This window comes from Tritonibacter scottomollicae, assembly GCF_003003215.1.
Taxonomy (GTDB): Bacteria; Pseudomonadota; Alphaproteobacteria; order Rhodobacterales; family Rhodobacteraceae; genus Epibacterium; species Epibacterium scottomollicae.
On sequence record NZ_PVUF01000019.1, the window covers coordinates 1 to 56,153 of the forward strand.

General features: G+C 61.4%; 54 protein-coding genes, 1 tRNA gene and 1 pseudogene (1 of these 56 running past the window's edge). 20 read left to right on the plus strand and 36 right to left on the minus strand.

Annotated features, from left to right (window positions below; translation table 11 throughout):
- Positions 1–140: 140 nt before the first annotated feature.
- Complete coding sequence (locus CLV89_RS19405) at positions 141–1,031, minus strand: LysR family transcriptional regulator (RefSeq protein WP_106165314.1); 891 nt, start codon at positions 1,029–1,031, stop codon at positions 141–143.
- A 112-nt stretch (positions 1,032–1,143) separates the two neighbouring features.
- On the opposite strand from CLV89_RS19405, the gene CLV89_RS19410 reads away from it, so the two are divergent.
- Positions 1,144–2,694 carry a proton-conducting transporter transmembrane domain-containing protein gene (locus CLV89_RS19410; RefSeq protein ID WP_106165315.1) on the plus strand — a complete coding sequence of 517 codons (1,551 nt, stop codon included), beginning with the start codon at positions 1,144–1,146 and terminating at the stop codon, positions 2,692–2,694.
- 15 nt (positions 2,695–2,709) lie between these two features.
- Entirely contained in the window at positions 2,710–5,118 is a 2,409-nt protein-coding gene (locus CLV89_RS19415) for a YbcC family protein (RefSeq protein ID WP_106165316.1), read from the plus strand.
- A 193-nt stretch (positions 5,119–5,311) separates the two neighbouring features.
- On the opposite strand, the gene CLV89_RS19420 is transcribed toward CLV89_RS19415, so the two are convergent.
- The 10 genes from CLV89_RS19420 to CLV89_RS19465 form a co-directional block, all read right to left on the minus strand.
- On the minus strand, positions 5,312–6,181 hold the full coding sequence (locus tag CLV89_RS19420) for a glycine betaine ABC transporter substrate-binding protein (RefSeq protein ID WP_106165317.1): 870 nt from the start codon (positions 6,179–6,181) through the stop codon (positions 5,312–5,314).
- Positions 6,178–6,978 (minus strand): vWA domain-containing protein, encoded by an 801-nt coding sequence (locus CLV89_RS19425; protein ID WP_106165318.1) that lies wholly within the window; start codon positions 6,976–6,978, stop codon positions 6,178–6,180. Before CLV89_RS19425 ends, CLV89_RS19420 begins: the two co-directional genes overlap by 4 nt.
- A 7-nt stretch (positions 6,979–6,985) precedes the next feature.
- Positions 6,986–8,620, minus strand: coding sequence for a hypothetical protein (locus CLV89_RS19430; protein ID WP_133166759.1), 1,635 nt, complete (start codon positions 8,618–8,620; stop codon positions 6,986–6,988).
- Between the two features lie 21 nt (positions 8,621–8,641).
- On the minus strand, positions 8,642–9,286 hold the full coding sequence (locus CLV89_RS19435) for a hypothetical protein (protein ID WP_106165320.1): 645 nt from the start codon (positions 9,284–9,286) through the stop codon (positions 8,642–8,644).
- The gene (locus CLV89_RS22670) at positions 9,283–9,591 is read right to left on the minus strand and encodes an OmpA family protein (protein WP_165798159.1); all 309 of its coding nucleotides are present in this window, start codon (positions 9,589–9,591) and stop codon (positions 9,283–9,285) included. Before CLV89_RS22670 ends, CLV89_RS19435 begins: the two co-directional genes overlap by 4 nt.
- 539 nt (positions 9,592–10,130) lie before the next feature.
- A complete protein-coding gene (locus CLV89_RS19445) occupies positions 10,131–10,619 on the minus strand; it encodes a GAF domain-containing protein (RefSeq protein WP_106165322.1) in 489 nt (162 codons plus the stop codon).
- 3 nt (positions 10,620–10,622) lie between these two features.
- Positions 10,623–11,372: an ABC transporter ATP-binding protein gene (locus CLV89_RS19450; RefSeq protein ID WP_106165323.1), complete on the minus strand. Its 750-nt coding sequence runs from the start codon at positions 11,370–11,372 to the stop codon at positions 10,623–10,625.
- The gene (locus CLV89_RS19455) at positions 11,369–12,226 is read right to left on the minus strand and encodes an ABC transporter ATP-binding protein (protein ID WP_106165324.1); all 858 of its coding nucleotides are present in this window, start codon (positions 12,224–12,226) and stop codon (positions 11,369–11,371) included. The genes CLV89_RS19450 and CLV89_RS19455 overlap by 4 nt, the downstream gene beginning before the upstream one ends.
- The gene (locus tag CLV89_RS19460) at positions 12,223–13,128 is read right to left on the minus strand and encodes an ABC transporter permease (RefSeq protein WP_106165325.1); all 906 of its coding nucleotides are present in this window, start codon (positions 13,126–13,128) and stop codon (positions 12,223–12,225) included. Before CLV89_RS19460 ends, CLV89_RS19455 begins: the two co-directional genes overlap by 4 nt.
- Positions 13,129–13,137: 9 nt before the next feature.
- Positions 13,138–14,196 carry an ABC transporter permease gene (locus CLV89_RS19465; protein ID WP_243395088.1) on the minus strand — a complete coding sequence of 353 codons (1,059 nt, stop codon included), beginning with the start codon at positions 14,194–14,196 and terminating at the stop codon, positions 13,138–13,140.
- A gap of 232 nt (positions 14,197–14,428) precedes the next feature.
- Between CLV89_RS19465 and CLV89_RS19470 the strand changes: the two genes are divergently transcribed.
- The 3 genes from CLV89_RS19470 (at position 14,429) to CLV89_RS19480 (ending at position 17,857) form a co-directional block, all read left to right on the plus strand.
- Positions 14,429–15,043: a helix-turn-helix domain-containing protein gene (locus tag CLV89_RS19470; protein WP_106165326.1), complete on the plus strand. Its 615-nt coding sequence runs from the start codon at positions 14,429–14,431 to the stop codon at positions 15,041–15,043.
- Positions 15,044–15,089: 46 nt separating this feature from the next.
- Entirely contained in the window at positions 15,090–16,679 is a 1,590-nt protein-coding gene (locus tag CLV89_RS19475) for an ABC transporter substrate-binding protein (protein ID WP_106165327.1), read from the plus strand.
- A gap of 74 nt (positions 16,680–16,753) precedes the next feature.
- Complete coding sequence (locus tag CLV89_RS19480; RefSeq protein ID WP_106165328.1) at positions 16,754–17,857, plus strand: M24 family metallopeptidase; 1,104 nt, start codon at positions 16,754–16,756, stop codon at positions 17,855–17,857.
- A gap of 53 nt (positions 17,858–17,910) precedes the next feature.
- Here CLV89_RS19480 and CLV89_RS19485 read toward each other — a convergent pair whose 3' ends face one another.
- From CLV89_RS19485 to CLV89_RS19495, 3 genes are read right to left on the minus strand one after another with little or no spacing between them, the layout of a single operon-like run.
- Positions 17,911–18,666 carry a maleate cis-trans isomerase family protein gene (locus CLV89_RS19485; RefSeq protein WP_106165329.1) on the minus strand — a complete coding sequence of 252 codons (756 nt, stop codon included), beginning with the start codon at positions 18,664–18,666 and terminating at the stop codon, positions 17,911–17,913.
- A complete protein-coding gene (locus tag CLV89_RS19490) occupies positions 18,666–19,829 on the minus strand; it encodes a M24 family metallopeptidase (protein ID WP_106165330.1) in 1,164 nt (387 codons plus the stop codon). The genes CLV89_RS19485 and CLV89_RS19490 overlap by 1 nt, the downstream gene beginning before the upstream one ends.
- A complete protein-coding gene (locus tag CLV89_RS19495) occupies positions 19,822–20,868 on the minus strand; it encodes a pyridoxal-phosphate dependent enzyme (RefSeq protein ID WP_106165331.1) in 1,047 nt (348 codons plus the stop codon). The genes CLV89_RS19490 and CLV89_RS19495 overlap by 8 nt, the downstream gene beginning before the upstream one ends.
- Positions 20,869–21,047: 179 nt before the next feature.
- Here CLV89_RS19495 and CLV89_RS19500 point away from each other — a divergent pair, with 179 nt between their 5' ends.
- Positions 21,048–21,515 carry an Lrp/AsnC family transcriptional regulator gene (locus CLV89_RS19500; RefSeq protein WP_106165332.1) on the plus strand — a complete coding sequence of 156 codons (468 nt, stop codon included), beginning with the start codon at positions 21,048–21,050 and terminating at the stop codon, positions 21,513–21,515.
- A gap of 106 nt (positions 21,516–21,621) precedes the next feature.
- Here the strand turns inward: CLV89_RS19500 and CLV89_RS19505 are convergent, their stop codons facing one another.
- The 4 genes from CLV89_RS19505 to xdhA form a co-directional block, all read right to left on the minus strand.
- On the minus strand, positions 21,622–23,205 hold the full coding sequence (locus CLV89_RS19505) for a permease family protein (protein ID WP_106165333.1): 1,584 nt from the start codon (positions 23,203–23,205) through the stop codon (positions 21,622–21,624).
- A 67-nt stretch (positions 23,206–23,272) separates the two neighbouring features.
- The gene (gene xdhC, locus CLV89_RS19510; RefSeq protein ID WP_106165369.1) at positions 23,273–24,124 is read right to left on the minus strand and encodes a xanthine dehydrogenase accessory protein XdhC; all 852 of its coding nucleotides are present in this window, start codon (positions 24,122–24,124) and stop codon (positions 23,273–23,275) included.
- A 7-nt stretch (positions 24,125–24,131) separates the two neighbouring features.
- Complete coding sequence (gene xdhB, locus CLV89_RS19515; protein ID WP_106165334.1) at positions 24,132–26,465, minus strand: xanthine dehydrogenase molybdopterin binding subunit; 2,334 nt, start codon at positions 26,463–26,465, stop codon at positions 24,132–24,134.
- Between the two features lie 14 nt (positions 26,466–26,479).
- Positions 26,480–27,943, minus strand: coding sequence for a xanthine dehydrogenase small subunit (xdhA, locus tag CLV89_RS19520; protein ID WP_106165335.1), 1,464 nt, complete (start codon positions 27,941–27,943; stop codon positions 26,480–26,482).
- A 177-nt stretch (positions 27,944–28,120) separates the two neighbouring features.
- On the opposite strand from xdhA, the gene CLV89_RS19525 reads away from it, so the two are divergent.
- Positions 28,121–29,050 carry a LysR family transcriptional regulator gene (locus CLV89_RS19525; RefSeq protein WP_106165336.1) on the plus strand — a complete coding sequence of 310 codons (930 nt, stop codon included), beginning with the start codon at positions 28,121–28,123 and terminating at the stop codon, positions 29,048–29,050.
- A 69-nt stretch (positions 29,051–29,119) separates the two neighbouring features.
- Here CLV89_RS19525 and bhcD read toward each other — a convergent pair whose 3' ends face one another.
- From bhcD to bhcA, 4 genes are all read right to left on the minus strand, one after another.
- A complete protein-coding gene (gene bhcD / locus CLV89_RS19530; protein ID WP_106165337.1) occupies positions 29,120–30,085 on the minus strand; it encodes an iminosuccinate reductase BhcD in 966 nt (321 codons plus the stop codon).
- A gap of 179 nt (positions 30,086–30,264) precedes the next feature.
- On the minus strand, positions 30,265–31,428 hold the full coding sequence (gene bhcC / locus CLV89_RS19535; RefSeq protein WP_106165338.1) for a 3-hydroxy-D-aspartate aldolase BhcC: 1,164 nt from the start codon (positions 31,426–31,428) through the stop codon (positions 30,265–30,267).
- Between the two features lie 23 nt (positions 31,429–31,451).
- Complete coding sequence (gene bhcB, locus CLV89_RS19540) at positions 31,452–32,417, minus strand: beta-hydroxyaspartate dehydratase BhcB (RefSeq protein WP_106165339.1); 966 nt, start codon at positions 32,415–32,417, stop codon at positions 31,452–31,454.
- On the minus strand, positions 32,417–33,607 hold the full coding sequence (gene bhcA, locus CLV89_RS19545; protein WP_106165340.1) for an L-aspartate--glyoxylate aminotransferase BhcA: 1,191 nt from the start codon (positions 33,605–33,607) through the stop codon (positions 32,417–32,419). The genes bhcB and bhcA overlap by 1 nt, the downstream gene beginning before the upstream one ends.
- A 168-nt stretch (positions 33,608–33,775) precedes the next feature.
- Between bhcA and bhcR the strand changes: the two genes are divergently transcribed.
- The 3 genes from bhcR (at position 33,776) to CLV89_RS19560 (ending at position 36,864) form a co-directional block, all read left to right on the plus strand.
- Entirely contained in the window at positions 33,776–34,636 is an 861-nt protein-coding gene (gene bhcR / locus CLV89_RS19550; protein WP_106165341.1) for an HTH-type transcriptional regulator BhcR, read from the plus strand.
- A gap of 122 nt (positions 34,637–34,758) precedes the next feature.
- A complete protein-coding gene (locus CLV89_RS19555; protein WP_106165342.1) occupies positions 34,759–36,069 on the plus strand; it encodes a hypothetical protein in 1,311 nt (436 codons plus the stop codon).
- Positions 36,070–36,072: 3 nt separating this feature from the next.
- Entirely contained in the window at positions 36,073–36,864 is a 792-nt protein-coding gene (locus CLV89_RS19560; RefSeq protein ID WP_106165343.1) for a COG3904 family protein, read from the plus strand.
- 9 nt (positions 36,865–36,873) lie between these two features.
- On the opposite strand, the gene CLV89_RS19565 is transcribed toward CLV89_RS19560, so the two are convergent.
- A complete protein-coding gene (locus CLV89_RS19565; RefSeq protein ID WP_106165344.1) occupies positions 36,874–38,076 on the minus strand; it encodes an AI-2E family transporter in 1,203 nt (400 codons plus the stop codon).
- Between the two features lie 318 nt (positions 38,077–38,394).
- On the opposite strand from CLV89_RS19565, the gene CLV89_RS19570 reads away from it, so the two are divergent.
- Positions 38,395–39,315: a PRC-barrel domain-containing protein gene (locus CLV89_RS19570; protein WP_106165345.1), complete on the plus strand. Its 921-nt coding sequence runs from the start codon at positions 38,395–38,397 to the stop codon at positions 39,313–39,315.
- A gap of 51 nt (positions 39,316–39,366) precedes the next feature.
- On the opposite strand, the gene CLV89_RS19575 is transcribed toward CLV89_RS19570, so the two are convergent.
- On the minus strand, positions 39,367–40,305 hold the full coding sequence (locus CLV89_RS19575) for a LysR substrate-binding domain-containing protein (protein WP_106165346.1): 939 nt from the start codon (positions 40,303–40,305) through the stop codon (positions 39,367–39,369).
- Positions 40,306–40,426: 121 nt separating this feature from the next.
- Here CLV89_RS19575 and CLV89_RS19580 point away from each other — a divergent pair, with 121 nt between their 5' ends.
- Positions 40,427–42,037, plus strand: a complete 1,611-nt coding sequence (locus CLV89_RS19580) for a GMC family oxidoreductase (protein WP_106165347.1) — start codon at positions 40,427–40,429, stop codon at positions 42,035–42,037.
- Entirely contained in the window at positions 42,034–43,212 is a 1,179-nt protein-coding gene (locus CLV89_RS19585; RefSeq protein WP_106165348.1) for a mandelate racemase/muconate lactonizing enzyme family protein, read from the plus strand. The genes CLV89_RS19580 and CLV89_RS19585 overlap by 4 nt, the downstream gene beginning before the upstream one ends.
- A gap of 69 nt (positions 43,213–43,281) precedes the next feature.
- Here CLV89_RS19585 and CLV89_RS19590 read toward each other — a convergent pair whose 3' ends face one another.
- The 7 genes from CLV89_RS19590 to CLV89_RS19620 form a co-directional block, all read right to left on the minus strand.
- Complete coding sequence (locus CLV89_RS19590) at positions 43,282–43,845, minus strand: CHAP domain-containing protein (RefSeq protein WP_106165349.1); 564 nt, start codon at positions 43,843–43,845, stop codon at positions 43,282–43,284.
- A 206-nt stretch (positions 43,846–44,051) separates the two neighbouring features.
- Entirely contained in the window at positions 44,052–44,435 is a 384-nt protein-coding gene (locus CLV89_RS19595; RefSeq protein WP_106165350.1) for a response regulator, read from the minus strand.
- Positions 44,407–45,612, minus strand: coding sequence for a sensor histidine kinase (locus tag CLV89_RS19600; protein WP_106165351.1), 1,206 nt, complete (start codon positions 45,610–45,612; stop codon positions 44,407–44,409). Before CLV89_RS19600 ends, CLV89_RS19595 begins: the two co-directional genes overlap by 29 nt.
- Complete coding sequence (locus tag CLV89_RS19605; RefSeq protein ID WP_165798160.1) at positions 45,609–46,172, minus strand: SpoIIE family protein phosphatase; 564 nt, start codon at positions 46,170–46,172, stop codon at positions 45,609–45,611. Before CLV89_RS19605 ends, CLV89_RS19600 begins: the two co-directional genes overlap by 4 nt.
- Positions 46,173–46,222: 50 nt before the next feature.
- Positions 46,223–46,642 carry an anti-sigma regulatory factor gene (locus tag CLV89_RS19610; RefSeq protein WP_106165353.1) on the minus strand — a complete coding sequence of 140 codons (420 nt, stop codon included), beginning with the start codon at positions 46,640–46,642 and terminating at the stop codon, positions 46,223–46,225.
- A 1-nt stretch (position 46,643) separates the two neighbouring features.
- Positions 46,644–46,997, minus strand: a complete 354-nt coding sequence (locus CLV89_RS19615) for an STAS domain-containing protein (RefSeq protein ID WP_106165354.1) — start codon at positions 46,995–46,997, stop codon at positions 46,644–46,646.
- Positions 46,998–47,001: 4 nt separating this feature from the next.
- Complete coding sequence (locus tag CLV89_RS19620) at positions 47,002–47,919, minus strand: protoglobin domain-containing protein (RefSeq protein ID WP_106165370.1); 918 nt, start codon at positions 47,917–47,919, stop codon at positions 47,002–47,004.
- 361 nt (positions 47,920–48,280) lie between these two features.
- On the opposite strand from CLV89_RS19620, the gene CLV89_RS19625 reads away from it, so the two are divergent.
- Genes CLV89_RS19625 through CLV89_RS19635 form a run of 3 tightly spaced genes read left to right on the plus strand, consistent with a single transcriptional unit; the run spans position 48,281 to position 50,397 of the window.
- Positions 48,281–49,012 (plus strand): phosphatidylserine decarboxylase, encoded by a 732-nt coding sequence (locus tag CLV89_RS19625; protein ID WP_279327914.1) that lies wholly within the window; start codon positions 48,281–48,283, stop codon positions 49,010–49,012.
- Entirely contained in the window at positions 49,005–49,769 is a 765-nt protein-coding gene (locus CLV89_RS19630; protein WP_106165356.1) for a CDP-alcohol phosphatidyltransferase family protein, read from the plus strand. Before CLV89_RS19625 ends, CLV89_RS19630 begins: the two co-directional genes overlap by 8 nt.
- Position 49,770: 1 nt before the next feature.
- Positions 49,771–50,397 carry a class I SAM-dependent methyltransferase gene (locus CLV89_RS19635; RefSeq protein ID WP_106165357.1) on the plus strand — a complete coding sequence of 209 codons (627 nt, stop codon included), beginning with the start codon at positions 49,771–49,773 and terminating at the stop codon, positions 50,395–50,397.
- A 154-nt stretch (positions 50,398–50,551) separates the two neighbouring features.
- Here the strand turns inward: CLV89_RS19635 and CLV89_RS19640 are convergent, their stop codons facing one another.
- The 5 genes from CLV89_RS19640 to CLV89_RS19660 form a co-directional block, all read right to left on the minus strand.
- Positions 50,552–50,767 carry a hypothetical protein gene (locus CLV89_RS19640; protein ID WP_207796978.1) on the minus strand — a complete coding sequence of 72 codons (216 nt, stop codon included), beginning with the start codon at positions 50,765–50,767 and terminating at the stop codon, positions 50,552–50,554.
- A gap of 140 nt (positions 50,768–50,907) precedes the next feature.
- Positions 50,908–51,174, minus strand: coding sequence for a DUF982 domain-containing protein (locus CLV89_RS19645; protein ID WP_106165358.1), 267 nt, complete (start codon positions 51,172–51,174; stop codon positions 50,908–50,910).
- Between the two features lie 111 nt (positions 51,175–51,285).
- Positions 51,286–51,492, minus strand: coding sequence for a cold-shock protein (locus CLV89_RS19650; RefSeq protein WP_106165359.1), 207 nt, complete (start codon positions 51,490–51,492; stop codon positions 51,286–51,288).
- A 193-nt stretch (positions 51,493–51,685) separates the two neighbouring features.
- Complete coding sequence (locus CLV89_RS19655; protein WP_106165360.1) at positions 51,686–52,348, minus strand: GntR family transcriptional regulator; 663 nt, start codon at positions 52,346–52,348, stop codon at positions 51,686–51,688.
- A 32-nt stretch (positions 52,349–52,380) separates the two neighbouring features.
- Positions 52,381–53,082 (minus strand): M48 family metallopeptidase, encoded by a 702-nt coding sequence (locus CLV89_RS19660; RefSeq protein WP_106165361.1) that lies wholly within the window; start codon positions 53,080–53,082, stop codon positions 52,381–52,383.
- Between the two features lie 111 nt (positions 53,083–53,193).
- Here CLV89_RS19660 and CLV89_RS19665 point away from each other — a divergent pair, with 111 nt between their 5' ends.
- The 4 genes and pseudogenes from CLV89_RS19665 to CLV89_RS19680 all read left to right on the plus strand — a co-directional run.
- Positions 53,194–53,520: a TIGR02300 family protein gene (locus CLV89_RS19665; RefSeq protein ID WP_106165372.1), complete on the plus strand. Its 327-nt coding sequence runs from the start codon at positions 53,194–53,196 to the stop codon at positions 53,518–53,520.
- Positions 53,521–53,711: 191 nt separating this feature from the next.
- A tRNA-Ala gene (locus CLV89_RS19670) sits at positions 53,712–53,787 on the plus strand.
- Between the two features lie 666 nt (positions 53,788–54,453).
- Positions 54,454–54,822, plus strand: coding sequence for a hypothetical protein (locus tag CLV89_RS19675; protein WP_106165362.1), 369 nt, complete (start codon positions 54,454–54,456; stop codon positions 54,820–54,822).
- 362 nt (positions 54,823–55,184) lie between these two features.
- Positions 55,185–56,153 (plus strand): annotated as a pseudogene (locus CLV89_RS19680) (IS3 family transposase) (it continues 244 nt past the right edge of the window).

Consider the following 56,153-nt stretch of genomic DNA (forward strand, 5'->3'; position numbering starts at 1 on the left):
CCAGTTTCTGGTCTTGTAGGTTGGGGGTGTCGGTCTGCTCATGCAGCCCAGCTACCACGCTGGATTCACGAGATGAATCCCTCAAAGGATTTGTGCAACAGAGCCGTCGCGTTCTAGAATACTGCCCAGCAACGCCCGTTTCAGGATAAGAATGCGGCGCCGGTACTGCGTTCAAGAAGGTCCTGGACCAGGGGGTTCGGGAACCGGCGCCGAAGCGTGACGGCGAAAAAGGTTTCCTTGATCAACGGGTGCTCCTTGGCTTCTTTGAGGCGGCCGGAGCTCAGTTCATCTTTCACGACGATCGGCGCGACAAGCGCAAGCCCGACATCCTCTCGTACCATAAGGCGCATCATGGCCATGTCGTCTACTTCCGCGGCAATTTGCGGCCGCACTGACAAACGGCTCGCCATAGCGTCGAACGCGGTGCGCACGCTGCTGTCGGTCGTGGGCAGGATAAAGGGCTGGTCGAGGAGAAGCTCCCTGATCGGGCTATCGGGGTCGATCCGGTCCGGGGTGCCGACGATACTGACGTCCTGCTGTCCAATCTGGTGTGTTTCATATGGGGTCAGGCTGTCGTCTGGTGGCGGGCGGTTCATCAACACCATATCGAGATTGAGTGAGCCCAGTCCTTCCAGCAATTCTGTGGGACTGCCAGAGCGCAGAATGACTTCCACATCCAGGCGTGACAAAATCGGCCTTAGAAAACCGATCTGAAAGTTGCGCGACAAGGTTGCCAGCGCGCCGACGCGCAACGCCTTGCGGTTCTGTACCGGCCCCGTGAGCGTGGCGACCAGTTCTTGCCCCGTTGAGAAAATGGCGTCCGCATGGTCCAGCGCGATCCGCCCGGCTTCGGTCAGATGCAGTTGTCGCCCCCGTCGTTCGAACAGTGCGTGGCCCAGACGGTCTTCCAGTTGCTTGATCTGAACCGACAGGGCGGACTGAGACAGGTTCAAACGCTGTGCCGTGCGCGTCAGGTTCCCCTCATGCGCAACGGCCCAGAAATATCGCAGGTGATGATAGTTCAACGGCATATAGTTCTATTTATTAGAACGATTTATGAAGGACAATGAATTTTTCTTGCCAACCCTTCTCGCCTAGGCAGGGGCAAAGGTCTTTGACCACGAAAATCAATGGATCCCGATCATGCTCTATCTCTTCGTGCCTCTCTTCAGTCCGCTCCTGCTTCTTCTGGCTGCGCTTCATGCCGCGCGACATCCCGGTAAACGCCCGGGGCGGGTGGCGCAGTTGGCAGAGATGGCGGCGTTCGGTGCCTTTTTGATCGCGGTGCTCGCCGCGACGCTCCTCGTGATGAAAGGCGCGGGCACCTCGGCGCTGATCGGACTTGCTGGCGTTGGCCTGTCCGTACGGCTCGATGTGGTGAGTACGGTGATGTTGGTGCTGGTCAGCTTCATCGGCTGGGTCGTGATGCGGTATTCCAGGACCTACATGGATGGCGAGGCCCGCCAAGGGGCATTCACCGCTTGGATGTCGGTGACACTGGCGGCGGTGCTGCTGCTGGTGATGGCGGGTAACCTCGTGCAACTCTTGGCCGCCTGGACACTGACCAGCCTGTCGCTGAATCGGCTGTTGTTGTTCTACCCAGAGCGGGCAACAGCGCGGCGTGCCGCCCGCAAGAAAGCCCTTGTCGCACGGTTGAGCGAAGGCGCGCTGGCGGGGGCGATCCTTCTGCTGATTGCCGCAACAGGAACCACCGACATCCAGACCATTCTCGCGAACGCCCAGACCACCTGGCTGACCACGGGGGCGGCGCTTTTGATCGCTCTCTCGGCCGTTCTGGCATCGGCGCAGTTTCCGATGCATGGCTGGCTGACCGAAGTGATGGAAGCCCCGACACCGGTATCCGCCCTGCTGCATGCGGGCGTGATCAATGCGGGCGGGTTCCTCTTGATCCGCTTTGCGGATGTGATGCTTCTGGCGCCGGGCGTCATGGCGCTGCTGGTCATGCTGGGCGGTTTTACGGCGTTGTTCGGTGGTCTGGTGATGCTCACACAGCCTGCGGTCAAGACGTCGCTGGCATGGTCTACCATCGCGCAAATGGCCTTTATGATCATGCAATGCGGACTGGCGCTGTTCCCACTGGCGTTGCTGCACATCGTGGCACACTCGCTCTACAAGGCCCATGCGTTTCTCAGCTCGGGCGAGGCGGTGCGCAATGTCGCCGCGATCAGCCGTCCCGGTCCGATCGCCGTGCCCAGTGCGCGCAACGTCCTGCAGTCCTTTGCGAGTGCCATCGTGATCTACGCTCTTGTCGGTGCCGTGCTCGGGTTTGACGAAAAGTCGGTTCAGGCCATCGCCCTGGGCGTGATCCTGATCTTCGGCGTCGCCTACCTTCTGGCGCAGGGCTTTGCCGATGCGGCGCCCCTCGCGTTGATGCGACGCACCGTGATCTATGCGCTGGTCACATCGGTCAGCTATTTCGCGCTGCAGGTCGTCGCCCTGTATCTGACCGCAGGCAGCCTGCCCCCAACCCCTGAGCCGGGCCCGCTGGAATGGGCGTTGATCCTTCTGGCGCTTGGGAGCTTTGGCCTTGTCGCGGTGGCCCAGGCGACTTTCCCGCTGTGGGCTTCGCACCCCGCAGCAGCCGGATTGCGCGTTCATCTGACCAACGGTCTCTATGCGAATGCGATCTGCGACAAGCTCTTGGACGGTTGGTCCAAGCGGTCCGAAGCCTGAAAAGGAACACTCCTGATGCATACAAAACTCGAGTCCTATCCCGCCGCCCTGCTTGAGCTTGTCTTCGAGGCCAACACAGCCGCCAAGGCGATTCCACCGCTGTTCCCGCTGTCCTCAAACGTTGCGGTGAACCCGTTCCTTGGTCAGACAGGCGAGACGCTGGCCGCCACCGCTGCGCGTTTGGCGCGGGTGGGCGGCGCCCGGATTACACCGTCACGCGCCCATTGGGCCGACAAGCTGCGGGCAGGTGAAATCACCGATACGGATCTGCTGGACGCAGTGTCTGCGGTCAAAGGGGATGGCGATACGCTGAGCCTGCAAGACGTGAAGACTGCCCTGGAGAATGATACAGCCGACCCCAAGGCCCTGCCCACCGTGGCCGAATTGGCGGCGGATGTTTCGGGCGTAGACTGGCCGGGGCTGATCGAAGATCGCATTGGCGTATGGGCCGCCAGCCATTTTGATCAGGGGCAAGCTCTTTGGCAGCAGTCCAGTACCGGCGGGCCCTTCAGCGCCTGGCGCGAATTTGCTTCGCGCGATCTGACCCCCGAGATCCAGGGGCTGACAGGGTTTTGTGCCTTTGTCGCTGGAACGAACCGCTCGCATTGGCGCGCCATAGGCCGCGCTTCGGATCAGCTTGGCGTGACCACCGATGCCGCGACGACCGCCTTCCATCGCTGGCTGATGACGCTGGGCGGATGGGCGCAATATGGCCGCTACCTGCTGTGGCAGGCAGAGCTGGAGGGGGCTCAGGAAAGCACCGTCACGGAGCTTCTGGCGATCCGTATGGTGTTCGACGAAGCATTGTTTCACCTCTACGAAGACCAGATCGCAGCGCGTTGGGCGGAGGTTGTCGCCGCCCATCAGACCCCTGTCAGCCCGTCGCGGGATCTTGTTATCGACGCGGTACTTCAGGAAGCGGCGGAACGGGCACAGCAGCGTATCCTGTCCGACAGGCTGCTGCCGGGGAAACCACACAGGGCCGAAGGGCGCCCGGATGTGCAAGCGGCCTTCTGTATCGACGTCCGGTCCGAAGTCTTCCGTCGCGCGCTGGAAGCGCAGGACAAGAACATCGAGACCATCGGCTTTGCCGGGTTCTTCGGGCTGGCCAGCGCGCACAAGATTGCCGGCTCGGATGTGACCGAACGGCGCGGCCCGGTGCTGTTGCAACCTGGCGTGACATCACGGGCGGCGGAACCCACGCAGGCCGATCTTGATCGGCGCTACACCGCACGGGCCAAGCGGGCCTGGGGCCGGTTCAAGCTGGCCGCTGTGTCGTCTTTCGCCTTTGTGGAGGCGACGGGGCCGCTTTATGCCGGGAAGCTGGTTCGGGATGCGCTGGGCCTTGGCGGCCAGGCCACGGTCGAACCTGCACCCGAGTTGGATCCGGCCATCAGCCTGGACGCCCGTATCGGGATTGCGAAGTCAGTGCTGAGGGCCATGTCGCTGACCGATAATTTTGCGCGGATTGTCTTGCTTGCCGGTCACGGCGCCGATGTAACCAACAATCCGCATGAAAGCGCATTGCACTGTGGCGCCTGTGGTGGACACGCGGGGGATGTGAATGCCCGGCTTCTGGCACGGCTGTTGAATGATCACGACGTAAAGCTTGGATTGCGGGACGCTGGGATCGAGATCCCTGTCGATACGGTGTTCCTGCCCGCCATGCACCACACAACGACCGACGAGGTCACCCTCTATGAGGGGGATGTGCCGCAGGGTGTCGCGACCGGCGGGTTCAGACAGCTGAAGGAATGGTTGGCCGCCGCCGGGAGCCTCGCCCGTGCAGAGCGAGGGCAACGTCTGCCACGCGCAACTGGAGCCGCGAGCGTCCCACAGCGGGCGCGGGACTGGGCCGAAACACGCCCCGAATGGGGGCTGGCTGGATGCCGGGCCTTCATCGCAGCGCCGCGCCATCGCACCGACGGGGCGGATCTGGCAGGGCAGGCCTTCCTGCATAACTACGACTGGCGGCGCGATGACGGGTTCGGCGTGCTTGAACTGATTATGACTGCCCCTGTGGTTGTCGCCAGCTGGATCAGCCTGCAGTATTACGGCTCAACCGTGGCGCCGTCCCTGTTTGGTGGTGGCAACAAGCTGCTGCATAATGTGGTGGGCGGTATCGGCGTTCTGGAAGGCAACAATGGTGCCCCGCGCCCGGGTTTGCCATGGCAATCCGTTCACGATGGGAACAGCTTCCAGCACGACCCGCTGCGCTTGTCGGTGATCATCGAGGCGCCGCGCGAGGCGATGACCGATGTTCTCGCGCGTCATCCCGGCGTGTGCGAGCTGTTCGACAACGGTTGGCTGCATTTGATCGCCATGGATGACGAAGGCAAACTGGCCTGGCGCTACTGCGGGGACTTGAAATGGACGCCCTTCAGCGCTCCATCTGATGCCGAGCGCGCAATAGCCGCGGAATAGGTCGCCTTTCGCGGCAGTGCGGATCGTCTGGCGCCCGTCCGCGGCTACAACACGCGGCCTCCGTTGGGAAACGGGGGCCGCGGTCTTGTTTGTGCGGTCAGGTCTGCACTGCGATAACGGTGGCGGCAGGTGTCTTTGTCAGCCCGCCGCCCATCGCCGCGCTGCGCTGATCAGAGACTAGCACCAGACACGCTCAGCGTTGCCAGTCTGCGACCTTGGCCGTGTTGGCTTCGATCCACGACTGGACCGCCTTGTCGATCCCTTGCTCTCGTGCGTTGACCATTATCTCTTCGATATCGGTGATTTCTAGTGCGATCCTGCCGATCATGTCCGCGATATCAGGGGCGCGCTCGGGGAACCCGGTGTTTGCGCGTGCGTGAATCGTCGAGGCCCCGGAGTAGAGCCCTTTGGGGTCGTCAAGATAGCGCATTCCATAGAGCGCGAACTTCATATGTGGACGCCAGGCGGTGACAACGACGGGCGCGTCGCGCCGCTGCGCCAGCGCGATTTCGCGGACCATCTTCGGCCCTGTGCCTTCTTCAAGCGTGTAGTTCGTCAGCCCGTATTGCTGGATCGCGTCACGCGTGGTGGCCATCAACCCGGCGCCGGGATCAATGCCCACGATGCGCCCGCCAAGAGCCTCCTGCACCTCGGGGCGGCGCAGATCCTCGATCGAGGAGATCAGGTCGGCGGGTACCCATTCGGGCACCGCAAGACCGATGGTGCCCTCGTAAAGCGGGCCGAGGTCCACGAGCGTGTCGCCGTAGCGGCGCAAATAGGCGGCGTGCAATCCGGGTTCCCAAGACATCAGCATGACGTCAATCTCGCCGCGCGAGAGGGTGCGGAACTGGGCCTCGATGTCGGCCAGGGTCAGCTCGACATCACGGTCCATCATGTCGTGCAGCACGCGGGCAACAAGCTTGGTCACCACTTCGGCGTCAGACCAGGGCGTCCACCCGATCACGACATCCGGGCGGCCCAGCGATTGCGCCGCGAGAGGTGTTGCGGAGAGGCTGGCAAGGGCAGCCAGCATGCTCCGGCGCGAGAGGGATGTGCGGATCATGGTTCCAGTTCCTCGAAATTGATGTCCGCCGGATCGAAATCGCTGGCCTCGCCACTGGTCGCGTCAAGTCCAGCGCGCAGGTCGTCCGGGGAATTTGCGTCGGTATAAAAGACGCGGGTGGGATCTTTCAGGCTATGTCCGCCCTCGATGCAAAAGCCGATGGTGTGAATCTCGATCATGTTGGCGGGATTATCGAACACGGCACCGACAACCGGGGCAGGGCTTTCGCCGCTGGAAGCCTGCCCGTCGGTGATGACGATCAGGCGGTAGGCGCCGGTTCCACCTTGTCGAACGGCCTGGTTCTCCAGCTCCTGGCGGGCGATCTGCATCGCGCTGAGCAGCGGCGTGCCGCCGTCGGCGCCCAGGGCTTTGATCCGGTCAACAACCTGGCGGGCGTGTTCATCCCCGCGCCCGAGCGAAAAGTCGAGCCGGGTGCCTTCGGCGCTGAAACTCACCAAGCCGACGTTGTCGCCGGGATTGGCGGCGATCCAGCTCAGCAATGCCGCCTTGGCGGCGTCGGCGCGGCTGAAGTAATCTCCGGCGCAGTCCTTGCTTGCCATCGAGCCGGACATGTCCAGCACAATCATATTGTTCTGCGCAAAGGGATCGGTGGCCGTGCCGGGCGTGATGTCGCCGTCACGCGTTCCGTTCGCTGGCCAGACGGCGTTGCCGAGCGCGGCAACTGAAATGGGCGCCACATCTGCGGGTGTCTCTTCCTCTTCGAAACAGGCAGACAGGACAAGACAGGCGGCAAGGCTGATCGATATGCGGATCAGGTTTTTGGAGTGCAAGGTCATGGCTGCCTCACCACTCGTTCAGCGGGGTAAAGACCTCCGCCTCGGATTCCATGCCAATCACCCGGAACACGACCCGGCGAGAGTTCTGCCATTCTTCCTCGGTCTTGGGCGGACAGGGCAGATCGTTGCAGAACCCGCCGAGCGGATCCTCGATGCCGCGGCCATTGATTGTGATCTGGCTGTTGTCAATGTCATAGCCCAGCGTCGCGGCGGTCTCGACCAGCGCATCGCGCACTGCGAGCGCGCGCGCTGTGGACGTATTGCGCAACGAGGCCAGCTCGCGCTTTTGCCGGGTCGGCGGCCAGTCCTGTTTCAGCACCCCCTTGAGGTAGCCAAGGTAGGAGGAATGCGCTTCGATGCTCAGAATGGCACCGGCGTAGATCTGCGATTTATCGAGGGCTTCCTCGAAAGCGGTGCGATAGTCCTCGATGGGGAATTGAGCCTGGTTGGGCTCGAACAGGATCGTGACGGCAGCGATGGTGGATTCCGCGATGTCATCGTTGCTCATGGCCTTGATCGCGGCGGTGGCGGCATCCTGGTCGAAACCAGAGGCTTTGACGCGGCGCTTGTCCCAGATGTTATCGCCGAGGGTCGCGTAATCCAGCGGCGGATCAGTCAACGCGACCGCGCTGGGAATGAGGCCGGCCTTGACCATGGCGGTCTGGCCGGAGTTGACCACCGACCGGAACGAACGCGGCGCAGAGGCTGTGGACCAGTCGACCTGACCGTTCAGGCCGACGGTTTCAACACCGCGCCAAAGGGTCTGCATCTCGTCCTCAAGGGCGGCGTCGCCCAGCACCATTTCCGCGGCGCGTTGAAAGTCGACCACTTGTTTCTTTGCGTCCTCGCGGAACAGTTCTTCGGCCTTCAGAAGGGCCCGAACGGTGGCCCGGACCTTGTCACTGTTCTGTTCAAGATAATCGGCGCGTACGACCAGCAAATCGCCGATCACCCGGTTGGCCGAGGTGGTTGTGACCAATTGTTGTGCCCCGGCGACAGAGCCTTCGGCCCCGGTGCCGACGCCGCCTGCGGTCAGTACTTCGGCGCGCGGCGTTGACATGATGGCAAAGGGCAACCCTGCGTCCTGCGCAAAGCTCTCGGCGGGGGTATCGACCAGCCGGATGTCGGGCATGGTCTCCGCGTCCAGTGCCAGTTGCAGCGCAAAATCCAGACGGGCGGGCGTCGTCGCCACGGCGCGTCCGGACAGGTCGCTCAGCGCATCAAAATCGCGCGCGACCAGCGCGTCGGCGCCGTTCGACCAGCCGTAGAAGAAGACCGGCACCATGCGCGTCTTGTCCTGCGCCTCGGTTTGTTCGGCCAGAAGCGTCATCTGCGCATGGGTGACACGCATATACGGCGTCTCGCAGCCGAGGTAGGCGGGCAGCTGCGCGTCATAATCATCGAAGCGGCGGGTCTCGATCGTGAAGTCGACGCCATCGCGGGTGGTGGAGTGACGTTGAAAAATGCTGGGCCCAAGCAGATCGTCCGTGGCATGTGCGGTGATCGCGTCATGCCCGGCCGGAACCATGGGCAGGATGCTGGCACTGTCTGCGCGGCAATCGCGCACCGCCAGATCCTGTGCAACCGCTCCTGTCGCCAGAAGCGACGCCAAGGCCGGAACAATGAATAAAATAGGTCTCATAAAAGCGTCCTTTAAGTCGCGTCAGCGTGAATGTGTCAGTGTGCTTTCCAGCACCTGTAGGGAGACTTCCGCCTCCTCTGCCGAGGTCTGGATAATGGACTTCTGTGCGCGCAGAGCTGCGTCCGATGCATCCTGCAGGGCGGCAATCAGGCGCGCGCGGGTATCAGCGGAGTCCACCAGCCCATCCCCTCTGTCTGCGAAGGCACAATAGTCGATGAAGGCAGATTCGACACGGGGCAGGGTGCGACGCAGCAGGGTATCGGCGCGGCGGGCGGTTTCCACCGAGGAAAGCATATCGGCAAAAAGCGCCTCGAACCGCGCTTCGCAGTCGCTCAAAGCGGTCTTCAGGGCTTCGCGGCGTCGGGCCCCTGCCACCTGCATGCGTGCGAACCGTGCCTGTGCCTCCTGCACGGACTGCGCGGCGCGCAGTGCGCTGTAGTCATTGTCCACACCGGCGTCCGCCAACATGTTCTCGGCCTGCGATTCTGGGCGCAGGATCTGCTCTACGGCCCAGTTCACCACGGCGAAGGTCAGCCAGCCCGCCGCGATTGCGCAGGCGGCTTCGGCCTCTCGTGGCCAGCTGGCGAGGTTAAACTGCAGATAGATGGAGAGGGCCGTCAGTGCGCCCAAGATGCCCGGAATGATATGGAGTGCCGCCGCGATCATCCGTCACCCAGTGCCCCAAGGAGGCGCCGCTCTACAATGCGCACTTCGGCCCGGCGTGTCCGCTTGGACAGTGAGGCCGCGCTCTCGCCTGCGTGCGGATCGGGAGGGGCAGCGCCGCCCGCGCCCCGGCTGATGATCCGGTCTGCCGGCACCCCGGCATCGGCGAGGGCCGTGGCGACCACATCAGCTCGGCTACGTGACAGGGCAAGGTTGGCCTGTGCATCGCCGTCCGCGCCAGTGTGACCGGTGATCAAGGCAATTGTGGTCGGGTGATCCAGAAGCGAATTGAGAGCGACCGCGATCATGGCGTCAGATCCAGCGGCCGGCCGCGCGCCTACGTCGAAATCGACGACAACAACCTCTGGTCCATCTGCGCGGGGCCAGACAAGCCCGGCAGCGCTGAGTGCAATAAACACTGTGACGAGCATAAGCAGACCCAATCCGACCCCCTTCCGTCGTCGGATTGATCGGTTGTCGAGGCGCATAACTTGGTTTCTCCTGCAATCAATATGCAACTTCTCCGCGACCGAAGAAGGCATGTTTCGCAAAGGCTCTGTCAACCGTCAAAGTCTCTCGCGTCCAATAACGCAGCGCGGGCGCGGCTGATCGGCCTGTCGAATCTCGACTGGCTACATGGAGGCCGAGGTTATGAGGCTGATTGGTTCACAGAGACGTTCAACCACAAAGGGATAAGCCTGAGCAAGAGTGCGCAGATCATTCGCGTCTGGACGGATGGAATTGGGTGGGGAGGTGTCTGCTCTTCGGTAGAGCGCGTTCCGGGGAACAATTCCGCCGAAAGGAGAGGTGGCGCGTGAAAATCGCGCCACCTCATCCGTTCAAGGGATCACTTTGTGATCGACAGGGCCGCCATGGACGGCAGTGTCAGGACGTCATGCGCCTGTGCGACGCGCTCGGGTGTGTAGTAGCCTTCTTCGTGCAGGAAATTGACCGTGGCGACCATCTTGCCCCCAAGGATCACCGGCAAGTTGATGACGGACCCACAGCCGAGTTTGCCGATCAGCTCCGCGTCGGGGAATACCGTGTCGATATCGGCCAGCGTGTTGGAGACAAAGGTCTCGTGACGACCATGAACCTGCTCGAACCAGCGGTTCATCTCGATTTCCTTGGTGCCCGTTGTGGGGTAGTTTTCCGCATCATCCGTGTAGACGCGACGGGCGAGCATGGCGTCCATGTCCGCGGTCATCACAGTGAACAGCTTTGCGCCCACTGTGGCCTTGGTCAGCGCGCAAAGCGCATCATAGGCCTGTTCTTCTGTGGTGGCCTCTGACAGCGCTTTTTCAAAATCCTGGCGCGCCGTGTTTGTATCCGTCATGTCTTAGTCCTTGCGGTCTGGATTGCCGCCCGATGCGGCGTAAAGGGATTGGGTGTAAGGGTCGGTGAAGCTGCCATCGTGCAGCGCTGTTGCGGGCGCAATCTCGACGATGCGGCCCTTGTTCATCACGGCCATGCGGTCGCACATGAAGCTGACGACAGGCAGGTTGTGGGTCACCATCAGATAGGTCAGCCCCTGCTCGCGGCGCAGCTTCTTCAGTAGGTTGAGGATCTCCGCCTGTACTGAGACATCCAGCGCCGATGTGGGTTCGTCCAACAGCATCACCTTGGGCTCCAACATCAGGGCGCGCGCAATGGCGACCCGCTGGCGCTGCCCGCCCGAAAGCTGGTGTGGGTAGCGAAACCGAAACCGCTGATCGAGGCCCACGGCTGCGAGCATCTCGATCACACGGGCATCGCGATTGCCAAGCCCGTGGATCTTGAGCGGCTCGCTCAGCACCGTGTCCACGGATTTGCGCGGATGCAGCGATCCATAAGGGTCTTGAAACACCATCTGGCAACGGGTGGCAAAGCCCTGATCGACACTCCGCCCGCGGGGCTGTCCCAGTACCGAGATTTCGCCGCTCCAATCGGGGGCGAGGCCTGCGATGGCCTTCAGAATCGTGGATTTGCCAGAGCCGCTTTCGCCGACCAGAGCAAAGCTCTCGCCTTCGGCGACCTCAATGTTCACGCCCTCAACCACCTTTGTGTGGCCATAGGAAATGTCGAGATCTTTCAAAATGATCGCGCTCATGTGCCGCTCCATGCGCTGCGGTCGAGGACGGGGAGTTCCTCGCGCGTTTCTTCCATCCGTGGCACCGCCGCCAGCAGGCCTTGGGTATAGGGGTGCGTCGCTTTGTGCAGGTCCTCTGCCGCGCAGCTTTCGACCACTTCGCCTGCATGCATCACGAGGATGCGGTCGCAGTAGCGCGCCACAAGATTGAGGTCGTGCGAGATCAGGATCAGTCCCATGCCCTTGTCGCGCACCAGCTCGTCGATGAGGTCCAGAACCTGCGCCTGCACCGAGACATCCAGCGCTGAGGTCGGTTCATCCGCGATCAGCAGATCCGGGCGCGGGATCAGCATCATGGCGATCATGATGCGCTGGCCCATACCGCCCGAAACCTCATGCGGGTAAAGGTTCACCACCCGTTCGGGATCGTTGATGCGCACGGAATGCAGCATCTCCAGCACGCGGGATTTGATCTCGCGGCGGGCAAGGGTCTCGTGGGTCTTGAGCGCCTCGGCGATCTGCGCGCCGATGGTCATCACCGGATTGAGCGAGAACTTCGGGTCTTGCATGATCATCGAGATCCGCGCGCCGCGCAGGTCGCGCATCTTGCGTTCCGACAGCCCTGCCAGGTCGATCCCGTCAAACACCATCCTGTCGGCCTGCTGACGGCCCGGGCTGCGCACCAGTCGCAGGATCGCGCGGCCGGTCATCGATTTGCCCGACCCGCTTTCGCCGACGATGCCGAGCCGTTCACGGCCCAGGGTGAAGGAAAGGCCCTTGACCACCTCGACGCGCCCTTGTGGCGTGGGAAAGCTGACGCGCAGGTTTTCCAGTTCCAAGAGAGGAGCCTGTTCTGATTGGTGAGAATGGCTCATGATTTGCCTCCCTGTTTGGGGTCCAGCACATCGCGCAGACCGTCGCCCAGGAAACAGAAGCCAAGCGAGACGATGATGATGGCAAAGCCGGGCATGGTGGCGACCCACCACTGATCGAGGATAAAGGCCCGCCCGCGCGAGATCATCGCGCCCCATTCCGGCAGCGGCGGCTGTGCGCCAAGGCCAAGAAAGCCCAGACCGGCGGCGGTCAGGATGATACCCGCCATGTCTAGCGTGACCCGCACGATCATCGACGAGGTACACAGTGGCAGAACATGGCCGGTGATGATCCGTGTATGCGAGGCGCCAAGCAGGCGCATGGCCGAGATGAATTCCGAGTTGCGGAAGGTCAGCGTCTCGGCGCGTGCGATCCGCGCGTAGGCTGGCCAGGAGGTGATGGCGATGGCGATGATTGCGTTTTCGATCCCCGGTCCAAGCGCGGCGACAAAAGCCAGCGCGAGGATCAGCTTTGGCATCGACAGGAACACATCCGTCACGCCCATCATCGCCTTGTCCACCCAACCGCCAAAGTACCCGGAAATGGCGCCGATCAACAGGCCAAGTGGGGCGGAGATCACCGCCACCATTGCAACGATCAGCAAGGTAATGCGCGCGCCGTAGATCACCCGGCTGAAAATATCACGACCCAGTTCATCGGTGCCCATCCAGTGCGCAGCGGAAGGCGGCAGCAGGCGTTGACCGAGGTTTTGTCCCAGCGGACTATGCGGCGCGATCCACGGCGCAAAGATGGCCGCAAGGATCAGGACCAAGAGGATCAGTGCGCCCACAACGGCCAGCGGATTGCGCATCAGCATCCGTGTAACACGGTAGCTGTGACCCAAGGAGGCCTGCAGGCGGGAGCTGGGGGAGTCGTCGAGCAGCCAGTTTGTCATCGTTGTCATGGCACCCTCCTATCGGCTGCGCGGGTCGAGAATGCGGTACAGCACATCCGACAGCTTGTTGATGAGAATGAAGACCGACCCGATCACCAATGTGGCGCCAAGGACGGCGTTCATGTCGGCATTGAGCAGCGCCACAGTCAGATAGTTGCCGATGCCCGGCCAGCTAAAGACCGTCTCGATCATCACCGAGCCTTCCAGCAAGGCGGCATAGGAGAGGCCGATCACGGTGATCAGAGGCACTCGGATCGGGCGGAAGCCGTGGGTCCAGATCACCCGCCATTCCGCAACCCCTTTGACACGGGCGGTGGTGATATATTCTTGGCCAAGCTGATCCAGCATGAAGCTGCGCGTCATCCGCGCGATATAGGCCAGCGAGAAGAAGCCAAGGATGGTGGCAGGCAGGATCAGGTGATCCAGCGCGCTCCAGAACACGTCGAAGTCGCGGGCGATCAGGGAATCGACCAGCAGCAGGCCAGTGCGTGGCTCTACCAAACCTTCATAGAAGATATCGACACGCCCGGGACCGCCGACCCAGCCAAGGCCTGCGTAGAACACGACCAGACCCACAAGACCGAGCCAGAAGGCGGGAACCGAATAGCCAAGCAGCGCAAAGACGCGGATCAGCTGATCCACCCATGTGCCCTGCCTTGCTGCGGCCCAGACACCCAGTGGAACCCCCATTCCGACGCCGATGATAATGCCAAGCGTCGCCATCTCCAGCGTGGCCGGGAAGACGCGTGCCAAGTCTTCGGCGACGGGGCGGTTGGTGGACACCGAATGGCCCAGATCACCCTGAAAGACATCGCCGACGTAGGTGATGAACTGTGCGATCAGCGGTCGGTCGAGGCCCATGGCAATGCGGACCGCATCATATTGTTCCTGAGTGGCACGGTCGCCGACCACGGACAGAACCGGGTCGATCGGAATCACGCGGCCGATGAAGAAGGTGATCGCCATCAACCCGACAAAGGTCAGGAGCGTGACGATGATAAACCCACCGATTGCCCCGGCGGTTTTCCTCAGCGCAGCGTTCGAAGGCGCGGCTGTATTCAAGGGTCTGGTCCCCATTTCTCCTCCCAAAACCCCCGGCGTGCGGGAGATCTGGCATCGTGAAAACTCTGCGTCGGGGAGGTCCCGGACGCGGTGGTTGGTGCATCAGGCATAAAACAATTTTCGAAATGTGCAAAAATTTTTTTGCCTGACAAAAATTTTTTTTGTAACCTGATGGAGAGAACATCCAGGAATGTGACCCGGTCTGGTGCTTCAGGCGCAGGTCCACCCCAAAGTGTGAAGAGCAAAAATGCCGCGTGAAAAAACACTACAAGAGCCCAGTGTCGGCCCAGCGATCCGCAAACGCCGCAAGCAACTAAAGCTGACCTTGCAGGCGCTGTGTGACAAATCCGGCGTCTCGGTCGGATATCTCAGTCAGGTGGAACGCGACAATGCAACGCCGTCGCTCGGCACGCTGGCGCAGATCTCAGCGGCGCTTAACGTGGGGCTGGACTATTTCATTTCGGCGTCCAAGCCCTCTGACGGCCTGACCCGCGCCGGCACCCGCCCGCTCTTTGCGCTGGATGATTCCTCGCTGCGCTACGAGGCGCTGGGCGCGGATTTTCCCGGCTCTGAGATGTCGTCCTATATCCTGCATATACCGCCCGCCTATGTCTCGGAAACCGTGAGCCATGAGGGTGAAGAGATCATCTTTGTCCTTGAGGGCGAGATCCAGCAGACATTGGACGGCCAGACCTTTGCCATGACCTCGGGCGACAGCCTGCACTACAGCGGCAACACCCCGCACGCATGGACCAACCCGACCGACCGCATTGCCCGCATCCTCTGGACCGGGACGCTGACAGTTCTCAATCGCAAAGGCGCCATCGAGCTACCGGAACTGTCCCACAAGCAGAACGCGTAAACCGCGACAGACAGATTAGAAGTTCAATCCAACAAGGAGACCTCCCGTGAAACACCTGAAGACAACACTGCTGGCCAGCGCGCTGCTTTTGCCGCTTGCAGCGCCGGCTGTGCTGGCCGAGACGCCCGAGGGCGTGCTGGTCGTGGCACAAAACATCGACGATATCGTCGCCATCGATCCGGCACAGGCCTATGAGTTCACCTCTGGCGAGCTGGTCACCAACCTCTATGACCGGCTGGTTCAATACGATGCCGAAGACACCACCGTTCTGGCGGCAGGTCTGGCCTCGGAGTGGGTCACCGACCCTGACGCAAAGACCATCACCTTCACCCTGCGGGATGGTGCGAGTTTTGCCTCTGGCAACCCCGTGACCGCAGAGGATGTGGTCTATTCCTTCTCCCGCGTCATCAAGCTGAACCTGACGCCTGCGTTCATCCTGACCCAGCTGGGGTGGAACGCGGACAACATCGGTGAGATGGTCACTGGTGACGGCAACACGGTGACCGTGAAATACGCGGGCGACTTCTCCCCGGCGTTTGTGTTGAACGTCTTGGCTGCACGTCCCGCATCCATCGTTGACAGCAAGCTGGTGCAGGAGAACGAAGTTGACGGCGACATGGGCAATGCGTGGCTCAACGCCAATGCTGCGGGTTCCGGTCCCTTCACGCTGCAGCGCTATGCGGCCGGTCAGATGGTGCGCATGCAGGCGAACCCGACCTATTTCAACGGCGCGCCCAAGATCGACAGCGTGATCATCCGCCATGTGGCCGAAAGCGCCACTCAGCAGCTGCTGCTGGAGCAAGGCGACGTAGATCTGGCCCGCAACATGACACCGGATCAGGTGGCCTCGCTCGACAGTGGCGAGATCAAGGTCGACACCTTCCCGCAGGCGGCTGTCCACTTCCTGTCGTTCAACCAGAAAACCGAGAGCCTGACGCCCCCCGCTGTTTGGGAAGCGGCACGTTATCTGGTCGACTACAAAGGTATGACCGATACGATCATCAAAGGTCAGATGGACGTGCATCAGGCGTTTTGGCCAAAAGGCTTCCCCGGTTCGTATGATGAGACCCCGTTCTCATATGACCCGGAAAAGGCCAAGAGCATCCTGTCCGAGGCCGGTATCGAGACTCCGATCACCGTGTCGCTGGATGTGATCAACGCGGCGCCCTTCACCGATATGGCGCAGTCGCTGCAAGCGAGCTTTGCCGATGCGGGCATCAACTTTGAGATCCTGCCCGGCACCGGCAGCCAGGTGATCACCAAATACCGTGAGCGCAGCCATGAGGCGATGCTGCTGTATTGGGGCCCGGACTTCATGGATCCGCATTCCAACGCCAAGGCCTTCGCCTATAACTCCGACAACTCTGACGACAATTATGCAGCGACCACCACATGGCGCAATGCATGGGCCGTGCCGGAAGAGATGAACAAGCGGACCATGGCAGCGCTGTCGGAAAGCGACGCGGATGCCCGTCTCGACATGTACCGCGAGCTGCAAAAAGACGTGCAGGCAGAGTCCCCCATCGTGATCATGTTCCAGGCGGCCTATCAGGTTGCCATGAACGAAGGGGTGTCCGGCTACGTGAACGGCGCAACCTCTGACTTCGTGTTCTACCGTCTGGTGGAAAAAGAATAATCTGAACCTTTTCGGGCTGCCGTGTCACCGGCGGCCCGAATTCCATATCTCCCCCTCATTCCCCGGAGCCCTTGATGACCGAATTCCCGCTGACCGCCGCCCGCCTCGCTGCTCTGCGTGCCCGTATGGAGCTGACAGGCACCGATCTTGTTGCCCTTGGTCCGTCCAGCCATATGGCGTGGCTGTCTGGTGTGCATCCTCATGGCGATGAACGCCCGGTGATGCTCTTGGTGAGCCAGTCTTATGCGGGCTTTTTGATGCCGGCGCTGAATGCCGCCGCCGCGCGCAAGGACACGGACCTGCCGTTCCATCCATGGCGCGATGACGATGGCCCGGACGCCGCCCTGGCCGAGCTGCTCGAGGCTTGCGCTGCCACCCGCCCGAATCTGTCGGTGGTCTTGGATGAGACCATGCGCACCGATTTCTCTCTGCGCCTGTTGGACGCACTGGACAACCCGCGTCGTCGTTTTGCCGATGACACCGTGAGCCTGTTGCGGGCCTCCAAGGACGACAGCGAATACCACGCGATCAAAGCTGCTCATTTGACCAACGACAAGGCGGTCAAGGCTGCCTTTGCGGCGCTGCGTGAAGGTGTGACCGAGCGTGAAATCGTCGAGCTGATCAAATCCGAGTACGCCGCTGCCGGTGCAACATTGGAGTTCTGTTCGATCTGTTTCGGCGCATCCGGTGCTTTCCCGCACCACACACCCGGTGACACCCCGCTGACCCGCAATTCCGCCGTGCTGATTGATACCGGCTGCCGTCTGGATGGCTACCCGTCCGACATGACCCGCTGCGGCTACTTTGGTACGCCTGAAGAGGGATACGAGGAGGTTTTTGCTGTTGTCGAGAAGGCCGTTCAGGCCGCACTCGCGGTGGCCAAGCCCGGTGTTGTGGCAAGCGATATCGACAAGGCCGCCCGCGATGTGATCACGGCTGCGGGCTATGGAGATCGTTTCCTGCATCGCACCGGCCATGGTCTCGGTATCGACATTCACGAACCGCCCTATATCGCCGCCAATTCCGAGGTTGTGCTGGCCGAGGGCAATGTGTTCTCGATCGAGCCGGGCATCTACCTTGAGGGTAAGTTCGGCATCCGTCTGGAGGAGATCGTCATCCTGCGCGAAGACGGCGCGGAGATCTTTTCCGAAATGCCGCGAGATATGGTGCGTGTCTAAGGGCTAAATACCTTCTCGTCCGGTGGAGAGTGCGAATGAACGGGCGGCGCAGCTTAATGTTGCGCCGCTTTTTTGCCCAGAACGCCCGGCACAGCCAGATCCGCCACCGCAAGGCCCGCGAGGCCTGCCATATGCCAGCCGAGGACTTGATTGGAACTCAGCACCGGCAGGCCCAACTGTTCTTCGAGTGTTGGGATCACCTCAAGCGTTCGCAAATTGGTGCAGGAGAGGAAAACTGCATCCAGCGGAGCCTGTGACGCAAGCGCGGTGGCGGCTGCGCAGACCGATGCGGGCGCGATGCGGGCCACACGTGCCTCGATCTCCTCGCCAAATCCGATCATGTCCGGCACCGCGATCCCCGCAGTCTCGAAGGCCGCGCGGATTGGGGCGGCGACCGACGGGATATAGGGCGATACGATCCCGACGCGCGACAGGCCAAGCGCGCGGATGGCGGTCAACGCGGCGGTCAGCGGGTTGGTGACCGCCTCTGTGGTGACGCTGGCGGCGACCAGTGCTTGCACCCGAGCCGCGCCGATCAGCGTGGTGCCGGAGGTGCAGCCATAGGCAACCACGGAGAACCGCGCGGCGGGTGGCAGCAGCGCCGCGGCCTGCGGCAGGTCATCCGCCATTGCGGCGATCGTGTCCGGCGTCAGTTCGGCGCCTGAGGGCACGCGGGTCACATGCAGCCGTGCCTTATCGTGCGGGAACATGCGACGAAAATCCTCTTCGATGGTCTCATCCACCTGCAGAGTGATCAGTCCGAGGCGGGGGCGGGTGTCTTCCGCGATCTCATATGGGAACTGTACCATCAGGTGATCTCCGGCAGCTCGGCAGGGGCGCGGGGCGACAGCAGTTCGGCGCCACTCTCGCGCAGGACGATGTTTTCCTCATGCACCATGATGCAGCCCGGACGCAGGATCGCTCCGGGTTCCAGCGTCAGCACCATGCCCGCGCGCAGCGGCGTGTTGTCCTTCGGGGTGAAGGAGGGCCATTCGGTCAGCGTCAGCCCCAACCCATGGCCCAACCGACCGCCACCGGGCGTGGCGCCGTGGCGCACAAGGGCCTCAGTCAGGATATGATGTGCGTCCCGCGCCAACATGCCGGGGCGCAACGCCCGCAGGCAATCCTCGGTGGCGGACCAGAGCGCGGCATGGGTGCGACGCGCCAGATCCGAGGCCGGTCCGATAGCATAGTTGCGGTCGAAATCGCAGAAATACCCCTCGCGCACTGCGCCGGTGTCGAGCATCAGCACATCGCCCTGAGTGAGGGCGCGGGCAGGCGCGGGCGAGATGACATCGCCATAGCCCTCGGGACCGGCGCCGCCTGCCAGATAGCTGACCCAATCGGCCCCTTCGCTCAGTAATAGAGCCTGAAAATCGCGAAACACGGCGTCGAGTGGACGGCCAGCCCCCGCGATCTCCGGCACCCGGTCAAAGGCGCGCACGGCGATGGCACAGGTGCTGCGGATCTTGTCGACCTCGGCCTCCGACTTGATCTCTCGGACCCGCTGCACGACCTCGGTGGCATCGGCAAACCGGCGGGGCGCAAGGCCATCGTGCAGGCGCTCATAGTCAGCCAGCGGCATCCTCAGGTGTGTCTCCAGCCCCATCGGCAGGCCGACGGAGCCGTGTTCGGGCACCAGTGTGGCCAGCGTGTCCCGCAGCAGGCCGACACCGTCATCCACAGGGTCAGGCGCGTCCCAGGTGCGGATCTGCGTAACCCATGTGCGTTGCATCAGCTCGGCGCCGATGGCGGGGATGACCGCAACCGGGACACCCGTCGCGGGCACCACGATGAACCACGGGCGGGCCGGGCTTTCCCAGAACCGGGTCAGGAAGCCGGTGACATAGAACACATCCGCAGGGCTGGTCAGCAGCAGCGCATCGTGACCTGCATGCCCCATGGCATCCTGCAGCGCCCGCACCCGCGCCTGATATTCGGACGCGGGAAAGATCAGCGAGGTGTCAGGCATCTTCCGGCCCTTCGCTGAGGATGGCAAGCACCCGGGCCTCAGGGGGCAGGTCCAAGCCCGCCAGCAAGGCGGCGATCCCGGCCGCGCCGGAGGGGGTGGTCGCCAGCCCATGGTCCGCAAGCGTGGTGACGGCGGTTGCTGCCTCCACTTCTGTGAGGGTGACAAACAGATCCGCGTCGCGGGCGAGGCCTTGCAGCGCGATCATCGAGGGTGTCTTGCAATCCAACCGCCCCATGGCAGAGACGGGGCCAGCTGTGTCGACCACCGCACCGGCTCGGATGCTCTCCACCAGGGCTGGGGCGGCTTCGGGCTCCACCACGATGATCTGCGGTGCATCGCCCCAGGTCCGGCGGGCATGGGCGGCCACGGCGGCGGCCAGCCCCCCGACACCGGCTTGCAGCAGGATATGGGTCGGCGGCTGCGGGATTTGGGTCGCGGTCTCCTGCGCCAGTTGTAGGTACCCCTCCATCACCAGATAGGGCAGGTCGACATAGCCGGGCCAGGAGCTGTCGGACAGCAGCGTCCAGCCGTTGACATCTGCCGCGATCTCCGCGCCAGCCATGCTGGCCTCGTAGTCGTGGCCCACGCGCACCACCTCGGCGCCTTTGGTCCGCAGTCGGGCGGCAAAGCTCTCGGGCACGGTTTCGGCCAGGTAGACCACCGCCCGCGCGCCGAACAGCGCCGCCCCGGCTGCCACCGACAGGCCATGGTTTCCGGCGCTGGCGGTGACGTAGGTCTGGCCGACAAGCGCTTGCTGCCAGGCGCTGTCCACCACACGATCCGCCGCTGCCCTTGCAATGGCATGAGCCGCGCCGAGCGCCTTGAAGCTGCCCAGTCCCATGCGGTTGCGTTCATCCTTGAGGTAGACCTGCGCCACGCCACAACGGGCGGCCAGTTCCGGAAGATCCAGCAGCGCGGTCTCGGCATGCGCTGGGCACTGCCCCAGCAACTGCATCACCCCGGAGGCATCGCTGCAGGGAAATGGCGCGTCCAGATCGAGGCCCCGACCGCGGTGCGGATTGGCAAAGGTGACGGGCATGATGCGGGCTCCTGTCTTGATGATATTTGCCAGTCTATCGCGCCCGTGGTGGCGTATCCCGGAATTCTCGGCCTCCGTGGGGCCGATATTCGGCAAAAGTAGCAAGCTCTTGTCCGAAATTGGGCTTTGAGTGGCTCTCTGTCTTACGCAAGAGCCGAAATTCCGACATATCTTTTGACATGGACAGATTCGATGCGCTCATACTGGAAGCGATCCAGACCGATGCCCGGCTGACGGCGGAGGCGTTGTCACAGCGGGTGGGGTTGTCGCCCGATGCCTGCCGCAAGCGGCTGGCGCGGCTGCGAGCCTCCGATGTGGTGGAAACCGAAATCACTGTGCTTGCGCCCGATAAGGTAGGGCGCGGGTTGCTGCTGATCGTCGAGGTGACGCTTCAGAACGAACGGATGGAGGATCTGGACCGGTTCAAGGCCCAGATGCGGGCCGCGCCGGAGGTCATGCAGTGCTACTACGTGACCGGCAACGCGGATTTTGTCCTGATAATCTCGGCCCGCGACATGGCGAATTACGATGACTTCACCCGCCGTCAGTTCTTTGCAGAGGAGAACGTGCTGCGCTTTCGCACCAGCGCGGTGATGGACCGGGTGAAGACCGGGTTCTCAATGCCGGTGGTGCTTGACACGGGCTGATCGCGGTCGGAGAGATCATCTGACGCATCAGGATCTGATATGAAAACGGGCCACATCCCGAAGGATATGGCCCGACCCTTCACTAGGGTATGACGAACGGCTTTGACTATTCGGCAGCCTGAGGGGACACCTCGTCGACCACGGCGTTGTTGTTCACCAGATCATCGTCCTTGTGGAACAGAGGGTAGATGAACAGGAACGCAGCTGCGATCAAATAGCCGCCGGAAACACCGCCGAGTTCGGGCCAGTGAAGGCTTGCGCCATGGATCACCCCGATCGACGCCATAGCCGCCGCCGCCAGGGCAAAGCCGCCCGCGTTGCGGAAGTTGCCGTCGATGACGCTGGCGACGATCGCGCCCCAGATCAGGCCAGTCAGGATTGCTCCCTGTGACAGCGACAGATGACCGCTGAAATGCGCACCCTGTTGCAGCAGCGCGGCTGTCAGCGCGTCATCGCCCAGCTGCGGCACACCCGCGACACCAACCGCGCCGAGCGCACCGATGAGCGAGCCCCATTTCACCATCAGGAAGGCAGAGACATGCGGCATCATCGCGATGGTGACAGCCGCCATATGCTCGGTCTTGACCGAATGGGCGGTATTGGTGATCAGGCTCAGCGCCACGAAGACCAGCACGGGTGCGGCAGCAGCCACCGGGATCAGGTTGTTGAGGAAGGCCAGCAGGCCGAATATCGCCGCCAGCGGGATCACCGTGCCAACCCCGATGATGTAACCCGCATGCGCGCCCATGCGCTTGTAGGCCGGATGGCCGATATAGGCGGTGGTCGGGAAGGGCGAACCGAAGACCGCACCGATCATGGTGCCCACCCCGTCAGTGATCTGGCAGGTGGCCACTGGGTAATGGTCGCCCGCACTTTCAGCGCTCTCGACGTTGTTCATGGTCTCGATAAAATTATAGATCTGCACCGGGACCAGCACCAGGAACAGCTCCGGGTTCACAAACAGATACTGGATGCCCGCGATCAGATCCCCGAAGTAAGGGAGCGGCGGGTAGAACCCGATGCCCTCGACGCTGATGGTGGAGGTGCCAAGCGCCAGCGCCACTAGGGTGCCGACGATCAGCGCCAGCAGACCTGCAGGGATATTGTAGGGCAGGCGGAAGCGTCCCACGAGCCCCCAGAGGATAATGATCATCGAGGCAAAGCCGACGTAGGGGTTCTCGAACACGGTGGCCAGCGGGACGGTGCCGATGAACACCAGCGCAATACCACACAGCGTGCCGAGCATGCCGGCGCGCGGTGTTACGCGTTTCAGCCAGGGGCCGATGAGGGCGCCGAGGGCTGCGACGATGCCGCCCATGAAACCAGCCCCGATGCCCACCTGCCAGGCGATTAACGGATCATTGGTCGCCCAGTAGATCGGTCCGATCACGCCAAACAGATAGACAAACATCACCGGCGTCGAAATGCCGTAGGGCAGGGCGGTCACGTCGCGCCCGTGCTGCGCCGCCGCGCGTTTCGCCAGCGCCACATAGACAATGATGCCGGCCAGGATCGCGACGCCTGCCCCGGGAACGATGCGCCCGTATACGATCTCGGCGGGCATCTGAAAGACGAACTGACAGACGCCTGCCAGCACCATCAGGTTGACGAGATTGTCGGTGAACAGCGCCCAGAACGCGCTGAAATCGCTGCGATGAAACAGCGAGTAATTATAACTCCCATCCCTCATGGGGACCTCCCTTTTACAACCGGATGCACGGGCGGTACTCCTCCCTCCACGCGCATCCGGTGATGTGTCACTGCGCCGCGAGATGCGAGACAGCGTCCCCGAAGTCGGGGTGAAATGCGGCAGTTTCAGAGGTCAGCGCGGTGATCACTTCGGCCGCCACAAGGGCGGCGATCACAGCAGGCCGCTTGTCGCGGCTGCCGCCTGCCCCGATGGGGCAGATCAGGTCTGCAACAGAAAGCCCGTCGCAGTGTTCTTGTGTCCAGCTGGCGAATTTCGCCCGCTTGGTGGCAGAGCCGATCATCCCCACATAAGCCGCGTCGCCGCGTTGCAGCGCCGCCGAGGTCAGCAGGAAATCAAGCCCGTGGTCATGGGTCAGCACAATGAAGGCGCTGCCGGGGGCGGCGTTCATCACCTCGATCTCGGGGATCGCGCTGAGGCGACGCTCGACCAAAGCTTCGGATTGGTCCAGCTCGTCCTGTCGCTGGTCGATCAGCACTGTGCGCAGCGGCAGATGCTGGAACAGATCCGCAAGCGCGCGGCCCACGTGGCCCGCGCCAAGGATATGGACCGCCGGACGCGCGGCGTCTTCGACCTGCGCGGCCTCGACTGCGGCGGATTTGTCAGAGGCGCTCATGCGGGTGATGGCAATCTCCACCCGCCCGCCGCAGCACTGGCCGATCTCCGGCCCCAAGGGTACATCCATATGGTGCGACAGGTTGCCAGCGGCCAGCAACTCCCGCGCCGCCTCGATTGCGATATGTTCCAGCTGGCCGCCACCGATGGTGCCGAACAGGGCCTCGGCGCGCACGAACATCTCGGTGCCGGTGGCGCGGGGGGACGACCCCCGCACCCGCGTGAGCCGCAGGCTTGCCACCGGACCGGGGGCGTCGAGATACTGTTTGAGTTTCTCTGCCTGCATCATGGGCTTACACTCCGGCCTTCAGCCGTTCGACTGCCATCAGCACGCGTTCGGGCGTGGCTGGCGTCTCCAGACGCGGGCATTCGCGATAGTCGGCCACCGAAGCCACCGCCATCGACAGCGCCTCCAGCACCGAGATCCCCAGCATGAAGGGCGGCTCGCCCACGGCCTTGGAGCGTTTGATGGTCATCTCGCGGTTTTCCGACCAGTCAGCGAGCTTCACGTTGAAACTGCGCGGCCGGTCCGAGGCCAGCGGGATCTTGTAGGTCGAGGGCGCATGGGTGCGCAGGCGCCCTGCATCATCCCACCACAGCTCCTCTGTAGTGAGCCAGCCCATGCCCTGAATAAACGCGCCTTCAACCTGCCCCTTGTCGAGGATCGGATTGAGGGACCGGCCCACGTCATGCAGGATGTCAGTGCGCTCCACCCGGTACTCGCCGGTGAGCGTGTCGATGGCGACTTCGGAACAGGACGCGCCATAAGCGTAATAGTAGAACGGCCGTCCCTTGCCCGCCGCGCGGTCCCAGTGGATCTTGGGCGTCTTGTAGAACCCTGCCGCCGACAGATGCACCCGCGCCATATAGGCCTCGCGGATGAAGGTCGCGAACTCCACCACCTCCTCGCCGATGCGAATGTGGTTGGGGCCAAAGCTGACCGCGCTTTCGGCCACGCCCCGGCTCTCGGCGGCGAATTTGACCAGCCGCGCCTTGATCTGTTCGCAGGCGTCCAGCGCCGCCATACCGTTGAGGTCGGACCCGGAAGAGGCCGCCGTGGCAGAGGTGTTCGGGACTTTTTCGGTGGTGGTCTTGGTGATCTTGATGCGGTCGAAATCGACCTGGAACGCCTCGGCCACCACCTGTGCGACCTTGGTGTTGAGGCCCTGACCCATCTCGGTGCCCCCGTGGTTCAGATGGATCGAACCGTCGTTGTAGATGTGGATCAGCGCTCCGGCCTGATTGTACCACGTGGCGGTGAAGGAGATACCGAATTTGACCGGGGTCAGCGCGATGCCACGACGGATGATGCCGCCCTTGGCATTGTCGGCAATGATTTCTGCACGGCGGGCCTGGTAGTCGCTGCTTTCCTCCAGCTCCTCGACAATGCGACCAATCACATTGTCCTCGACGTCCTGATGATAGGGGGTGAGGGTGCGTCCATCGCCGATCTCGCCGTAGAAATTGGCCTTGCGCACCTCCAGCGGGTCCTTGCCGAGCGCATAGGCAATTTCCTCGATCATCCGCTCTGCGGCGACCACGCCCTGGGGGCCGCCGAAGCCGCGAAACGCCGTGTTAGAGACTGTATTTGTCTTCTGTGGGCAGGATGTCAGTCGCACATGCGGGTAGAAATAGGCATTGTCCGCGTGGAACAGGGCCCGGTCGGTGACGGGGCCGGACAGATCAGAGGAATAGCCGCAGCGCGCCGCAAACTGGCTGTCCACCGCAGCGATGCGCCCTTCGGCGTCAAAACCGAGATCATAGTCGATCACAAAGTCATGCCGCTTGCCGGTGGCTGTCATGTCCTGATCGCGGTCGGGGCGGATCTTGACGGGGCGGTTCAGTTTCTTGGCGCCAAGGGCTGCGACAGCGCAGAACAGGTTCATCTGGCTTTCCTTGCCGCCAAACCCGCCGCCCATGCGGCGCACGTTCACCACCACCGCATTCGACGGCACGCCCAGCACATGAGACACCATATGCTGCGCCTCACTCGGGTGCTGGGTGGAGCAATGCACGATCACATCGTCATCCTCGCCCGGCAGGGCAAAGGCGATATGGCCCTCGAGATACATGTGATCCTGCCCGCCGACGGTGACGCGGCCCTGCAGCCGGTGCGGTGCTTCGGCCAGACCAGCCTCCACATCGCCGCGCTCCAGCTTCAGCGGGTCGGTGACCATCGGCATGCCAGCGTCGCGGGCCGAAATCGCATCCAGCGCGTGCGGCAGCACCTCATAGTCGACATCGGCCAGCTCCGCCGCCCGCCGTGCCGCATCGCGGCTCTCGGCGATCACCGCAAACAGCGGCTGGCCGTGGAATTCCACCTTTTCGGTCGGAAACACCGGCTCGTCATGTTTGCCGGTGGGGCTGACGTCATTGACGCCGGGGATGTCGTCTGCGGTCAGCACGGTCACCACGCCCGGCGCAGAGCGCACCCGGGTCAGATCCATGCCGCGGATGTTGGCATGTGCCACGGTGGACACACCAAGATAGGCGTGCAGAGTGCCCACCGGTTCGGCGATGTCATCGGTGTAGTCGGCCCGGCCCTGCACCTGCTTGATGGCGCTGTCGTGCTTGAGGTCCTGATGGGCGGCGCCCTTGATCTCGGCGGTGGTGTTCAGATCTTTCATGGTCCTGTCCTCCCTCACGCGATGGCCAGACGCACCGGCGCGTCCTGATTGATGTCATGTTCCAGCTGAAACCGGCGCAGCAGGTTGGCCGCGACCGTAGTCCGGTAGTCCGCGCTGGCCCGCCAATCGCTGAGCGGGGTGAAATCTTGGGTCAGCGCCTTTGCTGCCGCATCGAAGGTTGCCGCTGTGAAGGGCTGTCCGATCAGCGCGGCTTCGGCCTGCGCGGCCCGTTTGGGCGTTGCAGCCATGCCACCAAACGCCAGACGGGCGGCGGTGATGATACCATCACTGACGGTGACGCTGATCCCGGCGGCGACTGAGGAGATATCCTCGTCCCGGCGTTTGGAGATCTTGTAGGCGGCGTCGATCTGGCCCGGTTGGCTGCGCGGAATGCGGATGGCGGCGACAAAATCGCCTGCCTCGCGGTCCTGTTTGCCATAGTCGATGAAGAAATCCTCGAGCGGCAAGATGCGGGTGCCGCGTGTACTTTGCAGCATGACCTCCGCACCAAGCGAGATCAGCACCGGCGGCGTATCCCCGATCGGCGAGCCATTGGCGATATTGCCACCGATGGTGCCCATGTTGCGCACCTGCCAGCCGGCGATGCGGTCCCAGTATTCGCCGAGATGCGGGAAGGCCTCGCGGATCGCGGCCTCGCTCTCGGAGTAGGTGACGCCGGCGCCGATGGTCAGGGCCTCATCGGTCAGGTCGATGGACTTCAGCCCCTCAAGATGGGTGATGAAGACCACCGGAGAGATCGGACGCATGAATTTGGTCACCCACAGCCCCACATCGGTTGAGCCTGCTACGATGGTGGCCTTGGGGTTTTCGTCCAGCACCTTTGCCAGATCCGCCACATCCAGCGGCAGAATGGCGCGGTCGTCCTCGGGGCCGGTCTCGATACGCGATTTTGGCTGCAGCGCCATCAGGCGGGCGGTCACATCGTTGCGCTCGCGGGTCAGATGGTCATGGGCGGGAGAGCCGTATTGGGTCACCGCCATCGCCGCCTTCACGATCGGCTCATAGCCGGTGCAGCGGCAGAGGTTGCCTTGGATGGCGGTCTCGACCTCCTGTACCGAAGGCTCAGGGTTGCCCATCCACAATGCATAGAGCGACATCACAAAGCCCGGCGTGCAAAAGCCGCACTGGCTGCCGTGATAGTCGACCATGGCCTGCTGGACGGGGTGCAGGCGGCCCATGGGGCCGGAAAGATGCTCGACAGTGACAATGTGGCAGCCGTTGAGCGAGGCCAGAAAACGAATGCAGGCATTCACCGTCTCGTAGCGCAATTGGCCTTGATGCAGACGTCCAACCAGAACTGTGCAGGCGCCGCAGTCACCCTCGGCGCAGCCTTCCTTGGTGCCGGTCAGCCGCTGTTCCAGACGCAGATAATCCAGAAGCGTGAGCGTTGCCTTCACCTCGGTGACGGTCTTCTCCTCCCCGTTCAGAAGGAAGCGGATATCGTTCTGCTGAGCCATTTGCCCTCCCAATTCCATCTCCTGCCTGGCAGGAGTGTCGGGACTTTACTGTTTATGACTGCCTCTAAATATGGTGGGCTTTGCGAAATACTTTCAACAGATCGTTGAAAGAAGCGCGCCGAACGTGCGTGTATACTGGGCGTGCGCACAAGTGTTGAGGATTTTGAATGGCTTATAATGGCGTATCTTGAGAGCCTGCGGGTGTTCTGCCGGGTGGTGGAACTGGGCAGCATCACCTCGGGCGGGCGCGACCTGCGTCTGACCCCGGCAGTGGCGAGCAAACGAATCAAGGAACTGGAGCAGCACCTGGGCGTGCGGTTGTTCAATCGCACCACCCGATCGCTGACCCCGACCGAGGTGGGCAGCGAGTTCTACAAGGAAGCGCTGCGCATCCTGAGTGCCGTGGACGAGGCCGAAACCGTGGTGGCGCAATTCTCCGGGGCGCCGCGCGGCACGCTGCGGGTGACCGCGCCACTCGCCGCCGGGCGGCGGATCATCGCCCCCTTGGTGCCGGATTTTGTCGAGGCCCATCCCGACATCGAGGTGCGGATGCGGATGTCCGACCGCAAGGTAGATATCCTTGTCGATGGCATCGATGTGGCGTTCTTCGTGGGCAACCCGCATGATTCCAGCCTGAAGATGCGCAAGATCGCCACCTGCGACCGGGTACTCTGCGCCGCGCCCACTTATCTGGAGCGGTTCGGCACACCAGACGCGCCCGAAGAGCTGATGAAGGGTCACAATTGCCTGCTGCTGCGCTACCCGCGGTCGCCGGAATATTACTGGACCCTGAACACCAGGTCCGGCTTTCGCAAGTTCGAGGTGAAGGGCAAATATGACGCCGATGACAGCGATGTGCTGCTGAACTGGGCGCTTGATGGCCGCGGCATCATCAACAAGCCGAGGTTTGAGGTGGCGCAGGCACTGCGAAGCGGCGCGCTGGTGGAAATCCTGCCTGAGGCGCATCCGATCCCGGCGACCTTCGGCTGTCTTTACCCGCACAAGAAATTTCAGGATCCCAAAGTCAGGCTGTTGGTGGATTTCATCACCAGCCGGGGGCAGGCCTACCTGCAGGGGCTTGAGGCACCGCGCGCTGATCTAGCCTGATGCACACAAAAAACGCCCCGCAAATCTGCGGGGCGTGCTCGTGAGTGGTGGTGTGACGCCGGGTCGAGATCAGAAATCCACCTCGATGGCGATGCCCTGCTTTACCGCGAGTTCGACGACGGAGGAGGCCACCGCCAGATCCTGAAGACCAACGCCGGTGCCGTCAAAGAGGGTGATCTGCTCCGCCGAGGTCCGGCCCGGATGCGCGCCGTTGATGACCGCACCCAGCTGCGCCACGTCGGCCTCTGCAATCAGCCCCTGTGCCACCGCGTGCTGCGCCTCGCCGATGGAGATGGATTGCGCCACCTCGTCGGTGAAAACATCGGCGCGCACCAACAGTTCGGGATCGACCTCCTGCTTGCCTTTGGTGTCGGTGCCCATGCAGGCGATGTGAGTGCCGGGGCTGACCTGATCGGCCTTGAGGATGGCATCAAACGACGAGGTGATGGAAATAATCACATCCGCCTCTTTCAGCCCGTCCAGCTCCACCGCCTCAAACGGCAGGCCGGCCTCGGTGGCGACCTCTTCGAGGTTCGCCAGCATCTCGGGATGCAGGTTCCAGCCGATCACCTTGTCAAACTCGCGTTGCTCCAGCGCGGCGCGCAGCTGGAACTTGGCCTGATGCCCGGCGCCGATCATGCCGATCACCTTGGCGTCCTCGCGCGCGAGATGCTTGATCGAGACCGAGGAGGCGGCAGCGGTGCGCAGAGCGGTCAAGAGATTGCCCCCCACCATGGCGCGCACCTTGCCGGTGTCGGGATCAAACAGAAAGACGGTGGACTGGTGGTTGATCAGCCCGCGCTTTTCCAGGTTGTTGGGCCAGTAGCCACCGGCCTTCAGCCCGAGTGTCAGGCCCGCGCGGTCAAAGCCGCCCTTGAAGCCGTAGAGCGCGTCTTCATGGCCGATGGCCTCGCGCACCACCGGAAAGTTGTAGGCATCACCGGCGGCCATGGCGGCAAAGACCTGCTCAACGGCGTCAAAGGCGGCCTTGCGGGTCATCAGGTCGGCAATCGCCCGTTCGGGAACGATGTACATGAGGTGTCTCCATTCGTCTGGCGCGGGCTGACAGCCCGGACCGCGCCCGTCCCTCCCCCCGAGAGTGCGCTGACGCACCCATCGAGGCTCGGGCGCGACCCGCTTGTCGAGGCCGCGAGGCAAAATAAAAAGTCGGCGGAGGGCGGCGATGCGCACCTCCGCCAGTTCGGGGTCAACTTTCAGTAGGCCTTGCCGCGCGCCGACACCGGCCACAGGGTTTCGACCCTGCCGCCGCGCACGCCGACGTACCAGTCGTGCACATTGGCGGTGGGGTCGCAGTGGCCCGGCACCAGCTTCAGCTTTTCGCCGACCTTGAGCACGCCGTCGGGGTCGGCAACCACGCCATGCTCGTCGGAGCATTTGACGTATTCCACATCCGTACGGCCAAAGATGAACGGCAACCCGCTGTCCACCGATTGTGCCTTGAGGCCAGCGTCAACAATCGCCTTGTCGGATTTTGCGTGGCTCATCACCTGGGTGAGGATGAAGAACGCGTTCTCCCATTCCCCCTGGTCGATGCGATTGCCGTCCTTGTCGAGGATGCGGCCATAATCCGCGTCCATGAAGGCGTAGGAGCCGCACTGCAACTCGTTGAAAACACCGGAGTTCGACTCAAAGTAGTAAGAGCCGGTGCCACCGCCGGAGACCAGCTCTGGCTCCAGACCGGCGGCTTTCAGCGCCTCGACGGCCTCGGTCACCTGCGCGATGGCGATGTCGAGTTTCTCCTTGCGGCCTTCATAGCTGTCAATGTGCTGCATGGCGCCCTGATAGGCCTGGATGCCGGTGAACTTCAGACCTTCGGCGGCGTCGATGGCCTGCGCGATTTTTACAACCGCCTCGGATGTGGTGACACCGCAGCGCCCGGCGCCGCAGTCGATCTCGACAAAGCACTCGATCTGGGTGCCGTGCTTGGTCGCGCCGGCGGAAAGATCGGCGACATTGGCGATGTCATCGACACAGACGATGGTGCGCGCGCCCAGTTTCGGCAGCCGGGCGAGGCGGTCGATCTTGGCCGCGTCCCGCACCTGGTTGGAGACCAGCACGTCCTTGATGCCGCCGCGGGCAAAGACTTCGGCTTCGGACACCTTCTGACAGCAGACACCGACCGCGCCGCCCAGAGATTCCTGCAGCTTTGCCACATCCACCGATTTGTGCATCTTGCCGTGCACGCGGTGACGCATGCCATGCGCCTTGGCATAGTCGCCCATCTTCTTGATGTTGCGCTCCAGCGCGTCCAGATCCAGCACCAAGCATGGGGTCTGGATATCGGCTTCGTCCATGCCGGGCAGGGCAGGGACGTCATAGCCAACTTCGAGATTGTCGAAATTCACGGGTGCATTCATTTTGGTCACTCCCTTACTGGGTCTCACAGGGTCCAGGGCAGTTTGTCGAGGTCGACATTGCCGCCGGTGATGATGATGCCGACGCGCTTGCCTTTGAACGCATCGGGGTTTTTCAGGATGGTGGCGAGGGGCACAGCCGATGAGGGCTCCATCACCACGCGCAGGTGCTTCCAGATCAGCTTCATCGCGTCGATGATCTCGGGATCGGAGGCGGTGAAGATGTCGGACACGTGGCTCGACACAAAATGCCAGGTGAGATCCTTCAGCGGCACCAGCAGCCCGTCGGCAATGGTCTTGGGCGCGTCATCGGCGATGATGTGGCCCGCCTTGAAGCTGCGGTAGGCGTCATCGGCCTGCTCGGGCTCCGCCGCGATGATCTTGGTCTCGGGCGCCAGCGTCGCAAGCGTCAGGCAGGTGCCGGAGATCATGCCGCCGCCGCCGATCGGGGCCACCACAAGGTCAAGACCGTCGGTCTGTTCCACGAATTCCTTGGCGCAGGTGCCCTGGCCCGCGATCACACGCGGGTCATTGTAGGGATGCACAAAATCACCGCCGGTCTCGGCCTGCACGCGGGCAAAGGTCTCCTCGCGCGACGAGGTGGACGGCTCGCATTCGGTGATCTTGCCACCATAGCGGCGCACAGTGTCCTTCTTGGCTTGCGGCGCGGTGCGCGGCATCACCACGTTGCAGGGAATGCCGCGCAACATCGCCGCATAGGACAGGCAGGAGGCATGGTTGCCGCTGGAATGCGTCGCCACGCCCTTGACCGCCTGCGCTTCGTCCAGGCCGAAGACCGCGTTGCTGGCACCGCGCACCTTGAAGGCGCCCGGCTCCTGAAAGTTCTCGCATTTGAAGAACAGCTCCGCGCCGGTCAGCTCGTTCAGATAGGCCGAGGTGCGGATCGGCGTGCGGCGAATGTGCGGCGCAATCCGCTCATGCGCCGCCAGCATGTCCTCATAGGTGGGGATATACATCGCGCTGTCCTTCATCACGCGGCGTCCTGCTGCGCTGAGGCCGCATTGCCGCGATAATAATCTTGCGCTGCTGCAACACCGGAGCCAAGTTGGATATCAAGGCCGAGGTCGACCATGCACATCTCGGCGGTGGCAATGCCGGAGAGCGCCATCACATCGGTCAGGCTGCCGAGGTGGCCGATGCGGAACACCTTGCCCGCGACCTCGCCCAGACCCACACCAAAGGCGACGCCGTATTTGTCGGCGGCATGGGTCACGATATCGGTGGCGTTGAACCCTTCGGGCGTGCGGATGGCGCTGACGGTGTCGGAATAGACCTCCGGCGACGCGGCACAGAGCTCCAGCCCCCAAGCGCCCACGGCGGCACGCACCCCTTCGGCGATGCGGTGGTGGCGGGCAAAGACGTTCTCCAGTCCCTCAGTCAGCAGCATCTTGCAGGATTCATTGAGACCGTTCATCAGACCCACGGCAGGCGTGTAGGGGTAGGCGTTGTTGGCATAGCCCTTGGCCATGTCATGCACGTCAAAGAAGGTGCGCGGCAGTTGTGCGGTCTTGGTGGCTTCCATCGCCTTGGGGCTGAAGCCGACGATGGCGAGGCCTGCGCTCAGCATGAAGCCCTTTTGCGAACCGGTGACGGCCACGTCAACGCCCCACTCGTCCATGCGGAAATCCATTGATGCAATGGAGCTGACGCCATCAACAAACAGCAGCGCCGGGTGGCCAGCGGCATCCAACGCGCGGCGCACCGCGGCAATGTCGGATTTCACGCCCGTGGCAGTCTCATTGTGGGTGGCCAGAACCGCCTTGATCTTGTGGCCTTTGTCGGCGCTCAGGATCTCTTCATAGCGGTCGGCGGGTAGACCCTCGCCCCAGGGGGTCTCGACGATCTGCACGTCAAGCCCGTGGCGCTGGCACATGTCGATCCAGCGGTGGCTGAACATGCCGTTGCGCGCCGCAAGCACGGTATCGCCCGCCGAGAGCGTGTTGCTCAGCGCGGTTTCCCAGCCGCCGGTGCCGGAGGAGGGGAAGATGAAAACTTCGGCGGAGGTGCTTTTCAGAACCTTGCGCACACCTTCGCGGGCCGGATGCAGGATCTGCCCGAACAGCGGCGAGCGGTGATCGATCGTCGGCATGTCGCAGGCCTTGCGCAGGCTCTCGGGGATGTTGGTCGGACCCGGGATGAATACGGGGTTTTGAAAGCTCATGGAATGTCTCCTTCCGTCTGAAATTCAGCATAGGCAGGGGAGGCACCGAGCGAAATTTTTTTGAAATCGTTTTTCGAAAATGGAAGTGACCAGAAATATCGTTCCTTGTCAGGTGCTTGAGTTTTTCATATCGTGAATTCGAATTTCGCGTAAAACCGGAGGGATCTGATGGATTCGCAAGAAACTGGCCCCAAGACCACCCGACGGGCCCGGGGGCGGCCCCGGGACTGGCACGACAAGACGGCGCAGAACACCATCAAATCACTCGACCGGGCGATGGAGGTCTTTGAGTTCCTGAGCGAGGCGCAGGGCAAGCCCCTGACGTCGATCGCCGAGGACATGGGCCAGTCGCCCGCCACCGTCTATCGCATCCTGGTGACGCTGGAGGGGCGCGGGCTGGTGGAGTTCGACACCGAGGAACAGCTCTGGCACATCGGCGCGCAGGCCTTCGTGATCGGCGCGCGGTTTCTGCGCCGCACCAGCCTGGTGGACCGGGCCCGTCCGATCCTGCGCAGGCTGATGGAGGTGACCGGCGAGACTGCCAACCTCGGCATCGAGAAAGAGGGCCATGTGCTGTTTGTCAGCCAGGTGGAAACCCACGCCAGCATCCGCGCCTTCTTCCCGCCCGGCAGCCTGTCGCAAATGCATGCCTCCGGTATCGGCAAGGCCCTGCTGGCGCAGATGGAGGCAAGCCGGTTGGATCGCTTGCTGGCGGCGACCCGGCTGGAGGTCTTTACCGACCACACCATCACCGACGGCGATGCGCTGAAACAGGATCTGGCAGCGATCCGCACGCAGGGCTTTGCGGTCGACAACGAGGAAAAGAACGCCGGCATGCGCTGTATCGCGGCGCCGGTGTTCGACATGAACCGCGAGGCGGTTGCCGGGATTTCGGTCTCCGGCCCCACCAGCCGCATCAGCGAGCAGGAGATTGCAGAGCTGAGCCGCCCGGTGATCGAGGCCGCTGAACAGTTGACGCAGGCTATCGGCGGGGTCGCGCCTGTCGCACACAAAGGCGGTGACCCCTAGGAAAAGAGCAGGTCAGCATCACACCTTGAGCAGTGATGGACCAAGACCGGAGCGCGATGGCACTGGACTCTTGGGCGTTCGATACAAATAGTTAAGAGCGTTAACCTAGTTTCGGAGATTGTATGGCCCGTTCTGACCCTCATCTGACTGCTGCAGAAACAAAGGGGCTCCGTGCTGCGCGGGAGCTTGAGGGCCATGTGAAGTGGTTGGAGTCCTTCACGCCCGCGGCGCTGGGTGTGCTCGCGGTGGCGTCCGGCATCTATACCTATCTTGGTGTAAGCTCTCTGCTGGAGGACACCGGCGCCATGAGCTTTTTTGCGGCGGTAGCCTATTCGGTCGCGGTGTCTGTCGGGATCTTTGTGTTCTGGAGCTACATGATGCGGTTGCTGCCCGCGATGCGGACAGCGTCCGGGCTGGTTGGTTTGGTCCTGTCCACGATCATCGGATCGTTCGCGATCATTGCCATGTCGAGCTGGTTGAACGCGGCGGCGCTGGCCGGGTCGGCTGCAGTGGAACAGCATCTGGAAAACACCGTGCGTGACTATCAGGGCGGATTGGAACGCGCCCATGAAATCGCACTGTCGGGGCAGGCGCTGGGCCGCGAGGTTGAGCGCGCCCGGCAAACGTTTGAGGCGCTGGCGGATCAGGAACGTTCGGGTGATCTATCCGGTGCGGCGGGCGAGGGTGCGGTGTTTCGTGTCCTCACCCAGAAGACAGAGGAACTGTCGAACCTCGAACAGCAAATTGCCGCGCAGTCCCCTCTGATCACGGCGGCGTTCGAGGAAGGAAACCGGATTCTTGGGCGGATGCGCGAATTGACCGTGGCGTCCGGGCCGGTTGATCAGCGTTCGGTCCTGTTTGCTGAGGAAAGCGTGCGGCTTGCCGGGGTGATCGCGAGCTTGAACCAGTATTCGGTGGCCACGCTCGTGACACGGGCGGCACAGGATCTGCCTGCCTCCGTGGTCCTGCCGGAACTGGATGGGCGAAATTCCGACGTGCGCGCGGCTCAGTCGTCTACGATTGCGTCGGTGTTGAGTGCTCTGGATCAGCGCAGTCAGACCCTGAAGCGGGCGGCGGATGAGGTGCTGGCGCTCGAACCACCCGCCGAGACGGTTTATAACCCGATCTCCAGCGCCGATGCGGTGATCCGGTATGCGGGTAATTTCGTCCCCTCATGGGCCGGGGCGATCGCCATTGATCTGTTGCCAGCCATTCTTGTCTTTGTATTGGCGATCACGCAGGCGGCAATTCGCAGTGGGCGTGATGGGATCAGTGTCGAGGAGACGCTCACACTGTCGGACCTGAAGGCAGCCCTCAATGCGATGCGCGACGTGGAGACCACGATGGCAGCTGCAGACGCCGATCTCGACCGCCGATCAGATCCGGGGCGATCAGCGCCGCTGGCGCCCAGCTCTGACAAGGCCGCGGAGTAGCGCATGTCTTCACGCGGTCAGTGGTTCGCCGATATCACGCTTGCGCGCAGTCTGCGATATGCGCTGTTGGGGCAATGCGTTATTGCCGCGGCGGTCCTGGCCACCGATTTGCTGGGGCAGTGGCCAACGGGCGGGGCAAGCCGCCGGGATCTGCCGCAGGGGCCGGTTTCGCCCGGGGACCAGTGGCGGGAGTATGATCCGGCCACCGTGTCGCCAAGCTATGTGCGGCGCGACCCTGCGCCAGGTGTGGAGACGCCGGCAAACATGCCCTCGCGGTTGAACTTCAGTGTGATGGAGACGGAGGATCTGGGGTCTTTGCTTCTTGTGACCGGTCAAATTTCCGAAGGGGATGCAGAGCAGTTTCAAACCTATCTCGACAGTATGGACGAGGTTCCGGCGGGCGTCGCCCTGAACAGTCCCGGCGGCGTGGTGCAAGAGGCATTGGCGCTGGGCCGCGCCATACGGCGAATGGAGATGGAAACAGCAGTTCTGCCGGGTACGATATGCCTGTCGAGCTGCCCTTATCTGCTGGCGGGCGGCATCGCGCGCCGCGTGTCGAGTGCCGCCTCAGTCGGGATGCATCAGCATTATTATAATACTCCCGGCTATCTGCCTGCGTTTCTCGCTGTAGAGGAAATCCAGCATGGTCAGGGCCGCACCATGGAGTATCTGATCGAGATGGGAGTGGACCCCGGCGTGATGGTGCATTCCCTGAATACCCCACCCGAGGAAATCTACGTGCTGCTCGATCAGGAATTGAGCGACACGAGACTGGCGACCGAGATCCTTGATTAAGGGGCGGGGTCACTCCGGGTGATCGCTGCGGTTCAGCTCTTCTTGGAGTGGCACGTGCGAGTTCAAGAAATTCCCCACCACGGACAGCGCCGGAATGTGGTCACACATCGATTTGAAGCAGACCAGCAGCGGCACCGCCATCAGCGCCCCGGCAATTCCCCACATCCAGGCCCAGAAGACCACAGCAGAAAACACCGCGACGGCATTCAGGTTCAGCCGTCGTCCGAGAAAGACGGGTGTTACGAACTGTCCCTCGATCATGTTGGCCAACAGATAGGCCAGCGGTGGCAGCAGCGCGTAGGGCAGCGAGGAGAAGGTGACCAGCGCCATGGCGGCGCAGAGCGCGATGCCGGTCAGCGCACCGATATAGGGCAGGAAGTTGAACAGGAAGGCGATCGCACCCCATAGCGCAGGTTGCGGCATGCCCAAGGCCCACATGCTGAGGCCAACCGTAGCACCCAGCCCGGCATTGATGAGAGTGATCGACAGCAAGTAGCGCGAGATCCGTTGCTCGATGCTGTAGACGATCCGCAGGGCACGGGTCTTTTCCGTGAGATTGGGAAAGCTCTCGACGATTTTCACGTAGAAAATGTCGTTGGAGGCCAGAAGGAACAGCGCCAGGACCAGCGCGACCAGGGCGGTGGTGGCAAGCGTCACCATGTCGAGCGCGGTCGACGTGACGATACCGGGCTGATCGATCGCCACTTTCAGAACGTCATTATCCTTGGCGGCCTCTGCGATGTCCTCAACCCGCTCAGAGGCTTCACGTACCGTTTCCAATGAGGCTGAGATGTCCCGAAGCCGGTTCTCGAGCTCCAGCCGTACCTGTGGGGCCTGATCAATCCATTCAGAGACCGGGCCGCTCAGCAGGTAGAGACCTCCGGCTGTTGTCAGCGCCACCGCCAGGATCAGGCAGACGGCGGAGACAATTGGCGGCACTCCGTATCGGGCCACACCCCGTGTCAGCGGGCTGAGCGTAAGGGCGATCAGCATGCCCAAGGCAAATGGCAGAACCACATCCTTCGCAAAGAACAGAAGCGCTGCCGCCACGATTGCCACTATCACGCCGAGGAAGTTCCGGATGACAACGACATTTTGCCGGATCGTCCTGCGGTCCCGACCGGGCGAGCCCTGATCTGACGTTGCCGCAGTGCCGGGTGTATCAATTACACGATCTGAGGTCACGTCCTGCGACGCCGGGGAAACGGTCATATGGGTCTGCCTTTTTGCTGATACATGTACAACGCCCGGCTTTGAATGTGGTTCCCAATAAAGCTGACGCAGGGGCACGGGTCTTGCCTGGCCAACCCGTCCTCAAGACGCTCTTCGATAGAGAATTTCCGGGGATGGAAACACACCCTCTTCCGCCAAAATTCCGTCGTGCATTAAAAGGCTTGTGGTTGCGTGCAGCGGCGGGCAACCCTCGTGAAAATTCGCAAGGTTCGAAAAAATATAGGAACTTTTCCCCGGTGCATCCGTTGTTTGGCCGAGAGCGACGATACGAGCTTCAACTGAACAAGGATAGTACTGATGAAAAATCTTCTGATTTCTACCGCACTTCTTACCGCCACTTCCACCATGGCATTTGCCGATGAACAAAAGTTCATGACCGAAGCAGATCCGATGGCGATTCAAGCGTCCGACTTCATCGGGCAAAACATCTACAGCACTGAATCTGGTGTTGAGAACACCAGCTCGAATGGTGTTCAGGACGGCTGGGAAAACATCGGTGAGGTGCATGACATCGTGCTGACCCGCGATGGCAAGATCCAGTCGGTGCTGGTCGATATTGGTGGTTTCCTGGGTATCGGCGAGCGTCAAATCGCTGTCGACATGAACGCCCTGAAGCTGGTCTCCGACAGCGCCACCGAGCAAGATGACGCAGATTACTTCCTGGTGATGCAGGCGAATGTATCGGAGTTTGAGGATGCACCGGCCTATGAGCACACTGCTGCGAATGACCTGACCAACAGCGTTGAGCAGGCGGCGGAGAACACCGCAGCGGCGGCCAAGGATACGGCTGCTGACGTAAAGGCCTCTGCAGAGACGGCGGCTGCCGAACTTGGCGACGCGGCGGAGAATACGTCCGAGGACGTGCAGCAGATGGCTGATGAGGCCACCGACGGTGACATGGCACGCGAACCGATGATGCGCGAAGGCTATGCCCAGCTGGACAGCAACGATCTGACGACAGAGATGCTGACTGGTGCGCGCACCTATGACACCAAGGATGAGTGGATCGGCGAAGTGTCTGAACTGGTTCTGAACGACAAGGGCGAGCTGACCCACGCAATCGTGGACGTTGGTGGTTTCCTTGGGATTGGTGAAAAGCCGGTGAAACTTGACCTGAACAAGCTTGATATCCTGCATGAAACCGACGGCAACGACGTTCGCGTTTACCTGCCGATGACCGAGGACAAGCTGAAGTCGATGGAAGCCTACGAGGGCTGATGCGAGAGACGACTGTTAAAGAGTATTGATGTCAGTTCTGTCATCTGAAGTTTACCAAGGCCCGCCTGTCACAGGCGGGCCTTCTGTCGCGTGCGTGATCGGGGCCTGTGGACTGGCCGCGGCTTCTGCCAACAACCACAGGACCATCGTCTCGACCTCCGGTCGCCGGCTGTTGCGCGCCGAGGGCAGCACCAGGTAATGCCCCTGCCGGGCGGGCAGGGATAAATCCGTCGCACGCACCAGTTTTCCACTGTCCAGATAGGGTTGCGCGAGAGTTTCCGCGACCAGAGCGGTCCCGTGTCGCCTGCTGGCCAGCTCCAGTGCGATCAGCGACTGATCCACCTTGAGCGATGGGGCTGTGATCGGAGTTGTCAACTCGTGTGAGGCGAAAAAATGCTGCCACGTATCGACCACTCCCGCCAACTCGATCAAGGGACCTTCCGCCAGCTCCTGCAAGGTGCCATCCGTCAGCCGTTCAGGGGCGCAAACCGCGATGATGGCATCATGCATGAGCGGCAGGACCTCGCCGTCCGCCCAGGTGCCGTCCCCAAATCGTATGTCGATATCAATTTCCTCACCTGCGGCCATTTCGGACCAGGACGCTGAAAGAACGCGCAACCGGCTGTCCGGATGGCGACGTCGATAGACGTCGAGACGGGGCACCAGCCACAACAGGTTGAGCGAACTCAGACAGCGCAGACACACCTCGTCTCCGGCGGTTTTACCGAACAGGTTGGAGGTGGTGGCATCCAGATCTGCAAAGGCTCTGGTGATGATCGGCAAATAGGCTTGGCCAAGCCGGGTGAGGGTCAGCACACGGTGCTCACGGTGAAACAGTTGATGGCCAAGTTGCGCCTCCAGCCCCCGCACCTGATAGCTGACGGCTGAGGGCGTCAGTCCAAGCTCTTTGGCAGCGAGTGTGAAATTTCCGAGCCGAGCACTCGCATCAAACGCGCGCAGCCAGGGAAGGGGAGGCAGATCGTTATACATGCGCGGATCATAGATATGCTGCGAAAATTTTTAAGGGTGTGGCGAATTATTTTTTGTTTTGGATTTGCATGTCTGCTTTGTAACGACTTTGCGACAGAGCAGTGAACGGGTGGCTCGAACGTTGGCGACATTTGACTACATCATCATCGGCGCGGGATCGGCAGGCTGCGTGCTGGCGGAGCGATTAAGCGCATCGGGACGGCACAAGATACTGATACTCGAAGCTGGTGGGCGCGGGCGCTCGCCCTGGATTGCGCTGCCGTTGGGCTATGGCAAGACGTTTTTTGATCCGTCGGTGAACTGGAAATACGAGAGCGAGTCCGAAGCTGCGCTTGGCGGGCGCAAAAGCTACTGGCCACGCGGCAAGGGCGTCGGCGGCTCCGGCGCGATCAACGCCTTGGTCTACGCCCGTGGATTGCCGCGCGACTTTGATGATTGGGAGGCTGCGGGCGCCACAGGCTGGAACTGGAACACCGTCCGTGAAACCTATGATCAGATGGAAACCCGCATCGGCCCATCCGGCGCCCGAACCGGGGATGGGCCGATGACCGTGCAGGATGTGTCCGACCAAATTCACCCGGCCACCCGTCATTTCTTTGACGCGGCTCAGGAGCTAGGGCTGCCGCGCAGTTCCGATATCAATGGCGAGGCATGTGAGGGGGCCGCAGCCTACCACATCAACACCAGCGGTGGCCGCAGAATGCATTCTGCCCGTGCCTATCTCGCGCCAGCATTGAAACGACCAAATGTGACGCTCATGACCGGGGCCTTGGTCAAGCGGATCGAGTTTGATGACAAGCGGGCTGTATCGGTGCAGCTGCAGCACAGGGGGCGAAACCTCAGCCTGCGCGCCGGGCGGGAAATCATTCTTGCAGCCGGTGCAGTCAGTTCGCCTTGCGTGTTGCAGCGCTCCGGGGTGGGGCCTGCGCAGGACCTGCAGGCGCATGGCATCACACCGCTGCTGGATGCGCCCCATGTCGGTGGCAATCTCCAGGACCACCTGGGCATCAACTACTACTTTCGTGCGACCGAGCCGACGTTGAACACTCTGTTGCGTCCATTGCATGGCAAGCTACGTGCGGCACTGCAATATGTGCTGACCCGGCGCGGCCCGCTGTCGCTATCTGTGAACCAGTGCGGCGGCTATTTCCGATCCTCACCCAATATGAGCGCACCGGATCAGCAACTCTATTTCAACCCCGTCACCTATACCACGACGCCAAACGGCAAGCGCACGGTGGTGCAACCGGATCCCTTTCCGGGGTTCATCCTCGGCTTTCAGCCGGCGCGTCCCACCAGCCGCGGGCGTATCGACATTAGCGCCGCTGATCCGTCCGCGCCGCCGCGTATCTGTCCGAACTCTCTGGCGACCGAGCAGGACCAGGCGCAGGTCATTGCAGGGGGGCTGCTGTGTCAGCGACTGGCGCAGACCTCTGCCCTGACGCGCCTGATAGAGGGGCCGATGGCGCCTGATCTGCGGTGTTTGACGCCGGAACAGATCCTGGCCGATTTTCGCGAGCGGTGCGGAACCGTCTTTCATCCGACCGGCACCTGTCGAATGGGACCGGACGCGAGACACTCCGTTGTTTCGCCACGCCTGAAGGTGCATGGACTGGCGGGGCTGCGGGTGGTCGATGCCTCGGTGTTTCCGAACCTGACATCGGGCAATACCAATGCCCCCACCATGATGCTGGCCCATCGCGCCGCTGATCTGATTCTGGAGGACGCATGAGTACGCCATATTCCACATCCGGTGCTGTACCGGTTACAACTGCGCGTGGCAGACATGACACCGGCCCTCGCATCGCCAAGGTGGAAACATTCTGCACCCCGTTGATCGGTTTTGTCCGGGTGACGGCAGAGGATGGAACGACGGGCTGGGGGCAGGTCTCCACCTACAACAGTGACCTGACCTGCGAGATTCTGCACCGTCAGGTGGCCCCTTGGGCGCTGGGGCGCGGCATGGAAGCACTGGAAGAGGTCATCGCCGAGATCCCGATGCGCGAGCACAAGTTCCCCGGCACCTATCTACGCCGTGCCATGGCGGGGCTGGATACAGCAGTCTGGGATTGGCGCGGCAAAGTGGCGGGCAAGCCTGTGGCGGAATTGCTCGGCGGCTCTGCCGGTCCGGTGCGCGCCTATGCCTCGTCGATGCGACGCGACATCACGCCCGAAGACGAGGCGGACCGGATGCAACGGCTGCGGGACCAGCACGGGTTCGATGCTTTCAAAGTGCGCGTCGGTGCCGAATGTGGCCAGGATCGCGATGAATGGGAGGGACGGACCGAGGCCATCATTCCGGCCCTCCGAAAGGCCATGGGGCCGGATGCCGCGCTGTTGGTGGATGGAAACTCCGGCTTCAGCCCCTCCCGAGCGATTGAGGTGGGCCGGATGTTGGAGGCCAGCGGCTATGAACATTTTGAGGAACCCTGTCCCTATTGGGAGCAGGAACAGACCGCCGAGGTTACCCGCACGCTAAAGATCGACGTCGCGGGCGGCGAGCAGGACTGCGACATGCAGCACTGGAAACGGATGATCGAAAATCGGGTGGTCGATATCATCCAACCAGACATTCTGTATCTGGGCGGCATGGTGCGCAGTATGGATGTGGCGCGTATGGGGCACGCGGCAGGGCTGCCCTGCACGCCCCATGCGGCGAATCTGTCTCTGGTGACGCTGTTCACCATGCATCTGATGCGGGCTGTGCCGAACCCTGGGCGCTACCTCGAATTTTCGATCGAAGGCGACGATTACTACCCGTGGCAGCGCGGCCTGTTTCGCAACGACCCCTTCACGATTTCCGAGGGTCAGGCCCGTGTCAGCGACTTGCCGGGCTGGGGTGTCGAGATCTGTCCCGAATGGTTGGCCAAATCCGCCTACAAATGTAGCGAGACAGACCAACTGTGAGAGCCACAACGAAGCAGCGAGAGGCCATCAGAGATGGCCTGCGCTCTAACGGGTCGCGCTCGTGCCCGCTCAGGTGGTTGGCTGCGGGCGGATGAACCCATTGATCGGGTAGACGCTGCCATAGGCGCCGGGATTGCTTTCTAGGCGGACGCGGGACCAGTCATTGTTCTTCGAGACGTCGATCACTGTCATCCCGAGCGAGACTTTGTTGCGGCGCCAATTGGCGTGATCCACGCGCAACATGCGATCATCCACAAGCTCTGAAACCACGGCCACATGGCCCAACGGCATGGACGGCGTGGCACTGAACGCCATGACCGCGCCGATGGTCGGGGTATTACCGACCTCAAACTCACCCTGGGCCTGACGCCACCATGTCCGGGCATTGCCGCGAATTTCGACGCCGGAGAGGTTGCGCGCAAACGGTACGCACCACACGCGCGCGCCACGGGATTGCAGGCTCTCAGCCTCCCGCATGGCAAAGGCAAGGCGGTTCGGATCAATTGCGCCTTCATCACGTCCAGGAGCCTCGCCGCAGGCCGTTAGGCCCAGCGTTGCAATGAGAAGAAGTCCACTGACAAGCGGGTTCGGGCGGAAGATACGGATGAGGTTCTGCACGGTACTCTCTGGCATTTTTTTATGGTCGTGAGGCGCCGTAACATTCTGTCAAAAAGCCGTGTGTGCCAAGACGCCCAATACTCACAAGCGAGAATCTGCCGATATCTCCGAGGTCATGGAACATTTTTCGATGTTGCGAAACGCGAGCGCGGTCACGTTCTGCCAAGCAATAAATGCGAGCAGTGATCAAAACGGCGATCAAGAACGAGATATAAGACAGCCTATTGTTGAGCAACCAGCCTGTCGATTACGGAAATATCGTCTGTCGTCAGAGGTTTGCTGAAATAGCCGCGCACCGGGGCAAAGGTCTCGGCACGACTGCGGTCTTGCGGATCCATAGAGGTGGTCACCATGATCACGATCTGGTTCTCGAGCTCCGTTTTCGCCGCCTCCAGAAACTCAAATCCATCCATTCGCGGCATGTTGATGTCGAGTAGAATTACATCCACCGGCCGTCGCGTCGGGGATTTCAGGTATTCCAGCGCCTCGGTTGCGTACTGAAACGGCAATAGATCGATTTTGGCGTTGGTTTTTTTCAATATCCGTCGATACGCCAGTTGATCAAAGCGGTCGTCATCAACCGTCATCACCCGATTGAGTGTCATTGTCGCGCTCCCTTTCATTTATCCATAGTCTCACGATAAAGGAGCTTCCTCCCTGTTCGTTCGAGACAACTTGAATATCTCCGGCGTGGTATCCGGCGATGCGTTGGCAAAGCGTTAGTCCAATTCCGGAGCCAGAGTATTCGTCGTAGGTGTGTAGCCGTTGAAACAGCGAGAAGATCCTTGTCCGATAGGCTTCGGGTATGCCGATTCCGGTGTCGCTGACTGTAATCTCAGCCGCGCAATTCCGAGGCTTCGGCGCCGCGGAGACGGCGATGCGGCAGGGGCGTCCCGGGTCGCGGAACTTTATCGCGTTGGAGAGTAGATTCTGGAGCAGGCTGCGCAGTTGTGACGGCATGCCCCGCACATCCGGAAGCGGGGAGATGTCGATTTCCGCTTTTCCATCCGTGATTTCCTGGCGCAAGTCGTCGCGAACGTCGCGGCACAGCTTGTCGAGCGACACAGTCTCGAATTCCGCCTCCTGACCCACGAGCCTGGCATATTGCAAGATGCCAGTGATCATCCGGGACATGCGCGAAGCGGTCGCCTGGGCGGCATCAATGAGTTCGAGGCATTCGGAATCCAGGTGCTCCTGGTGATCAACTGAAATGATGTCCAGTAACATCGCGATGGTATTGATCGGAGATTTCAGATCGTGGGAGATGGCGTAGGTGAACTGCGCCTGTTCCTGATTGGCTTGCTGCAATTGGCTGTTGAGGCGCTCTGACCTCTCCAATCCCGCTTGGAGTTCGCGGGTACGTGCCTTTACCTTCTGATCCAAACTGTCGCGCTGCCGAGCCAGTTCATAGGTCACATCGCGCAGCTCCTGTTCCGCGCGCTTGCGTTCCAGTACCTCTGCTGTCAGTTGGGCGACGCTTTCGCCATAGCCACGCAGCGCCATGTCGTAGACCGAAATAGCCTCGAGATAGAACTCCTCTGTCCGTTTGGTTTCAGGCGAGGGGGACGGCGAACCGCTGCACAGCATCTGCGCTGCTTGGAAATGGAGTTCGCCCAATTGTCCGATCGAAATCGAGCTCTGCAAAGCCTGTCGGGCGCAGTCATAGGCCCGCGACAGGTTCTCCTCATTCCCATCGCGTACATAAGTTGCGAGGGCTGTGGCATAGCTTTGAGCAAAGGACCGGGGCGCGTGGGCGCGGCTGTTGCTGTCGTGGTCAATCATGGCGCGGCCACCACCCTGAGGCCAAGAACCAGCCTGTCATCAGTGGGGCGCCCGTGATGCCTGAGGATGCCCGAGGTGATATCAGAGATTGGATGGGTGGCGTCGAGATCAGAGCGGTAGTTGCGACTGATGCCATCTGTGGTCAGGATGATCACATCATCGACCCGCAGTGGAGCGCTGGTCAGGCGAATGCCATCGTAGATAAGTCCGAGCGTTCCGCTTTTCTGAATCAAGCTTCCGGAAATCCTGCCGTTGCGGACGAGGACGCCATCGATGTCTCCGACTGCGCTCCAGCTCAACATCATCTGTTCGAGATCTATTTGGGCAGCGGCCAGCGCCACGCCCCGGATACCACGCAGGGCTGCATGCACCTGATCGAACGCGACCTCCATATCATATCCACCCGCCTCCCGAAGATGCGCCAATGTCGTGTCGGCAGCAGCATTGGCTTCGGCTCCGCTGCCCATTCCATCGACGACGTAAATCCGAATATGCGCCCCGTCACGCAACAGCATGTAGCCATCTCCGCTGCTGTCAGCGAACTTGGAGCTCTCTGACATGCTCCATGACAGTGCGTGGCGCGCGCTAGGTGGGGCAATGAGGTGTTGGGTCATCGCAGCTGCCATTTCACGGCGATGATCGTAACCCCTTCGCCGGGGGGGGAGCGAATGTCGAACTCGTCCATAATTCTGCGAGTGCCGGGTAGGCCCAGACCAAGGCTGTTGCCGGTGGAAAACCCGTCACACAGCGCGCGCTCCAGATCTGCGATTCCCGGGCCATGGTCGCGGGCGATGATACGGATCCCCTGCCTGTCTCCCTGCTGCAGGGTGGTCAGTTCAATTTCGCCATGATCGGCGTAAACGACGATGTTGCGTGCCAGTTCTGAAATCGCGGTTGCGACAAGCGCCTGATCCGGGCGGCTGAACCCGAGGTCTTCGGCCAATGCGCGCCCCATCTGGCGGGCGGAGATGACGTCGGCATCGCGCCGAATGGCCTGAACCATGGCATCGAGCGGGGCCGGAACCTGCATGTCAGGTTTCCCCGATCAGAGCGAGGCCATGGTCGAGATCAAGCGCAGTCGGGATGTCCTTGAGTGTGAGGCCAAGCAATACCATGGATATTGCCACGTCCGGCTGAATGCCGACGATAATCATTTTGGCGCCGCGCAGCTTTACCGAGTGGGCGATTTCGATCAGGGTCTTGGTGCCAAAGCTGTCGAGAATGCCGATGGCGCTGACGTCGACGATCACCGCATTGGCGCGGTAGCGGATCACATCCTCGAGTATGCGGCTCTGCAGGTTCAGAATATCGCTGTCGCAGAGGTCTTCCTGGATCGAGGCAATCAGCGCAGAGCCTTGCCTCAGGATCGGAACCGTCACAGTCATCGGTTCACTCCCCCAGCAGGTGTTCTGCCAGTTCTATGCCGCGTTGCAGGTCGCCGGCGGTGCTGAGGGCTTCTGCGGTGACTCCAACCTTGACCAGAGATTGTGCCACCTCTGCGGAGAGGCCGGTGAGAACGGGTTGCGCCCCCATCAAGCGCGCGGCGGCCATTGTCTGGATCAGATGGTTGGCGACGGCGCTGTCGACAGCTGCGACGCCGGTAATATCCAGCACCACGGCGCGTGCGCGATGCTCTTGGATGCCTTCCAGCAATTGTATCGTCAGAGCGCGGGCGCGATAGCTGTCCAATGTGCCAACCACGGGGATGAGCAGCAATCCGGGGCGCAATTGCAGAACCGGGGTGGGCAGCTCGCTTAGCTCCCTTTCGCGTGCCTTGATGGCCTCTTCTCGTGTGTCGGCATAAGTTTCCAGCGCCAAAGCCATGTCGAAATGGGCAATCTTGAATAGCGACAGAACCATGCTGAACGCCTTGGCAGGATCATCCTCCATGCGATCAAGGACGACATTCGCGAGCTTGTTCAGGTAGAACGCATAGGCGCCGATATAAAGGGTCGGTGTCACGCCGGTGCGTTCATGAATGCTCCCGATCCGGCGGCGATCCGCGATATAGCTGCTGTCCAGGTCGGCGTTGATCAGCTCTCGAAAGTAGCGCATCTGGCCTTTCTTGACCTGAGCGATATGCGCATCGTCGCGGAAATGCCGTGAAGCCGTCTCATCCGCCAGCAAATGTGTATAGAACGCCTCGATGATGCGCTCTCCCACATCGTCTGCGATGTCGCCCAGTTCCGAGGTTAGGGCGCGATCATGATCCGACAGATCGAACCATCGCATCGCGTCCACAAGGTCCTGATCGAACTCTGGCTTGCCCTCGGAATCGGAGAGCGACGATGAAATTACTTCACGCACGCGGACACCCTTTGACCACACCCTGCAGCAAACGCGGGGCAACACTAACGCATCAAGCCTACTCAGGGTTGTTTAACAGGCTGTTAAGTGACCCATTCTGAGGAGCGGTGCGTTCGGGTCTGGAGGCGTATGTTTGGCGTCGCAGGACGACAGGAACAGGCTCGCCTCCCTGCTGTCTGCGCCATTGATGCGCACTTGGCATGGGAAATCAGGCATCGTGCAGTCCGGAAGTCGGCAGACAAATTCCGAAGCACGGTGGTTTCCGCATCACGGTCAGTAGCGAGGAGCGTCAGGACATGTTACGGGAACGTAAACGGTCCGATATGCGAGGCAGGTCAGGGACTGCTGCGCCGATATCTGGATTGACCGTCCCAAGACAAAGGAAAAAACAATGAACATGATCGGGACCTTCATCAAACCCATGCATCCGGAAGGGCGCAAGTTTGTCGCGATCTTCGCCGCTGTGACGGTAGGGTTGTTCCTGCTGACCCCCATCCTTGGATGGGTCGGTGTCGGCCTGACCGTCTGGTGCTACTACTTTTTCCGTGACCCGGAACGGGTGACGCCGCAGCGACCGGGGCTGGTCATCTCTCCGGCGGATGGCATCGTTTCGCTGATCGAGCCGGCTGTGCCTCCAGCCGAACTGGGGCTGCCGGATACGCCACTGACACGAGTCAGCGTATTCATGAGCGTGTTCAACTGTCACATCAACCGTGCGCCGGTGGCTGGTGAGGTCACGGCAGTTGCATATCGGCCGGGTAAGTTTCTGAATGCATCTCTGGACAAAGCCAGTGTCGATAACGAGCGGAACGGACTTGCGATCCGTATGGCTGACGGTCGTGATCTTGCGGTGGTGCAGATCGCGGGGCTGGTCGCACGGCGGATTGTATGTTTCGTAAAACCCGGGGCTGTGCTTTCCGGGGGCGAGCGCTTTGGTCTGATCCGTTTCGGGTCACGTCTTGATGTCTACCTGCCCGAAGGAGTGTCGCCGCTCGTGGCGATTGGTCAGACCATGGTTGCCGGCGAAACGGTGTTGGCCGATTTGTCGGAAGTCCCGGATGTGGGCAATGCCCAGGCGATCAGTGATGCCTGAAGACACCGAGAATACATCTACACATCTGACCATCGTCCAGCTGATTCCCAACATGCTGACGATCGCGGCGATCTGTGCTGGCCTGTCAGCCATTCGCTTCGGCGTCGAAGGAAATTACGTACTGGCCGTACAGTTGATCCTCGCGGCCTGTGTGCTTGACGGTTTGGATGGGCGGTTGGCCCGCCTGCTGAACAGCGACAGCAAGATGGGCGCAGAGCTTGATTCCCTGGCGGATTTCCTGAACTTCGGGGTTGCCCCGGTACTGGTCATTTATTTCTGGGCGCTTCAGGATTTGCGTGGCGTGGCGTGGATCACCGTGTTGATCTTTGCGACCTGCTGCGTGGTCAGGCTTGCGCGCTTCAACGTAGCGGCCAAGGCTGACAGCGAAGAAGAGCGCGAAGCTGCAGGCGCCTACTTCTCCGGTATCCCGTCACCGGCGGGCGCCTTGCTGGCCATGCTGCCGATGTTTCTGTCGTTTGCCTTTGCGGATGCCCGGTTGCTGCCGGATCTCGTCATCTGCCTGCATCTGATTTTGGTAGGCTGGGCGATGATCGCGCGCTTTCCGGTCTGGTCCTTCAAGACCGCACGCATTTCTCGCAACAACGTGAAGTTTTTCCTCGTGGGGTTTGCTGTACTTGGGTCGGCCGTGCTGATTTATGCTTGGATCACCCTTGTCGTTCTCTGCCTCGCTTACTTGATTGTAGTCATCTGGAGCGTTCTGTCCCACCGGATGGCTGAAGATAGAAAAGGACATTGATTTGGAAATTAAAGCCGTCGAAACGTCATATGCGCGCTGGGCACCGGTCTATGATCGGACTTTTGGTGCGCTCACTGATATTGGTCGTCGCAATGCTGTCGATTTCATCAACAAGCGCCAAGGCCATGTTCTGGAGGTGGGTGTTGGCACCGGTCTATCGCTGCCGCATTACGCGCCTGAGGTGCGGGTGACGGGCGTCGACTTCAGTGCCGAGATGCTGGCTAAGGCGCAGCAAAAGGTAAAGCGACTGAACCTTGAAAGCCGGATCAATCTGGAACGGATGGATGCGCGCGCGCTGACGTTCGCGGATGCGACGTTTGACACTGTGGCCGCCATGCATGTGCTGTCGGTGGTGCCCGAGCCGGAAAAGGTGATGTCCGAGATTGCTCGTGTTCTGAAACCCGGCGGCAAGGTCGTGATTACCAACCATTTTGCCCGCACCACCGGCGTTATGGCCGGGGTCGAGAAGGTTGCGGCGCCCTTGGCCAATCTGATCGGCTGGCATTCAGATTTTCGGATCGAGACGGTTTTGCAAGAGCCATCGCTGCACCCTGCCGATCAGCGCAAATTGCCGCCGCTTGGACTGATGACATTCCTTGTCTTGCAAAAGAATGCCGGCATGAGCTGAAAAGCTGGTCGACCAGCTCTGGTAGGGAAGGTGGGGCGCAGAGGTTTCTCTGGCGCCCCTTTTTTAGCGAGACGGTCGAAAGGGGGTAGTGGATGCGGTCGTAGATGGGCAACCGCATGGGGCTGATCAACAGTGCGAGTCTGCTCGACGGCCCTTAGCCGTTCTCGGCGTCTTCGGTGGCTTTGGCAACGGGGCGGGCGCGGCCTGTATCTTTCAGGCGGGCCTTGCGCAGTTTTTCCGTTTTTTCGCGGCGCTCTTCGGCCTCGTCATCCATGATTTCACGGGCTGCGCGCGAGGTTTTTTCAAGCGCGGTTTCGCGCCGGGGTTGCTGGCCTGCCTTGTCGAGCTCTTCTTGGGTGATCTTGGTCATCGGGACGCGCTCCTACTTTGCGGGCGCATCTTCCGATTCGAGAGATGCGCGGCGTGCGTAAATTGCGCTCGGATCGGCGCAGATTTTGCGCGCCACACCTCCAAGCCGGGTGAACCTCTCACCCAGCCGTCTATTCAAGATCAAAGCGACTGTACATCCCCGTCTTGCCGCGCCCGAAAGCCAGCGGCCCGTGCCGCGGACAGAAAGGCCGCGCGGGCGTCTCTCACGGACACCATGCAGACCATCGCGGCCTCGACTTGCTCCAAGGCACTGTCGCGGGTCGTGTCGGACAGAGGCCATGCATGCTGAAGGCAATACTGGGCTTCTTCGATTGTGGTGACTTTGCGTTGGGTGCCTGCGGTGGATGACTCCAAGGTCATCGGGCTACCCCAATAAATTTCCATCATGTGGATTTTCCATTCTTTTTTATTATAGTCTGTCGCCGCTGCTGGGCCGGCGTACAAAAAAAGAGCACCCCCGAAAGGATGCTCTCGTTTTCTCGTGAAGCCGAAAGAGGCTCAGGCGAGTGCCAGGTTGCTGGCGGACTCGCGGCCATCACGGCCAGCTTCGATGTCGAAGGTCACGGCTTGACCGTCGTCAAGGTGATGAATGCCAGCGCGCTCCAGAGCGGAAATGTGGACGAAGATGTCCTTGGATCCGGATTCCGGTGCGATGAAGCCAAAACCTTTTTGAGAATTGAACCATTTCACGGTGCCATTAGCCATCGTGTTGTCTCCTATAGAAATACCATCCGCAACATGCGATGGCCTGGCCTAAGTGTCTCGTCTGAACAACTGGGCCGTAAGGAAACAGTAGATCGTAAGAAGCAGCTTTGCCCATCTTGAATGCGCTTCTTTCACTTGAATAGCAAGCGTTATATTTTTGAAATCGAGAATAACGCGAAAGACCGCTCGGCAGTTACCCCGCCAGCAATCGCAACCCTTGGGTGACATCAGAGCGCAGGGCGAGGCGCAGGCCGGGCTCGTCACCAGCCTTGAGCGCCGCAATGATGAGCTTGTGGTTGTGGGGGGCTTCTGTGCGTCCGAGGCGACCATAGAGCGCCCGCATGGTGGGGCCGAGCTGCAGCCAGACGGTTTCCGCCATGGCCAGCATGGCGGGTGCTTGTGCGCGCAAATAGAGTGTCCGGTGGAATTCGAGATTGGTTCGAATGTAGCCCACCGCATCGCGTTTGGAGATGGTCTCAGCCACCGTGCCGTTGATGGTCTGCAGTCTGTCGATCAGCGCCATATGAGCGCGGGGCAGGGCGCGAGAGGCCAATTCGACTTCGATCAGCGCCCGCAGTGCCGCCAGTTCCTCGATTCGGTCATTTGAAAGCTCCGGAGTCGAAACCCGGCCCGAGGATGACAGAAACAATGCGCCTTCCGCAACGAGGCGACGCACAGCTTCGCGCGCGGGCGTCATCGAGACGCCGTATTCCTTGCCGATGCCACGTAGTGTCAGGGCCGCGCCGGGTAAGATCGCCCCATGCATGATGCGGGTGCGGAGCGCCCGGTAGACGCGATCATGGGCCGAGCCCGTATTTTCGGCAGTGGGGCGGTTCCCCGTGAGCAGCTTGTCCATGACGACTTATGTGATCACAAAGCGTCGGAAGATCAATCGTTTTCGATTTGCCCGTCAAAACGATATCGATGCAGGGCGTTGCCCTCGGCCTGCAACCAGCGACGCGGGGCTGCGTAATCCCCATAGAGCCTCTCGACGACGTTCCAGAACGCGCGGGAGTGGTTCATTTCCTCCAAGTGCGCCACCTCATGCGCAGCAACGTAGTGAAGCACTTCGGTCGGCGCGAGGATCAGTCGCCAAGAGTACATCAATCCACCAGCCGATGAACATGACCCCCAGCGTGACCGCGTGTCGCGCAGCGTAAGGCTCGTATATGTTTGCCCCAAACGGCCGGCATAGGCGTCCGATGCTGACGCCAGCCTGTCCCGGGCCAGTTCCCGCAGGTAGCGTTCCAGGCGCCGCATTGGTGCCGGGCCGGGGACGCGCAATGCGCCCTCCTCGCGCAGAACCCTGCGACCGGTCCCCATGCGCACTTCCAGGATATCGCCGTCAACGGGGAGGCGGGTGCCGGGGGCGACAATGATCTGCTCTGGTTGCTTCGCGAGGTGGGTGCGAATCCAGTCTTCTTTCTCGAGCACGAAGGCGCGCCCTTCGCGTTCCGAGACCCGTTTCGGCAACGTCAGTGTCACCCGGCCATCCAGCGACGAGATCCTGAGCGACAATCGCCGCGCGCGCGCCGAGCGACGCAGTGTGACACGGACCTCCGGATCTCCGGGCAGGCTCAGTTCTGACATGGTTTCCCCACTTCGGATGCAAGGCTGCAAAGGCTTTGACAGGGTCAGCCGCTTATGGCAAGGCACCTGAATCGTCTCACCGACTCACGCTATTTTTTGAAGGGGATCCACATGCCCAAGGAAGAATGGGGTACGAAACGCGTCTGCCCGACCACCGGCAAGCGCTTTTACGACCTGAACAAGAACCCGATCGTCAGCCCCTACACAGGCGATGTCGTCGCGGTTGACACCAGCAAAAGCCGCATGATCGAAGCTGATGCCGAGGACGCTGCAAGCGTAAAGGCGAAGCAAAAGACCGATGCTGACGGCGCGGTTCTGGAAGATGATGATGACGCCGTGGATATGGATCTCGGCGATGACGTTCTGGAAGATGACGAAGAGGATGATGTATCCCTCGACGAAATCGCAGACGTGGCGTCCGAGGATGACGACACCTGAAAACGTCTGCAGCGTTTCCGTGTGCCCGATGGGGTGCACGGGCGCTGGTTTTCGGGTTGAGGGGCCACCGAGAGGCGCAAATGGCGATGTCGAAAAAACTGATGTTTCTGCTTCATTTTCCACTTGCAGCCCGCCGCCGCCTCCCTTAAATCACCACACACCGAACGGAGCGTTGCTCAAGACGGTGGTAAGGGGCCTTAGCTCAGCTGGGAGAGCGCCTGCATGGCATGCAGGAGGTCAGCGGTTCGATCCCGCTAGGCTCCACCATTTCTCATTGAAAAGCACTAGATAGCTCTGCCTTTATCGTCAGGGGATTTGCCTCTGCCGCGCAGGCAGGTGCTGTTTTCCCTGCGAAAATTCATGCTGCTTTGATCCGCGCAAATGGCGTGTTGATCGCCTCGCAGCCCTAACATGGCGTTGGTTATGAAAAGCACCGCATAGATCTTCCATTTACGACAATGGTTTTTCCATTTTGTTGAAGATTGGGCGTTATGAGCTAGAGAAAACCCAAACCCGATTGATCTGCCTGCCGACTGAGCTTGAAGAGCTTTATGGCCAGATTGCGCTTCCGCCTAAACCTTGTCCAAATACTCGATCGCATTTCGGACGCCGACTACGGAAGATTTCGTCGCGTAGGGCTTCTCGTCGAACACCTCCAGCTAATCCGACCAATTTGCGAAACAGATGGTCTTCACTCCCAGAGGACATGAACCGCGTCCTCCTTGCCTCCTTGTCGGAGACAGTGACAGCACATATCTTAGGGGTACGGGCGGTGGCCTCATGCCATCAACGATAAATGTCCCCGGGGATCCGTCCTCGGTAAGGAACCTGGATCTAACCCGGGCCTGCATTCTCGCTTTAGCGGGATGTTGGCTCATTCACGAGATCTAGGGCCACGGATGCAGGTCCTCATATCAGAATGGAGACTGCATCATGTCGAACATCATCAACTTCCCCGCCATCCGCCGCCTTAAGCGCCTCAGCGGCGAGGTCTTCCAGATTGAAAAGCATCCGCTTCACGAGGTCAGGCTGCGGATCAACCTGCCTAAAAATGGTCGGCCTGAAGCCGAGGATCTGCTTTATGGCCATCTCTTCCGCCTTCTTCAAAAGCTGCATGGCTTCGATCAGACTAAGGGCTTCACTCTGGATGTCCTGCGTGGCGGCGAGTGGCACGAGCTGCCGCACTCGGTGCGTCCGAAGTTTCTCAAGAACTTCTTGATCAATGTTGACTACTATTGCGAGCGCGGTTGGCTCGAGGTCGAGGTTGACGAAGTTCTCTTCGTAAAGTCGAAGCAGGCGTGACCACGAATGGGGCGCTGGAACCAACTCCGGGGCCTTCCTGTGCAGTCCCGGCATCGCACGTAGACTGATCCCACGGCCTATGCCTGTGCGGTGCTGAAGTGTGACCTGCACGCCTACAGCACCGCACAGGCGCTCTCAGGGCCAGTAATCTAGACCGCGGCAATTTCTCCCGACATCATTCGCTGAACATGCACTTGGGGCGACACTAGAGCCTGACAGGGCTACAATGGAGAATGAAGTCTTACACCGGTGGACCTATCGTTGACCGGTCTAATTCAACTAATTGACGGCAACTCGTGACGTGCTCCCCTGAAATGTCCGCGTTTTGAAGTTAGCCTGTTCTCCAAACGAGGAGACAGACGATGCGGAAAAGCCGTTTCAGCGAAGAGCAGATCATTGGCATTCTGAGGGAGCACCAAGCCGGCATGGGTGCCAAGGAGCTGTGCCGGAAGCATGGCATCAGCGATGGCACGTTCTACAAGTGGCGCTCGAAGTATGTCGGCATGGAAGTGTCCGAGGCCAAACGGTTGAAGGCGCTCGAGGCCGAGAACGCAAAGCTGAAGAAGATGCTGGCTGAGCAGATGCTCGATGTCGCCACGCTGAAGGAGATGCTGGGAAAAAACTTCTGAAGCCCGGTGCAAGGCGGAAAGCCGTGGACTGGGCCATGACAGAGAAGAGCTACAACCAGCGGCGGGCCTGCGCCCTGGCCGGGATCGATCCGCGCGTCTATCGGCGCGGATCAACCAGACCTGCGGACACCCAGCTGCGAGAGAGGCTGAGGGAACTGTCGAGCGAACGGCGGCGCTTCGGCTATCGTCGACTGCACCTGCTTCTTGGCCGCGAGGGCTGGAAGGTGAACTGGAAGAAGCTTTACCGGATCTATCGTGAAGAGGGGCTGACTGTGCGCAAGCGCGGTGGCCGTAAACGGGCGATTGGCACCCGTGCGCCGATGGCAATCCCGCAAGGCCCGAACCAAAGATGGTCGCTGGACTTCGTCTCGGACAGCCTGTCGGATGGACGCCGGTTCCGTGTGCTTTGCGTAATCGATGACTTCAGCCGGGAGTGCCTGGCCTGCGTGGTCGACACGTCTCTTTCCGGGCAACGCGTGGCGCGTGAACTGGACAACATCGCCCGGCTGCGCGGCTAGCCCTGCATGGTGGTCAGCGACAACGGAACGGAACTGACGTCGAACGCCATCCTGCAATGGCAAGAGGGCCGCAAGGTCGAGTGGCGCTACATTGCACCTGGCAAGCCAATGCAAAACGGCTTCGTGGAAAGCTTCAATGGCCGACTACGTGACGAGTGCCTGAACGAGCACCTGTTTGCCAATT

Excerpts from the sequence above, each read along its gene's own strand:
- CLV89_RS19405 (WP_106165314.1), bottom strand. The coding sequence starts at position 1,031 with ATGCCGTTGAACTATCATCACCTGCGATATTTCTGGGCCGTTGCGCAT.
- CLV89_RS19410 (WP_106165315.1), top strand. The coding sequence starts at position 1,144 with ATGCTCTATCTCTTCGTGCCTCTCTTCAGTCCGCTCCTGCTTCTTCTG.
- CLV89_RS19415 (WP_106165316.1), top strand. The coding sequence starts at position 2,710 with ATGCATACAAAACTCGAGTCCTATCCCGCCGCCCTGCTTGAGCTTGTC.
- CLV89_RS19420 (WP_106165317.1), bottom strand. The coding sequence starts at position 6,181 with ATGATCCGCACATCCCTCTCGCGCCGGAGCATGCTGGCTGCCCTTGCC.
- CLV89_RS19425 (WP_106165318.1), bottom strand. The coding sequence starts at position 6,978 with ATGACCTTGCACTCCAAAAACCTGATCCGCATATCGATCAGCCTTGCC.
- CLV89_RS19430 (WP_133166759.1), bottom strand. The coding sequence starts at position 8,620 with ATGAGACCTATTTTATTCATTGTTCCGGCCTTGGCGTCGCTTCTGGCG.
- CLV89_RS19435 (WP_106165320.1), bottom strand. The coding sequence starts at position 9,286 with ATGATCGCGGCGGCACTCCATATCATTCCGGGCATCTTGGGCGCACTG.
- CLV89_RS22670 (WP_165798159.1), bottom strand. The coding sequence starts at position 9,591 with ATGATCGCGGTCGCTCTCAATTCGCTTCTGGATCACCCGACCACAATT.
- CLV89_RS19445 (WP_106165322.1), bottom strand. The coding sequence starts at position 10,619 with ATGACGGATACAAACACGGCGCGCCAGGATTTTGAAAAAGCGCTGTCA.
- CLV89_RS19450 (WP_106165323.1), bottom strand. The coding sequence starts at position 11,372 with ATGAGCGCGATCATTTTGAAAGATCTCGACATTTCCTATGGCCACACA.
- CLV89_RS19455 (WP_106165324.1), bottom strand. The coding sequence starts at position 12,226 with ATGAGCCATTCTCACCAATCAGAACAGGCTCCTCTCTTGGAACTGGAA.
- CLV89_RS19460 (WP_106165325.1), bottom strand. The coding sequence starts at position 13,128 with ATGACAACGATGACAAACTGGCTGCTCGACGACTCCCCCAGCTCCCGC.
- CLV89_RS19465 (WP_243395088.1), bottom strand. The coding sequence starts at position 14,196 with ATGGGGACCAGACCCTTGAATACAGCCGCGCCTTCGAACGCTGCGCTG.
- CLV89_RS19470 (WP_106165326.1), top strand. The coding sequence starts at position 14,429 with ATGCCGCGTGAAAAAACACTACAAGAGCCCAGTGTCGGCCCAGCGATC.
- CLV89_RS19480 (WP_106165328.1), top strand. The coding sequence starts at position 16,754 with ATGACCGAATTCCCGCTGACCGCCGCCCGCCTCGCTGCTCTGCGTGCC.
- CLV89_RS19485 (WP_106165329.1), bottom strand. The coding sequence starts at position 18,666 with ATGGTACAGTTCCCATATGAGATCGCGGAAGACACCCGCCCCCGCCTC.
- CLV89_RS19490 (WP_106165330.1), bottom strand. The coding sequence starts at position 19,829 with ATGCCTGACACCTCGCTGATCTTTCCCGCGTCCGAATATCAGGCGCGG.
- CLV89_RS19495 (WP_106165331.1), bottom strand. The coding sequence starts at position 20,868 with ATGCCCGTCACCTTTGCCAATCCGCACCGCGGTCGGGGCCTCGATCTG.
- CLV89_RS19500 (WP_106165332.1), top strand. The coding sequence starts at position 21,048 with ATGGACAGATTCGATGCGCTCATACTGGAAGCGATCCAGACCGATGCC.
- CLV89_RS19505 (WP_106165333.1), bottom strand. The coding sequence starts at position 23,205 with ATGAGGGATGGGAGTTATAATTACTCGCTGTTTCATCGCAGCGATTTC.
- xdhC (WP_106165369.1), bottom strand. The coding sequence starts at position 24,124 with ATGCAGGCAGAGAAACTCAAACAGTATCTCGACGCCCCCGGTCCGGTG.
- xdhB (WP_106165334.1), bottom strand. The coding sequence starts at position 26,465 with ATGAAAGATCTGAACACCACCGCCGAGATCAAGGGCGCCGCCCATCAG.
- xdhA (WP_106165335.1), bottom strand. The coding sequence starts at position 27,943 with ATGGCTCAGCAGAACGATATCCGCTTCCTTCTGAACGGGGAGGAGAAG.
- CLV89_RS19525 (WP_106165336.1), top strand. The coding sequence starts at position 28,121 with ATGGCGTATCTTGAGAGCCTGCGGGTGTTCTGCCGGGTGGTGGAACTG.
- bhcD (WP_106165337.1), bottom strand. The coding sequence starts at position 30,085 with ATGTACATCGTTCCCGAACGGGCGATTGCCGACCTGATGACCCGCAAG.
- bhcC (WP_106165338.1), bottom strand. The coding sequence starts at position 31,428 with ATGAATGCACCCGTGAATTTCGACAATCTCGAAGTTGGCTATGACGTC.
- bhcB (WP_106165339.1), bottom strand. The coding sequence starts at position 32,417 with ATGAAGGACAGCGCGATGTATATCCCCACCTATGAGGACATGCTGGCG.
- bhcA (WP_106165340.1), bottom strand. The coding sequence starts at position 33,607 with ATGAGCTTTCAAAACCCCGTATTCATCCCGGGTCCGACCAACATCCCC.
- bhcR (WP_106165341.1), top strand. The coding sequence starts at position 33,776 with ATGGATTCGCAAGAAACTGGCCCCAAGACCACCCGACGGGCCCGGGGG.
- CLV89_RS19555 (WP_106165342.1), top strand. The coding sequence starts at position 34,759 with ATGGCCCGTTCTGACCCTCATCTGACTGCTGCAGAAACAAAGGGGCTC.
- CLV89_RS19560 (WP_106165343.1), top strand. The coding sequence starts at position 36,073 with ATGTCTTCACGCGGTCAGTGGTTCGCCGATATCACGCTTGCGCGCAGT.
- CLV89_RS19565 (WP_106165344.1), bottom strand. The coding sequence starts at position 38,076 with ATGACCGTTTCCCCGGCGTCGCAGGACGTGACCTCAGATCGTGTAATT.
- CLV89_RS19570 (WP_106165345.1), top strand. The coding sequence starts at position 38,395 with ATGAAAAATCTTCTGATTTCTACCGCACTTCTTACCGCCACTTCCACC.
- CLV89_RS19575 (WP_106165346.1), bottom strand. The coding sequence starts at position 40,305 with ATGTATAACGATCTGCCTCCCCTTCCCTGGCTGCGCGCGTTTGATGCG.
- CLV89_RS19585 (WP_106165348.1), top strand. The coding sequence starts at position 42,034 with ATGAGTACGCCATATTCCACATCCGGTGCTGTACCGGTTACAACTGCG.
- CLV89_RS19590 (WP_106165349.1), bottom strand. The coding sequence starts at position 43,845 with ATGCCAGAGAGTACCGTGCAGAACCTCATCCGTATCTTCCGCCCGAAC.
- CLV89_RS19595 (WP_106165350.1), bottom strand. The coding sequence starts at position 44,435 with ATGACACTCAATCGGGTGATGACGGTTGATGACGACCGCTTTGATCAA.
- CLV89_RS19600 (WP_106165351.1), bottom strand. The coding sequence starts at position 45,612 with ATGATTGACCACGACAGCAACAGCCGCGCCCACGCGCCCCGGTCCTTT.
- CLV89_RS19605 (WP_165798160.1), bottom strand. The coding sequence starts at position 46,172 with ATGTCAGAGAGCTCCAAGTTCGCTGACAGCAGCGGAGATGGCTACATG.
- CLV89_RS19610 (WP_106165353.1), bottom strand. The coding sequence starts at position 46,642 with ATGCAGGTTCCGGCCCCGCTCGATGCCATGGTTCAGGCCATTCGGCGC.
- CLV89_RS19615 (WP_106165354.1), bottom strand. The coding sequence starts at position 46,997 with ATGACTGTGACGGTTCCGATCCTGAGGCAAGGCTCTGCGCTGATTGCC.
- CLV89_RS19630 (WP_106165356.1), top strand. The coding sequence starts at position 49,005 with ATGCCTGAAGACACCGAGAATACATCTACACATCTGACCATCGTCCAG.
- CLV89_RS19640 (WP_207796978.1), bottom strand. The coding sequence starts at position 50,767 with ATGACCAAGATCACCCAAGAAGAGCTCGACAAGGCAGGCCAGCAACCC.
- CLV89_RS19645 (WP_106165358.1), bottom strand. The coding sequence starts at position 51,174 with ATGATGGAAATTTATTGGGGTAGCCCGATGACCTTGGAGTCATCCACC.
- CLV89_RS19650 (WP_106165359.1), bottom strand. The coding sequence starts at position 51,492 with ATGGCTAATGGCACCGTGAAATGGTTCAATTCTCAAAAAGGTTTTGGC.
- CLV89_RS19655 (WP_106165360.1), bottom strand. The coding sequence starts at position 52,348 with ATGGACAAGCTGCTCACGGGGAACCGCCCCACTGCCGAAAATACGGGC.
- CLV89_RS19660 (WP_106165361.1), bottom strand. The coding sequence starts at position 53,082 with ATGTCAGAACTGAGCCTGCCCGGAGATCCGGAGGTCCGTGTCACACTG.
- CLV89_RS19665 (WP_106165372.1), top strand. The coding sequence starts at position 53,194 with ATGCCCAAGGAAGAATGGGGTACGAAACGCGTCTGCCCGACCACCGGC.
- CLV89_RS19675 (WP_106165362.1), top strand. The coding sequence starts at position 54,454 with ATGTCGAACATCATCAACTTCCCCGCCATCCGCCGCCTTAAGCGCCTC.